The organism is Streptococcus infantis SPAR10 (genome assembly GCF_000279535.1).
Classification (GTDB): Bacteria; Bacillota; Bacilli; order Lactobacillales; family Streptococcaceae; genus Streptococcus; species Streptococcus infantis_I.
In genome coordinates, this window is record NZ_ALCH01000009.1 from 1 (window position 1) to 57,430 (window position 57,430).

A 57,430-nucleotide genomic window follows, 5' to 3' on the forward strand; every position below is an offset into this window, starting at 1 on the left:
CCAATAGTTATCCCCCGCTACCAGGCAGGTTACCTACGCGTTACTCAACCCGTTCGCAACTCATCCAGAAGAGCAAGCTCCTCCTTCAGCGTTCTACTTGCATGTATTAGGCACGCCGCCAGCGTTCGTCCTGAGCCAGGATCAAACTCTCATTAAAAGTTTGAGTTCTCACTCATTTCTGTCACTGACAGATTTATTGTTTTTTCATTGTTCAGTACTACAACCTTAAGTTATAGTGCCCTGCACATTGGTTCGTCTTGTTCAGTTTTCAAAGGTCTTTGTCGCGCTTGCGACAACTATATTAGTATATCACAGTCACTTTTCTCTGTCAACAGGTTTTTTAACTTTTTTTAAATCCTATTTCCATCAACCGCGATACACCCATAGTCCGTACGGGATTCGAACCCGTGTTACCGCCGTGAAAAGGCGGTGTCTTAACCCCTTGACCAACGGACCTGAGCTTTTTCAACTCTTTCTATTATACCTACTTTTAGAATCTTGTCAAGAACTTGAGATAATTTTTTCTTATTTTTTGTTTTTACAAAGAAAAAAGCCCACTGTTGTAGGCTTCTTACAATATAAAATCTTATCTTAAAGCATTTTGTTGTAGAATTCAACGATAAGTGCTTCGTTGATTTCTGGGTTGATTTCATCACGTTCTGGCAAACGAGTCAATGAACCTTCCAATTTTTCAGCATCGAATGATACGAATGCTGGACGTCCAAGAGTAGCTTCAACTGCTTCAAGGATCGCTGGAACTTTCAATGATTTTTCGCGAACTGAGATTACTTGACCTGGAGTTACGCGGTATGATGGGATATCAACACGTTTTCCGTCAACAAGGATGTGACCGTGGTTTACGAATTGACGAGCTTGACGACGAGTAGTCGCAAGACCAAGACGGTAAACTACGTTATCCAAACGACGTTCCAAAAGAAGCATGAAGTTGAAACCTAGGATTCCGCCCTTGATTTTTGTAGCTTGTACGAACAAGTTACGGAATTGTTTTTCACCTACTCCGTAAGTGAAACGAAGTTTTTGTTTTTCAGCCAATTGCAAACCGTATTCTGACAATTTAGAACGGTTGTTTGGTCCGTGTTGTCCTGGCACGTAGTTACGACGTGCCAATTCTTTACCTGTACCTGTAAGTGAAAGGCCAAGGCGACGAGCTTGTTTCCAAGATGGTCCTGTATAACGTGACATGTGTATGTCCTCCTAATATAGATATAATTTCGGCGGAAATAGTCACTTAGAAAGCCCTGATTCGTGCAGATGCCCTTCGCCTAAACAGCCAAGGTTACTTGTTATAAGACACCTGTTGACGAGCTTCATGCTTTCCTGCTGCTATTTCACACAATGGCTATTGTACCATGAAATACTACATTTGTAAAGAAAATTTTTTAGTTTTATTTCAAATTAAGATGAAATGTAAACGTACTTCCTAAACCATGCAGGCTTTTTGCTGTTATTTCACCACCTAGTTGATGAGCTAGCTCTCGCGCAATCGCAAGTCCTAATCCATGGCCACCTGTTTTCATATTACGCGACGTTTCTACACGATACAGTCGGTTAAAAATTTTTTCCAAATCTTCAGGAAGAATACCTTGACCCTCGTCTTTTACACTGATTATGAGCTCTTCTTCTGTTAATTGAGCAAGAACTTCAATCCTAGTTCCAGGTTCTGAATATTTAAATGCATTGTTTAACAAATTGACTAGAATACGAGAGAGTTTGTCATAATAACTCTTGAATTTCGCAGACTCAGGCTTTACTTGAATGTAGACATCTCGCTCCTCTTGTTCAATCTGAAGTTGAAATTCACTCATCGACTCAATCAACAGCTGATCTAAAAACACATCTTCGACTTCTTCGTCAGCTATATCTTGAGGCTGAGCGTTAAGAGTCAAAACATCCAATTCTTCGACTAGCTTGTTTAAACGCTCGGTTTGGCGACCAATCGTGGTTAAGTAATGGAGTCGTTCCTCTTCCTTGATTACTCCATCTAGAATTCCTTCCACAGTAACCTGAATGGAGGTAATCGGAGTTTTAATATCGTGAGAGAGCTGAGCAATCATCATTCTCTTTTCTTGCTCACTCTCATCAAGTGATTGAAAGGTATCTTGTAAATTGTGGGACATGTCATTAAAAGCTTGGCCTAACTCTTGAAATTCTATCGGCCCTTTGGTTTCAATTTCTGTGCTGAAATCTTTGCCAGCTATATTCTGAGCTTGTTTTTTCAAATGTTTTAGAGAAGAAAAAACAGGTGACAAAAGAAAGATGCTCACTGCAGCGCCAATGAAACTAGCAATCAAGGTCATTCCAACCAGAAAGTAAACTTCACTTTTCTCAATCAACATTCGTTGGACTGCCCAGAAAACGACCAAAATCGTTAGTAGAGTCGAAACTAGATACCCCACTAAAATATAGCTTTTTAATTTCATTTTTTACCTCTCGGTCTTTCCATCTTATAGCCCAATCCCCAAACAGTTTTGATAGCAGGAGTGTTTAAATTCGTATACTTACTCAACTCTTGTCTCAAAGCATGAATATGAACATTGAGTGTATTGGTATCATCCACATAGTCCTCTTGCCATACCTTCTCGTAAAGTTCAGTCTTTGAAAAGACTCTCTCAGGATTGCTGGCTAATATCCATAGAAGTTCAAAAGATTTCACTGTCAATTCCAAAGGCCGTTCTCCAATGCGAACCTCATGAGTCACATGGTTGATCACTAAGTCACCAAACTCAATCTGCTCGATCTCTCCGCCACGACTAAGGCGGCGCAAGATATTATTCACTCTCAAAACCAATTCCCGTGGGCTAAACGGTTTAGCTATAAAATCATCCGCTCCCAAACTTAATCCATAAATCTTATCCTGTTCGCTTGTCTTAGCAGTTGTAAAGAGAAAGGGTTGATCAGGAGCAATATACTGAACTTCGCTGATAAAATCATAACCGTCCATATTAGGCATCATGATATCTGTGATAATGAGATCGATAGATTTTTTTCTAAAAAGTTCTAATCCTTCCTTACCGTTATGGGCAACTAAAACATCGTAACCTGCCTGTAAAAGATAGCGATTTTGAATATCTAGAATATCTATCTCATCATCAACCAACAAAATTGTCTTTTTCATCTGACACTCCTTTGACAAAAACAGTGTTATACTTGCTTTAGTATAACACTATTTTCTCTAATGTTTAAATGATTTGAACCTTAATCTTCTCTTTTGGTTTTCCAACCCAAAAATCCAACAAAACCTGCCAAGGCTAGGCCAAGGATTCCAAGTCCAGCTGTAGCCGTTTGAGCTTCACCAGTATTTGGTAGCGTCGCTTTATCATCTTTTTTCATCATATTAGCCATTGGGCTAGAAGCTGGTTGATCTACTTTCATATCTGACATATGGTGATTTGTACCCATCATACCCTCAGTCGTACCTGTAGAGCCTGTTTCAGAAGGCTTCGTATTCATCTGACCTTGTTGAGATGGTATTGTCGCCATTTCTTTTCCACGAAGCTGAATCGTTACTTGACGAGTAGCAATCAGATTGGTCAAATCAGGTTTGCCGTCTTTAGCGCCATAGACTTTAACAGTAGCTAGATACGTATGGGTTCCGTTAGCTCGAAGTTGCTCCAGCAAGGCCTGACCATCTTTGCCAACCGTATTGCCATTCAAATCCACTTCGTAGAAATATTGGCCTTTAGCCAAGCCTTCAAGTGGCAATAAAGCAGGATTTTTATCCATTCCATTGTCTGACCAAGGGGCTTTGTCTGAGGCTTTTAACAAGAGGCGAGTCAACATACCATCTCCACCAAAAGCTTCGTATGGAATAACTTGGTTGACACCGGCCAAGAAAGGTCCAGGAACCATAGCCTTATCAAGGTAGCTAGCTGGAACATCAATCATATCTTTGACATTGTTAACAACAGACTCTTTAACCTGATTTGGTGTGGTCAAGCCATTCAAATTAACAGTCAAATCTTTAGTCGCTACTAGGTTAGTCAAATCGGCCTTGCCATCTTTCACACCGTACACTTTAATCGTAGCTTTATAACTTTGAGTTCCATTTTGTTTCAAGAAGTTAAGAAGCTCTTTATCTGATTTACCTTGAGTACCTGCCAAATCCACTTCATAGAAGTAAAGGCCTTTCCCCAATTTCTCTACTGGTGGGAGAGCAGGATTTTTAGCCGTTCCGTTGTCTGACCATGGAGCCTTATCGGATGCTTTCAAGATAAGGCGAGTCAACATCCCATCACCAGCAAAGAACTCATATGGAATGACTTGGTTGACACCAGCTGTAAATGGTCCTGGGAAATTAGCTCTATCCAAGTAAGAAGCTGGGACATCTACTGTATCTTTGGTGTTGTCGGCCACACCCTTTTGCACTTCAACTGGAGTGGTCAAGCCATTCAAATTAACATCCAAATCCTTAGTCGCCACAAGATTTGTTAAGTCAGCTTTGCCGTCTTTCGCACCGTACACTTTAATAGTAGCTTTATAACTTTGAGTGCCGTTTTGTTTTAAGAGGTCAAGTAGCTCTTTATCTGATTTGCCTTGAGTGCCAGCTAAATCCACTTCATAGAAGTAGAGACCTTTGCCCAATTTCTCTACTGGTGGGAGGGCGGGATTTTTAGCTGAGCCATTGTCTGACCATGGAGCCTTATCAGAGGATTTCAAGATAAGGCGGGTCAACATACCATCACCAGCGAAGAATTCGTATGGAATGACTTGATTGACGCCGGCTGTAAATGGTCCTGGGAAATTGGCTTTGTCAAGGTAGCTAGCTGGGACATCTACTGTATCTTTGGTGTTGTCGACCACACCCTTTTGCACTTCAGCTGGAGTGGTCGCTGGTTGCACTTCACTGGCTTCGCGGTCTTGTCCAGAAGCTGTAGACATAGGATCTTCCACAGGTTTAACTGCATCTTCTGTTGGTTTCTTAGAGTCAGGTTGTGCTTGCACTTCTTCTTTTGGTGCTACTACTGGCTCTTTAGCAGTTTCGTCCGCTTTTTCTGAAGAACTTGTCGTATCCACACTTGCTTGAGGTGTTGGAACAGACTGTTCTGAAGAAAGATCTACATCTACTGCTTTATCTAGAACCTCTGCTGATAGGTCGCCCTTTTCACTCACTGAGGCGTCGTTTGACACGACTTGGGCAGGAGTCGGATTGACGACATCAGCACGTGCAGAACTTGGTTGACCAACTAGGACAAAGAAGCCACTAGCCACAACAACTGAAGCAACACCGACACTGAGGCGGCGAATAGACCAACGAGTATATCTCTGATTTGGATTGAATTTCATAGGATTCTCCTTAGAGTTTTCTTTTTTTGATGACTCTAGTATAATCTCCTAAAATTAAAAAGGATTAAGAAAAAGTTAAAATTTTTCTTAAATCCTTCTTATAAAATACTTATATTGACTCAATAGTCACTAGAAAAAAGAATGGTCATTTCTCTTTTAATCATTGAGGTGTGCTAGATTATCTAAATATTGGTTATTGATTACTGCCATCATATAGCCATCAGCTTTCAATTGATCATCTGGACCAAACTGAACGTCTAGAGGAGCATTTTCATAGTCACGAAAACCAAGAATATTGAGATTGTATTGTCCTCGAAGATCAAGTTCACTTAGACTCTTACCTGCCCACGATTGTGGAATTTTCATCTCAACAATAGAGACATTTTTGTCCAACTGAAAAACATCAACGCTGTTATTAAATAAAATAGTCTGTGCCAATGAGCGCCCCATTTCAAACTCTGGTGAGATGACTGAATCTGCGCCAATTTTTTCAAGGACTTTTTTTGCTGTATGGCTTTTAACCTTAGCAATAACAGTTGATACTCCTAGACTCTTGCAATGCATGACTGCAAGCACACTAGATTCTAAATTTTCCCCAGTTGCCACCACAACTGTATCGCAGGTATCAATTCCTGCTGAGAGCAAGAGCTCTTCATCGGTAATATCTCCAACAACTCCACGTACCAAGACTGGTTCGAACTGATTGATTCGCTCCTCATGGTCATCAATGGCGATTATATTTACATCATGCTTAGCAAGAGCCGCGAGAACACTGCTCCCAAAAATTCCCAAACCTAAAATTCCAATTGTCCGATCTGACATAGTTTATCCTTTCTTATCCTATGGTAATATCTGCTTTCATATAGTGGATCATATCTTTCTTATCTGGTTGATACTCAGCCAAACTAACTAATAGCGTCAGCGGCCCAATTCGTCCGATAAACATCAGTAGCATGATAATGCTAAGAGCTAATCTACCTAACTCTGGTGTCAGATTGGCAGTCACTCCGACCGTGGCAAGCGCTGAAATTGTCTCGAACATGATGTAGATAAAGCGCGGATTCCCTTCTGCGGTTACCCCTAACAGGATCAATCCCAGCAAGAAAGTTAGCAAGAAGATAATAAAGACACTGAATGATTTTTGGACTGTCCGAGGTAAAATTGTTCTCCGAGCTACATTGGCATGGGGTAATCCTAAAAGTTCACTGCGTGCAAATACTAATAAGACAAAGAAGGTTGTGATTTTAAGTCCCCCTGCTGTTCCACCAGGCGCCCCACCGAGAAACATTTGTAAAATATAAATCAGTAGTGTAACAGGCCGAGCCTGGGTGTAATCAATAGAAGCAAAACCTGCCGTTCTCATGCTAACTGTTTGGAAAAAACTGACTAGCAATTTATCAGGGATACTGAGATTGCCAATCGTTCCCGGATTGTTCCACTCTATCAAGAGGGTTGAAACTGTTCCAGTAAATAAAATTCCAGCTGTCAGGAAGAGAACCAACTTGGTATGGAAGCGAAGCCGACGTTTTTTCTTGCTCAACTGCGTGGCCAGGTCAAACCAAACCATGAACCCTAGACCACCTGTGATGATCAAAGCAGCAAGCACTAGATTAATCAAAGGATCAGTTTGAAAAGCTACTAAACTTGTACTGCCAAAATTATCAAAACCAGCATTACAGAAAGCTGAAATAGCTACAAAGATAGAGGTGAAAATCCCTCGGCCCCAACCAAATTCCGGAACAAAACGAAAACTTAACAGGAAGGCTCCGAGTCCTTCAACGATAAAAGTCGTCAAGAAAATCGAACGTATGAAAACCATTAAAGACTGAGTTTCTCCATAACTAAAGCTCTCCAGAATTGTTTCACGGCTACGAAGACTTAGCTTTTGCTTGCTTTGAATATAAAAGACCCCTATAAAGGTCATGAGACCCAAACCACCAATCTGGATTAAAAACATACAGATTAACTGCCCCCAGATGTTATATGTGGTAGCTACTGGTTGAGTAAAGAGTCCTGTCACACAGACCATGGATACTGCTGTAAAGAGATGGTCGAAATAGGTCGCTTGGGAGCTTGTTGCTTGCACAAATGGCAGACTCAAAAGGAGAGAGCCTGCGAAAATAACCAAAGCAAAACTTAAAAAATTCGACGAGCAGGTGATAAACGCCCCAAGGTCGTGTTTATTTTTTCCGAAAATGATTTGAATAACATAGTTACATTGTACCATAAAACAGTTAAAGCAGTCACATATGACTAACGATTTCAAGACAGAGTTCTAAGGCCTTGTCAAAAGCTTCTGAACCCCAATCGCGGCTATCATAATTTTCTAAATCCGCTAGAGAGTCGGCTGTAAACAGAAGTTGTCCCCAAACGACTCCTCGAAGCTGGGCAACTGCTGCAAGAGCTGCACACTCCATCTCCACAACTGCACAGCCTTCTTCCTTACGATAGGCAACTTTTTCAGCCGTTTCTCGGTAAAAACCATCTGTCGACCAAGTCATGACCTCTTCATAAGGAATGCCTAGTTGTTCCAAGACTTGCTCGATGGCAGAAACCGCTTCTATATGTACATCCATATAACGAGAAGGTGACGCATAATGGTAACTAGTTCCTTCATCACGCAGGGCTCGGACTGGAACCAGAAAGGCATTTTCTTCTATATTCGCTAACACGCCACAAGTGCCAGTAGAGATGATTTTCTCCACACCATAGCCAATCAACCAATCCATAAACTGGGCCGCAGGGGCAGAACCTACAGGAGCTTGGGCTAGACACACTTTCTCACCTTTGTAGTCCATGACATAAACCGGGTAGGTCTTAGTGGCAGAAACAAACTCCCCTACGCAATCTGCTTCTACTTCCTGAGCATAGCGGTCAATCTCTTCTTCCAAAAATGCATAGATGCACTTCTTTGGTAACTGTAAATCCAAGCCTTCATGATTGGGCATGATGACTGCCTGAGGATTATCATCAAACTCTAAAATAGGAATAGCGTGTTTTTGAATCATAGAACACCTCCTCTAAATTTGTACTATTATAACAAAAGCCAAACGAAAGTCAAGATGAGAGAAAAACTTATCTTAAATAGTAAACAACAATTAAATGCTTTTTCCCTACTAATAAAATTGCTATATCTTAGGAATTAGTTTATAATAGATTGAATTTGAAAAAGGGAGAAATCTTATGAAATTCTATTCATATGACTATGTTCTAAGCCAAATCAGTCAACAGGATTGGGTCATGATTATTGTGTCGACGCTCTTAGTGATTGTGACTGGATTCTTTGCATTTAAGGCTTTCAAAGATAAAAGAGGGAGTAAGTTCCGTGAATTATCGCTCATTTCTATTTTGACGTTAATTGCTTTTGTATTGATTAGCATTACGAATTTTCAAAACAGCCAATCCAATGATAATCAATTTCGTAGTTCCTTACACTTCATCGAGATTGTATCAAAAGAGTTAGGTATTGATAAAAAAGATATTTATGTCAATACTTCAGCTACTACTGATGGAGCTATTATTAAGGTTGGCGACAATTTTTATCGCGCCATTAGCGGGACTGACCAAGATAGCTATTTACTTGAAAAAATGGACTTATATAAAACAGATGTAGAACTGGTGGAGGTTGAAAAATGATAAGCTTTTTTGCTACAATTGCAATTAAATTGGCCTGGGGGCTTCTTTCTCTTGTTTTTGTTATTAACGTAACAGGAAAAGGAAATTTAGCGCCAAGTTCTGCAGTAGACCAAATACAGAACTTTGTTCTCGGGGGTATTATCGGCGGGGTCATCTACAATAGCTCGATTACCATCCTTCAATATGTCGTCATCCTCATCATCTGGACGATTTTGATTCTGTCACTCAAATGGCTTAATACCAATGTTTACTTCATCAAACATCTGATTGATGGAAAACCAACTATTATCATAAAAAACGGAAAATTAGATCCAGAAGCTTGTCGCTCAAAAGGCCTTTCTGCTTCTGACGTCGCTCTTAAGTTGCGCTCTCAAGGGGTCTTCCAATTGAAAGAAGTCAAAAGAGCCGTCATCGAACAAAATGGCCAACTCATAATCGTTCGAATGGGAGATGAGAATCCCAAATACCCAATCATTACAGATGGTGTAGTCCAAGTAGAAATCTTAGAGACCATCGGTAAATCAGAGGAGTGGCTAACTGAGAAATTGAAAGAAGAAGGTTTCGAAGAAGTCTCAAATATCTTTATTGCTGAATATGATAAAGGTCAATTGAATGTTGTAACCTATTAAAAAAATAAACTGATGCCTTTCGTATCAGTTTTTTGCTTTTTAGCATAAAAGGGTATATACTTAAATTAATATCTAATGTAATTTAGATAATACAAAAAATTAACGGAGGTATCCCCCATGTCAATCGAAGAAAAATTCAACCAAGCTAAAGGTTCTGTTAAAGAAGGTTTTGGTAAACTAACTGGCGATACAAAAACTCAAGCAGAAGGAGCTGCAGAAAAGGTAGCTTCAAAAGCTAAAGAAGTTGCTGAAGATGCAAAAGAAGCTGTCGAAGGTGCAGTATCTGGCGTAAAAAACATCTTTAAAAAAGACGGAGAATAATTCTTTCTCGTCCTAATAACATAAGAAAATCTCCCTTCTCTTTCGAGAAAGGAGATTTTCTTTTATGGTCGTCCACCAGGGCCTCCATTTCCTTGAGGTCCACCTCCACCAGGTATCGAATTGACAATCTCAGTTTGTTTTTCACCATTGAGGTAGATATCTCCACCTGTATAGCTAGCTGTTCCATCAAAGTCAAATCCTGTTTGACCAGTCATCTTAATAGTTCCACCTGTGACAGTGATATTACCATTTGAGTCAATCGGATCTGTGTCCCCTTGACCAACTTCAACAGTCAAGTTCCCACCATTCATGGTGAAGAAAATTTCACTTTGTTGGGAGTTTTTGTTGGCCGCATTGACCCCATCATCTGTTGAATAGATAGTAATGTCTCCACCGTTGATAGTGATTGACTTACCTTCAAGCCCTTCTGTAGAATTCTTAACTGTGTAGGTTCCGCTATCGATAACCAAATCACCTGATGCATGAATACCATCATCACCTGCAGTAACAGTGATAGTATTATCAGAGAGATACATGGTTCCGACAGATGTATCGTCATCATTGTCTACCTTGACGCCGTCCTCCTTGGCATCGACGGTCATGGTAGTACCAGTAATGTTAAGTTCATCATTGACATTAAAGGCATCTCCGACTGCTGTGATATTATAAGTCCCACCTGTGATATGAAGCGTATCATTTGCTTTAATACCGTTATTTTTCTTACCATCTACATTGAGGGTACCTTTACCATTGATGGTCAAATCTACTTTAGAGAATAACGCTGCATCCGCTTTTTCATCACTATTAGTAGCAGAATCTGATAGGCTATTGGTTGTCCCATCTGCTAGCGTTAAGTAAACATGACCCGCTGATTTTGCAGAAATAGTAGCATTGGTATTGGTCATAGTCACACCGTTTAGTACGAGATGCACATCATCTGTTTTTTCAGCCTCAATCTTGATTTGAACACCATCAGATTGTCCAGAAATCACATAGGTTCCTGACTTAGAAATTGTGACGGTAGAATCTGATACGGCAACTCCGTCACCAGAAACAGTTGCAGATGCCCCTGACAGAGTTACAGTTGATGCCGTCTTTTCATCGTAAGAAGTATCATAGTCTTTATCCGTAAAATAGCTGGTTTTCTTAGCCTTTGTAGTTGATGTGGTGGTTGTTGCGGTATTGCTAGTTGTTGTATTTGATGTTGACTGGGCACATGCCGTCACCAGAGACAGAGTAGCAATCGTCGTTAATAAGAAAGTCCATTTTTTTGTTTTCATACTAGTTTCCTCATCTTCATTTTACTTAGTATCATTCTATAGAAATTCCCTAAAAATAACCTAAATTTTTTCTGAAAATTTTCTTAAACCTACTCAGCACTAATGATAAGTAAACATCATTTACAAATAAAAAGAACAGCCAAAGCTGTTCCTTTAGTTTTCTTTAACTGGAATTTCCTTGATAACTCGTGCTGGATTTCCTGCAAGGACTACATTGTCACCAAACGACTTAGTAATAACTGCTCCTGCTCCTGCAACAACATTATCACCTAAAGTAACACCCGGTAGGACAATGACACCACCACCTGCCCAGAAATTCTTACCAATCGTGATAGGCTTACCAAATTCTATCCCAGAATTTCGTTCGTCCGGATCCAGGGGATGAAGGGGTGTTAAAAATTGGCAGTTAGGACCAATCATGGCATTGTCACCGATGGTAATTGGACAAACATCCAACATGGTTAAATTCCAATTAGAATAAAAATTTTCTCCCAAATGAATATTGACACCATAATCCACCACCAAACGAGTATTGACATAGAGATTTTCACCAGTTGAGCCAAACCATCCCTTGATGATTTCCATACCTTTTACTGGATCGACTTCTTCATTAAATGCTGCTTGCTTTTGTCGTGCTGTTTGTGCTAGAGCACGAAGTTCTGGATCGAACGGGTGATAAGGTTCTCCCGCAATCATTTTTTGATATTCACTTTTCATCGTTTGACTTCCTTGTTTGCTTTACAAGATTGTAGCATAGTTCTATCCTTTAGACAAGCAGCTAAGAGATAAAAAAACTAGTACATCCTTGGATGCACTAGTTTTTAATTAGAAAGGTGACTTTCTCACTACTTTACAGAGTTGATTAGTCTTCTTTCTTTTTACGAGCGATAAGTCCAAATCCACTCAAGACACCTACTAAACCAAGAGCAGCAAGGCTAGCATGATCTTCAGTACCAGTATTTGGCAATTGAGGAGCATCTTCCTTAGTTTCTACTGTATGAGCTTCTGGAGCTGGTGTAGTTGGTTTAACTGGCACTGATGCTGGTTTTGGAGTTGGTGCTGGCGTTGGCGCTGGCGCTGGCGTTGGTGCTGGCGTTGGTGCTGGCGTTGGCGTTGGTGCTGGCGTTGGCGTTGGTGCTGGCGTTGGTGCTGGTGTCACTTTCTTCTTGTAAATGTGTTGGACATTACCATCTTTATCGACAACTGTCTTCACAAACTCGTAACCTGGAATATCTTTCTTAGGTTGTTCTCCATCCTCGGTTGGATATCCTGGAATTGGGTTTCCGTTTTCGTCAACATGAGTTGTTGTGATCTTTTCGTAGACATGTTCTGTATCGCCGTTTGGCAATTTCTTAGTCTCTACGAAGCGGTATCCTGGAATATCTTTCTTAGGTTGTTCTCCATCCTCGGTTGGATATCCTGGAATTTCATTTCCGTCTTTATCCTTGTGACTAGTCTTCACTTTTTCGTAGACATGTTCTGTGTCACCGTTTGGAAGTTTCTTAGTCTCTACGAAGCGGTAACCTGGGATATCTTTCTTAGGTTGTTCACCGTCTTCTGTTGGGTTACCTGGAATTGGTTTACCATCTTTGTCTACAAACGTAGTAACTGGGGTTACAGTTGGGGTGTATGTTGCAGAAGCTTTTGTTCCGTTCATATCTTCACGCACAACTGTCACTGATGGAGCAGTTCCAGTAAATTCTGGTTCTGGTTTAAAGGTTACTGTTCCATCTGGAGCTACCGTGTATGTACCGACTCCTTCAACAGTCTTAGTTGTTGAACCATCTTCAAATGTAGCTGGAACATCATCATTCATAGGCACACGGCTATCGCCTTCCTTGAATGTTGGTTTGCCAGATTGTTCTTTACCTTTTGGTCCAATAGATGTAACAGGTTCTGCTGTTGGTGTTACTGGAGTTACAGTTGGTGTGTACTTAGCTGTAACTGGTGTACCATTCTTGTCTACACGTTTAACAGTCACGCCTGTTCCTGTTCCTGTGAATGATTTTTCTGGTACAAATGTAACTGTTCCGTCTGGGGCTACTGTGTAAGTTCCCTCACCTGGAATTACCTTAGTTGTTGAACCATCTTCGAATGTTGCTGGCGTATCATCATCCATTGGTACACTTGGGTTACCTTCTGTAAAGTTAGGTTTACCTGTTTGTGTTTGACCTTGAATATCTGTTGATGTTGCTGGTTCCGCTGTTGGTGTTACTGGGGTTACAGTTGGTGTGTACTTAGCTGTCACTGGTGTACCATTCTTGTCTACACGTTTAACAGTCACGCCTGTTCCTGTTCCTGTGAATGATTTTTCTGGTACAAATGTAACTGTTCCGTCTGGAGCTACTGTGTATGTTCCTTCGCCTGGAATTACCTTAGTTGTTGAACCATCTTCGAAGGTTGCAGGTGTATCATCATCCATCGGTACATCTGGGTTACCTGGTGTGAATGTTGGTTTACCTGTTTGTGTTTTACCTTGAATATCAGTAGATGTTGTAGGATCAGCTGTTGGAACAACTGGAGTAATCTTAGGTGTGTATGTTGTTTCAGCTGGAGTGCCGTTGGCATCCTTAGCTTGAACTTTAACTGGAACTACTTCACCTGAGTATGACTTATCAGTTGGTGTAAAGGTTACAACACCTGTTTCTTTATCAACTGTGAAAGTACCAATAACTTCACCACTTGGAGATTTAGCATCTACAGAAGCAGCAGGTTGACCATTTTCGTCAAGAAGAGTAATGGTATCTTTGTCGATTGGTGCAACTGGATCACCTTCTGTGAAGGTTACAGTACCAGTTTGAACTACACCTTGAGGGGCTACTGATTCATCAGGTGTCGCTGTCGGTGTTACTGGTGTTACTGTTGGAGTGTACTTAGCCGTTACTGGCGTACCGTTCTTGTCAACACGTTTAACAGTCACACCTGTTCCTTTACCTGTGAATGATTTTTCTGGAACAAATGTTACTGTTCCATCTGGTGCTACTGTGTATGTACCTTCACCTGGAATTACCTTAGTTGTTGAACCATCTTCGAAGGTTGCTGGAACATCATCATCCATTGGTACGCTTGGGTTACCTTCTGTAAAGTTAGGTTTACCTGTTTGTTCTTGACCTTGTTTGTCAGTTGATGTTGCATCTTCAGCTGTTGGTTTAACAGGAGTTACTGTTGGGGTGTATGTCGCTGATACTTTTGTTCCGTTCTTATCTTCGCGGACAACTGTCACAGCTGGTGCAGTTCCAACGAATGATTTTTCTGGGACAAATGTTACTGTTCCATCTGCTGCAACTGTAAATTTACCAACACCTTCAACAGTCTTAGTTGTTGATCCATCATCAAATGTTGCTGGAACATCTTCGTTGATTGGAACAGTCTTCTCAACGCCGTTAACTTCAACTGTACCACCCTTGAATTCAGGCTTACCTGTTTGAGTTGCACCTTGAATATCTTTTGTTTCTGCTGGTGTTGCGGTTGGTGTTACTCCTACAACTGTTGGTGTGTATGTCGCTGATGCTTTTGTTCCGTTCTTATCTTCGCGGACAACTGTCACTGCTGGGGCAGTTCCTACAAAGTTTGGTTCTGGAACGAATGTTACTGTTCCATCTGCTGCAACTGTAAATTTACCAACACCTTCAACAGTCTTAGTTGTTGAACCATCGTCAAATGTTGCTGGAACATCTTCGTTGATTGGAACAGTCTTTTCAACACCGTTAACTTCAACTGTACCACCCTTGAATTCAGGCTTACCTGTTTGAGTTGCACCTTGAATATCTTTTGTTTCTGCTGGTGTTGCGGTTGGTGTTACTCCTACTACAGTTGGTGTGTACTTAGCTGTAGCAGTCTTAATGTACTCTTTTTGAATCTGACCGTCTTTATTTCGTCCAACTGGCGCTGACAATGTAACTTCCACACCTTTGGCTGTACCAGTAAAGCTTGGTTCTGGAGTGAAGGTTACTTCACCAGTTGTAGGATTAATAGTGTAAGTCCCTTCTCCTGCTACTGTTACAGATGTCGCATCAGTAGTAAGACCTGTTGCTGGATCTACCAACTTAGCAGGATAGTCCGTGCTTGGAGCAATAACAATCTTATCACCAGCTGAGTTAGAAGCTGTTGTATTAAAGGTAGGTGTTTCTTTTTGAGTTGCACCTTGAATATCTTTAGATGTTTTGTCAACCCCTTCGATTTCAATCGGAGTAACTGTTGGGATGTAAAGACCATCCATGGTATTCAACTGACCATTAACGTTTGCTTCTTGGTCTGGGAATTTTGTTGACCAACCAGTATCATAACCATTATTATCTGAACGACGGATAGAGATACCATCAGCTGTTCCTAGGAAGTTGTCCTCAGGAATAAACTCAACATCTACATCTTTACCTTTAGCAGTAATCTTGTACTTACCTTGTCCTTGAACGACATAGTAACCGTCTGCGTCAAGGGTTGCTCGGTTGCCATCTTTGTCAACAATGTATGGTTCTACAGTTTCATCAATAATAGCAGTAGAATCACGTTCAAACTTATGTTCTCCACGTGCTGTAAAGGTTACAGTTGCTGATTGTTTCGTACCTTGAGGGCCACTTGTTTCCTTAAATTCTCCTTTTGGTGGGTGGGTGATTTGAGTCTTGAAGTCTTCTACTTCACCTGAGAAGGCCATGCCAGTTGGGCTTTCGATCTCGTTCGCTTTCTTAGCGATACGAACACGAGCACCTAACTCTTTAACGCTTGGGTCGACGTAAGTCTTGCTGTTTGCAAAGGTCAACTCAACAGTGCCATCTTGTGTGATTGTAGCGAGATTTGAGCGTTCATCCTCATCGAATTTACCATTTTGGTTAAAGTCTACCCAACCATAGATATGTGCTTCTGAAGCTCCATCCGTATGAGCTTGAATTGACATTTTGTAGTTACCTGGGCGTGTACGATCCATCTTAATCATCTCATTGGTTGTACCTTTGAGTTCATCTGGAAGCAATTGGTTAATTCCTTCATCGGCCGTAGTTGCCTTATCATCACCGAACCAGTCTTGAGTAGTGTTTTCATCCATATCTGGGCTCACATTACCAAGATACGGTTGATTTACTTTAGCTCCAGTAACACCGTCAACAGTTGCAATGGTATGAACTGCCTTACCGTATGACTCAGGAGCATCCCCTTCATCAAGTGGGAAGAACCCTAGCATAGCAGACTGTTTACCACCCGAAGCGATGTAAAGTCCCACTTCAGATGCTCCACGCGTCATAACAAGGGGAACAGAGGAATCGCCTGCAGAAATATTTGGCCCAAAGACACCAGTCCCAAGACCACCAGTTACTTGGTCAGGGTTCCCAAAATACTTCCAAGCGACTGGTTTCTTATCTGGGCCAACTTGATTAGACCCGCGAAGTTGGTTAAGGTTAATTCCGTAGAATGATTTACCATTAATAGTAGTCGTAGGGTTAGGGCCAAAAAGATTATCCGTATCTTGTATCATGTACGGTACACTATATCTTCTATAATCTTTTTTCCATTCTCCAAGATGTTGCCAACCTTGTCCGTTGGTAGTGAACATAACAAATTCACCAGGGTTGGCAGACTCACCATCAGCCATTACAATAGCCGGTTTAACAACTTTACCACGGAAGGTGGCAGAAATTTCAAATTGCACACCAATATTTCCACCATTTATCGCTGAAGCAATGGTTGTCTTCTTGGCTTTGGTATCAATTCCTTCATGTTTAACTTCGGTATAACCATTTTGAGGCTCTGCGGTAATCATGGCCTCATCACCGTTATTGAAATGTAACTTAGAAGTAGGTGAACTTGAATTATTGACAAAACCGTTTCGAGCATTTGGATCATAGGTTGCTTTTTCTGCGTCAGTAGCTCCTTGGCTTTCTAGTCGCTTCTTATAGATTTCAGTTGCTTGGAAGGGTTTCAAAGACTTAACTTTGATGGTCACCACATATCCAGGCATGATTTCCTTAGTATAGGTAGCTCCAACTTGAAGAGCCATTTTCTCTTGTAAGTTTTCAGTTGGTTTAGTTTCGGCGGCAGGTACTAATGTCGTAGTGGTTCCTGTCCAGTTGGCTACATCTCCAAAGTCCAACCATGTAATCTGGCTAGTCAAAGATTTTGCGTCAAGGTCTGTTGTATATCCTGGTTTTTCAACCTTTGGAGTTGAAGTTGCATCGACAACGTCTGCTCCTACACCAGTAGCTGTCGCTGTATCTGCACGGAAGGCTGTGTTTTTGTCAATCTCTTTCCCATTACGAGGGTCGTTTTTCCCTGTATTTGCGATTGCGTTAGTACCTTCAGCTGGCTTATTGTTTTCTGCAGGTTTACCTGTAGTGGCTTCTGTCTTTTCAGTAGCTGCTACTTTTTCTTCGGCTACAGTTTTTTCTTTGTTTTTAAGCTTAGAATTGACAATAGTTACAAGTGATTGGTAAGCTGCGTCAAGTTCAGCTTGGCTTGTAGCAGAAGTAAGTGCATTTTTAGCATTAGCAAGACCTACCTTAAGAATTTCAACGCTCTCGTCTGTCTTGTTGCTGTATTTCCCATTTGCCACGTTTGCTTCAATTTCAGCAACGTAAGCTGCCAAATTGTCGCTATTTAGCTCAGGTTTAACTTCAGTAGAAACTGCAGGTGCTGCTTCTGCTTGATAAGTTACTTCTTTAGCAGGTGCTGCTTCTGTAGTTAGAGGAGCTTCAGTTTTCTCTACTTCTGTTGTAGCTGCAACTCCGTCAGCTTGTTTTTCTTCAGTTACTTCATCAGCTCCGACACCTGTAGCAGTTCCGAGCATTACCAACGTTCCGAGTAAGACCGAGCAAACTCCTACATGAAGCTTACGGATCGAGAATCGACTAATTCGGTCGTTAAACAGATCATTTTTCATGATTTACCTCCATTACCCTTTCGGGAGTGTATATATTGTTATAATTTATGCATTGTTTTTTACAAAATCCCAAACATGCAACGCTCCTATTTTAGCACTATTGTACTTAAAAACCAAGCATTATGCTCATTGTTTTGAAAGTTGAAATCAATATACATTTATTCCATTTTTTTACTATTATTTCAAGAAAATATACATTACGATTTCATTTCCTATACACACCAAAAGAGGGAATTGCCCCTCTTTTGGATAAATAGGTTTATTCACTTGTTTCAACAGTCTCGACTTGGGCATCTACTTGCTCTTCTTGTGAATCTGCAAGGAGGGATTCTTCGTTGACTGCTTGTGGTTCAAGGTTACGGTAGCGAGCCATACCAGTACCAGCTGGGATGATCTTACCGATGATAACATTTTCCTTGAGACCAAGGAGATGGTCTTTCTTACCACGGATAGCTGCGTCTGTAAGGACACGAGTTGTTTCCTGGAAGGAAGCTGCTGACAAGAAACTATTGGTTTCAAGTGAGGCTTTGGTGATTCCCATAAGGACTGGGCGACCAGTTGCTGGAACACCACCTGCGATAAGAACATCTTTGTTGGCATCTGTAAAGTCGTTGATATCCATGAGAGTACCCATGAGAAGGTCTGTATCACCTGGATCCATGACACGGACTTTGCGGATCATTTGACGAACCATAACCTCGATGTGTTTGTCACCGATTTCTACCCCTTGGCTACGGTATACTTTTTGTACTTCACCGAGGAGGTAAGTTTCAACTGACAAGACATCACGTACAGCAAGGAGACGTTTTGGTTGGATAGAACCTTCTGTCAATGCTGCACCACGAGAGATTTGATCGCCAACCTCTACACGCATACGTGCTGTGAATGGTACCACGTATTCGCCTTCGCCAGTTTCACCTTTAACGAAGACTTTCTTAGTACGAGTTGAAGCATCTTCTTCGATTGCTGTAACTTCCCCTTTGACTTCTGTGATGACCGCTTCCCCTTTAGGATTGCGGGCTTCAAAGATTTCTTGGACACGAGGAAGACCCTGAGTGATATCGGTATTTGAGGCAACACCACCCGTGTGGAAGGTACGCATTGTAAGCTGTGTACCAGGTTCCCCGATAGATTGGGCAGCGATTGTACCAACTGCTTCACCAACTTCAACCGCATCACCAGTCGCCAAGTTGATACCGTAACAGTGACGGCAAACACCATGACGAGTGTTACATGTAAATACTGAGCGGATAGTCACTTCTTCAACACCAGCATTGACGATTTCACGAGCCTTGTCTTCTGTAATCAATTCATTTGGACCGATGATAACAGCGCCAGTTTCTGGGTGTTTAACAGTTTTCTTAGTGTAACGACCATTGAGACGTTCTTCGAGAGACTCAATCATCTCTTTACCTTCAGTAATAGAGCGGATCAAGAGACCACGGTCAGTTCCACAGTCATCCTCACGAATGATAACGTCTTGGGCAACGTCAACCAAACGACGAGTCAAGTAACCTGAGTCGGCTGTCTTAAGGGCCGTATCGGTCATACCTTTACGGGCACCGTGAGTTGAGAAGAACATTTCGAGTACTGACAAACCTTCGCGGAAGTTTGAAAGGATTGGCAATTCCATGATACGTCCGTTCGGAGCAGCCATCAGACCACGCATACCGGCAAGCTGTGAGAAGTTTGAGATGTTACCACGGGCTCCAGAGTCCATCATCATAACGATAGGGTTCTTAGGATCTTGGTTGGCAACCAAACGTTTCTCGAGTTTTTCACGGGCCGCACGCCATTCAGCTGTAACAGCATTGTAGCGCTCATCGTCTGTGATCATACCACGACGGAATTGTTTTGTGATTTGTTCTACACGTTTGTGTGATTCTTCGATGATTTCAGCCTTGTCTTCAACGACTGGAATATCAGCAATACCCACTGTCAAACCTGCAAGAGTTGAATGGTGGTAACCGAGGTTCTTCATACGGTCAAGTAGGGCAGATGTTTCTGTCGTACGGAAACGTTTGAAGATTTCAGCGATGATATTTCCAAGGTTTTTCTTCTTGAATGGTGGGTTGAGTTCAAGCCCTTCAATAGCTTCCTTGATATTTCCACCTAATGGCAAGAAGTACTTAGCCGGGACACCTTCTGTCAAGTTAGCATTTGTTGGCTCTTGCAAGTAAGGTAGTCCTTCTGGCATGATATCGTTGAAGAGGATTTTACCAACAGTTGTAAGCAAGATTTTGTGTTTTTGCTCTTCTGTCCATGGTTTGTTAAGGCTATCTGTTGCGATACCAACACGTGAGTGGAGGTGAACATAACCATTACGGTAAGCCATGACAGCTTCGTCACGGTCCTTGAAGACCATACCTTCGCCTTCACGACCAGCTTCTTCCATAGTCAAGTAGTAGTTACCCAAAACCATGTCCTGAGATGGAGTAACAACTGGCTTCCCATCTTTAGGGTTTAAGATATGCTCAGCAGCAAGCATCAAAATACGAGCTTCTGCTTGGGCTTCTTCTGAAAGCGGTACGTGGATGGCCATTTGGTCACCGTCAAAGTCGGCATTGTAGGCTTCACAGACAAGCGGGTGCAAGCGAAGGGCTTTACCGTCAATCAAGACAGGTTCAAAGGCTTGGATACCCAAACGGTGAAGGGTAGGTGCGCGGTTCAAAAGTACTGGGTGTTCTTTGATAACTTCTTCGAGGATATCCCAGATACGTTCATCTCCACGTTCTACCAAGCGTTTAGCCGCTTTAACGTTTTGAACGATATCGCGAGCTACGATTTCACGCATAACGAATGGTTTAAAGAGCTCAATCGCCATTTCACGTGGCACACCACATTGGTACATCTTAAGAGTTGGACCAACGGCAATAACAGAACGCCCTGAGAAGTCAACACGTTTACCGAGCAAGTTTTGACGGAAGCGTCCTTGTTTCCCTTTGAGCATATGGCTCAATGATTTAAGCGGACGGCTACCTGGTCCTGTAATTGGACGACCACGACGGCCATTGTCAATCAAAGCGTCAACCGCTTCTTGAAGCATACGCTTCTCATTTTGAACGATGATACCTGGCGCGTTCAACTCAAGCAAACGAGCCAAACGATTGTTACGGTTGATAACACGACGGTAAAGGTCGTTCAAGTCAGATGAGGCAAAACGGCCACCATCCAACTGCAACATTGGACGAAGATCTGGTGGAATAACTGGAAGGATGTTAAGAACCATCCATTCAGGCTTGTTTCCAGACTTGTGGAAAGCATCCAAAACATCTAAACGACGGATAGCTTTCACACGTTTTTGTCCAGTAGCTGTTTTCAACTCTTCTTTGAGTTCAGCAATTTCTTTTTCAAGATCTACTTGTTTCAAGAGGTCTTGGATAGCTTCGGCACCCATTTTGGCAACGAATGAACCATGACCAAACTCACGCAAGCGTTCACGGTATTCACGCTCTGTCATGATAGACTTGTGCTCAAGTGGTGTATCTTTTGGATCAATCACCACGTAAGCAGCAAAGTAGATAACTTCCTCGAGGGCACGAGGACTCATGTCAAGGGTCAAGCCCATACGGCTTGGAATCCCCTTGAAATACCAGATATGAGATACAGGAGCTTTTAACTCGATGTGCCCCATACGTTCACGACGAACTTTTGTACGCGTTACTTCAACACCACAACGGTCACAAACAATCCCTCTGTAACGAATGCGTTTGTATTTACCACAAGCACATTCCCAGTCTTTTGTAGGACCAAAGATCACTTCGTCAAAGAGTCCTTCACGTTCTGGTTTCAACGTACGGTAATTGATTGTTTCAGGTTTTTTGACTTCTCCATAAGACCATGAACGGACTTTACTTGGAGAAGCTAGTGTGATTTGCATACTTTTAAAACGATTTACATCAACCACTATTTCTTCCCTTTCTATTATAAGTGAACTGCTTATTCTTATTCAGCAGCTTCTTCTGTTGCTTCCGCTTTTGCATTTTCTTCTGCTTCAAAGGCTGCTTTAGCCTCTTGAGCTGCTCTTTCGCGGGCTTTTTCAAGGTCATCTACGTGGATGACATCTTCGTCCATTCCTTCATCAAGGTCACGAAGTTCCACTTCTTGATTGTCTTCGTCAAGGACACGCATGTCAAGACCAAGAGATTGCAATTCTTTTACAAGAACTCGGAACGATTCTGGAACACCTGGTTTTGGAATTGGTTTTCCTTTTGTAATAGCTTCATAAGCTTTCAAACGTCCGTTGATATCGTCAGACTTGTAAGTCAAGATTTCTTGAAGAACATTTGATGCACCATAGGCTTCAAGCGCCCAAACCTCCATCTCACCGAAACGTTGTCCACCAAACTGAGCTTTACCTCCGAGTGGTTGTTGTGTAACGGTTGAGTATGGTCCGACTGAACGAGCGTGCAATTTATCATCAACCATGTGGTGAAGTTTGATCATGTACATGACACCAACTGACACACGGTTATCAAATGGTTCACCAGTACGACCATCGTATAGGATAGTCTTAGCGTCGCTATCCATACCTGCTTCTTTGACAGTGTCCCAAAGATCTTCAGAACTTGCTCCGTCAAAGACTGGCGTTGCGATGTGGATACCAAGAGTACGAGCCGCCATACCAAGGTGAAGTTCCATAACCTGACCGATATTCATACGTGATGGTACCCCAAGTGGATTCAACATGATATCGACAGGAGTTCCATCTGGAAGGTAAGGCATGTCTTCTACAGGAACGATACGAGAGACAACCCCTTTGTTTCCGTGACGTCCGGCCATCTTATCTCCGACCTTAATCTTACGTTTTTGTGCGATGTATACGCGAACCAGCATGTTGACACCAGATTGCAATTCATCACCATTTGCACGTGTAAAGATTTTAACATCACGAACGACACCATCGGCACCGTGTGGTACACGAAGGGAAGTATCACGAACTTCACGAGATTTGTCACCGAAGATAGCGTGCAAGAGACGTTCTTCAGCAGAAAGGTCTTTTTCACCCTTAGGTGTTACTTTACCTACAAGGATATCTCCTTCTTTAACCTCAGCACCGATACGGATAATACCCATTTCGTCGAGGTCTTTAAGGGCATCTTCACCAACGTTTGGAATTTCACGAGTAATTTCTTCAGGTCCAAGCTTTGTATCGCGTGTTTCTGATTCGTATTCTTCGAGGTGAACAGATGTGTAAACATCGTCTTTCACCAAGCGTTCGCTCATGATAACGGCATCCTCAAAGTTGTAACCTTCCCATGTCATGTAGGCAACGATTGGGTTTTGTCCAAGCGCCATTTCACCTTTTTCCATAGAAGGTCCATCAGCGATAAAGTCACCTTTTTCGATGACATCGCCAACTCGAACAAGGGTACGTTGGTTATAAGCAGTACCTGAGTTTGAACGACGGAATTTTTGGATGTGGTAAACATCAAGAGACCCATCTTCACGGCGAACTTCTACTTTGTCCGCATCCGCATAGGTAACCTTACCACCATGTTGTGCAATAACTGCAGCTCCTGAATCATGGGCTGCTTGGTATTCCATACCAGTACCAACGAAAGGCGCTTTAGGATCGATCAACGGAACAGCCTGACGTTGCATGTTGGCACCCATGAGGGCACGGTTGGAGTCATCGTTTTCCAAGAAAGGAATACATGCTGTCGCAACGGCAACTACCTGCTTAGGAGAAACGTCCATGTAATCTACACTAGATGCTGGATATTCTTGGTTAACCCCTTGGTGACGTCCCATGACAACTTTTTCAGCAAAAGTTCCATCTGCGTTCAATTTAGAGTTAGCCTGTGCTACTGTGTATTCATCTTCTTCATCGGCAGTCAACCAAATAATTTCGTTGGTAACTTTACCAGTTGCACGGTCAACTTTACGGTATGGTGTTTGAATGAAACCATACTTGTTGAGGTGTCCGTAAGAAGACAAGTTGTTGATCAAACCGATGTTTGGTCCTTCAGGTGTTTCGATTGGACACATACGACCATAGTGAGTGTAGTGCACGTCACGCACTTCATATCCAGCGCGGTCACGTGTCAAACCACCAGGCCCTAAGGCAGACAAACGACGTTTGTGAGACAACTCAGAAAGTGGGTTGTGTTGGTCCATGAACTGTGACAATTGTGAAGAACCAAAGAATTCTTTGATCGCCGCAGTCACTGGACGGATGTTAATGATTTGTTGAGGTGTCAATACTTCGTTATCTTGAACAGACATACGTTCACGAACATTACGTTCCATACGTGAAAGTCCAAGACGTACTTGGTTGGCAAGCAATTCACCAACAGCACGAATACGACGGTTTCCGAGGTGGTCGATATCATCGATACGACCGATGCCTTCAGCCAAGTTAAGGAAGTAGCTCATTTCAGCAAGGATATCTGCAGGAGTGATCGTGCGAACTTTATCCTCTGGGTTTGCATTACCGATGATTGTTACAACACGGTCTGGATCAGTTGGTGCCACAACCTTGAATTTTTGAAGAACAACTGGTTCTGTCAAAACAGCTGAGTCATTTGGAGTGTAGACAATCTTATTCAAATCGCCATCCAAGTGACTTTCGATGCTTTCGATGACATCGCGAGTTATGACAGTACCTTTTTCAACCAAGATTTCACCAGTTTCAGGGTCTACCAATGGTTCAGCGATTGTTTGGTTGAGCAAACGAGTTTTAATATTTAATTTCTTGTTAATCTTGTAGCGTCCAACAGCTGCCAAGTCATAACGACGTTGGTCGAAGAAACGAGCCACAAGTAAGGTACGTGAACTCTCAGCAGTTTTTGGTTCCCCTGGACGAAGACGCTCATAAATTTCTTTCAAAGCTTCGTCTGTACGAGAGTCCATTGGGTTTTTATGGATATCTTTTTCAACAGTGTTGCGAACCAACTCGCTGTCACCAAAGATATCAAAGATTTCGTCATCGCCTGAGAAACCAAGAGCACGAACCAAAGTCGTAAATGGAATTTTACGTGTACGGTCGATACGAGTGTAGGCGATGTCTTTTGAGTCACTTTCAAGTTCCAACCAAGCTCCACGGTTAGGGATTACAGTTGAACCGTAGCCCACTTTACCGTTTTTGTCTACTTTATCATTAAAGTAAACACCTGGAGAACGCACCAACTGTGATACGATAATACGTTCACCACCATTGATGATGAAAGTACCCATCTCAGTCATGATTGGGAAATCTCCAAAGAAGACTTCTTGAGTTTTGATTTCGCCAGTTTCTTTGTTAATCAAGCGGAAAGTTACAAAGATTGGTGCTGAATAACTAGCATCATGGATGCGAGCTTCTTCAAGCGTATATTTAGGTTCTTTGATTTCGTAGCCAACAAATTCCAACTCCATTGTTTCTGTGAAGTTTGAAATTGGCAATACATCTTCAAACACTTCCTTCAGACCATGGTCTAGGAAATCTTTAAATGAATCAGTTTGAATTTCAATCAAATTTGGTAAGTCAAGAACTTCTTTGATTCTTGAAAAACTACGACGGGTACGATGTTTCCCGTATTGAACGTCATGTCCTGCCAAGATGATTCTCCTTTGTAAATAAAGTTCCAAGCTTAGTCACCTAAGCTAATAATTATCGTTTAATGGTTCTAAAACCCCTATCAACTTATCCCCCTTGACTAATTTTTCAGAATCTTTAAATCTCTGTTACAGATGCAAAAAATACCGAAAAAAAGCACAAAAAGAGCAGTTAAATCTGACTTTTTTCAGGAGATTTAACTGCTGTGAGCCTTGTCCGGACAATATTTCAGACAAAACCTACGACAAATGATTAGTCATATTATACCCGATTTTCTCTAATTTTTCAAGTCCTTTGAAGGATTTTTCTTGCTTTAGTATAGTTGTGGCTTGTTTTCAGAAAAGGTAATTTTCATAATTTTGTAATTTTTCTCATAGTTACATAAATCCCTTAATTACTAGCTATGAAAAATTAGGATGTAAGGACAGTAAGTACATAACAAAAGAGCTTTTCATTCTCGAAAAAACTGAATAGAAAAAGAGTGGTTCAAACTAGTACTAATCTAGACCGAACCACTCTATTCTAATTTTCGACTCTAACTCGCGTAACGATACCGTCTTTATCAGTCATGCTGAATTCTGAGGACGAAAACCACTGAGTTACCGCTTCGCTACTTTGAGATTGAGCAAATACTTTTAATAATTCCTCTTTGTTCTCAACTTCAACCACATAGTAGGCTAGGCCTGTCAATCCATTCTCACGTCGAGCTAACCTTTTACCACCCCATTCGTTGACAGCCAAATGATGATGATAATCCCCCGATGCGATCCAACTGGCATGTGGAATCGTGAATTTATCCTCCAGACCTAGAGACTCTTGATAGAATGTACTCGCTTCTCGGCTATTCTTAACAGATAGGTGAACATGCCCCATGCGAGTGCCACTTGCAATTGCAAAAGGCTCGATTTCTTTTCCTAGTTGGTAGATATCTTGAGCAGAGAGTTCTTCTGTCACACCAATAATACGGCCATCCTCACGAATATCCCAGACTGTCACAGGCTTATCTCTATAGAGTTCTATGCCATTACCCTCCAGGTCTTCTAGATAGATAGCCTCACTATAGCCATGATCAGCTCCACCAACTAATGGAATCTTTAAGTCTAATAAGTGTTTAAAAACATTAACCAAATCTTCACGAGTCGGCAAAAGAAGTGCCATATGATAAAGACCATAACTTTGCTTAGGAATGCTAATGTCATCTGTCTTAATTAGCCGAACTAGCGGTTTCCCACCGGCACCTAAAAGAACTTGATTTTCCGATTGATTCAAAATCTCCAACCCAAGCAACTGATGATAAAATGCTGTCTGACTTTCTAAGTCCTTAACATTTAAAGCTACTTCAGCCAAATAAATCTGACTATTATATTCATAAACCATAGAAAACCTCTCTTTGTTGTAACTATTTTAATTACATCTATTGTACTCCCTTCTCAGCCAATGTCAATCCAGATGCTCAACGCTGATAACACAAGAAAAACCCTCCCCGTGTAGGAAGGATTGTTTGGATTTAATGAGCCAACATTTCTTGAGCAATCTCTTGACCTGATAAGCCATCTGGATAGTAGGTTGGCCAGTTGTCCATCTCTTCAAAGAGGGCTTCTTGGCTAGTGCCTCCAAAGAAGATATGGAAATGCTCTGCCTTGACCGGAGCGATATTGTGGTCGCTAAACTGAACATACTTGAATTGTCCAGCGTCTGCATCAGTCGCTTCAAAGAGGAAGCGTACTCCACGATTTCCTTTCTTATAAGTCAAAATTTTCTTGCCGACATACTTATAAGTATATTGCTTACTTTGGCCTCCTTGGATAAATTCCATAGTATTATCTGCAATATTAATCTTGTTTACATCTGTTTGGTAACCTTTTTGATAGTAGGCTTTGTATTCATCCTTGGTCATCTTACCAGTCAATTTAGCCTTGTAGTCAAATACTTGATCAAGAGTCCCATCCTCAAGGAAAGGATAGACTGACTGCCAGTTGCCAGCATAATCACTCAGGGTACGGTCCTTAACATCTGCATCCTCAAAGTAGCCATTTTGAACGGTTTTAGTTTCCTCTGCCTTTTCTGGTTCAATCTCTGCTCCTGCCTGATCAGTTGTTTGCTTGAGTGCCTTGAGGTTTTTCTCCATGATAGAGATATAGGTTTCTCCAACCTTCATGTCCTCTTCGGTCAAGCTTTCAAGAGGATTCAGAACATCTAACTTCACTCCTGTTTCTTTTGAGAGGGTATTCGCTAGGGCTTGAGAAGCATTTTCTTCAAAGTAGATATAAGAGATTTTGTTTTTCTTGATGTACTCGGTCAATTCTGCCAAGCGGCTTGCTGAGGGTTCCGCATCTGGCGAAAGCCCAGAGATAGAGACTTGAGTGAGTCCGTAGTCCAAGGCAAGATAACGAAAGGCAGCGTGCTGAGTCACAAAACTCTTTTGTTTTGCACTAGAAAGTCCTTCAGTATAGGCCTTGTCCAGAGCTTGCAATTTCTCGATATAGGCAGCTGCATTTTGCTCAAAGGTTGCTTTTTTATCAGGATAGTCAGCTGATAAACTGTCACGGATGTGCTCTACAAGCTTAATGGCACGCGCAGGAGACAACCATACATGAGGGTCATACTCGTGATGATGACCTTCTTCACCATGGTCATGGTCTTCCTCTTCTTCACTTCCTGGAAGAAGCAACATATCTCCAGTAGCTTTAATGGTTTTTACTTTTTTTGCATCTAGAGATTCTAAAAGTTTAGGAACCCAAGTTTCCATATTTTCATTCTCATAAACAAAGGCATCAGCATCTTGGATTTTAGCGACTGCCTTAGGTGATGGTTCATATTCATGTGGCTCTGTTCCAGCCCCGATTAAAAGTTCGACATTGGCTGTATCCCCTGCTACTTGCTTGGTAAATTCGTAGACAGGGTAGAAAGTTGTCACGATATTTAATTTCCCGTCTGCTTGTTTTTGATTAGAGCAAGCGACTAAGAATAAGGTCACAAGACTTGCCAAAAGTAGGCTTAGTTTTTTCATTTTCTTCTCCTATTTGATAAAACGTTTGAGTAAGCTGACTACTAAAAAGACAACTACAAAGATAATGGTGATACTTGCACTTGGTGGTGTCTCTGCATAATAGGAAATATAAAGCCCCGCAACCATGCCTAGAAAACCAATGACGCTAGCAAGTATCATCACAGAACTAAAGTTTTTACCTAGACGCAAAGCAATACTTGCTGGTAAGACCATGATAGTCGATACCAAAAGCGCTCCCGCTGCTGGGATCATGAGTGCAATAGCCACACCCGTTACCATGTTAAAGAGAATAGACATGGTACGCACTGGAAGACCATCGACAAAAGCTGTATCCTCATCAAAAGTTAGAATATACATAGGTCTTAAAAAGAGGAAGGTCAGGATTAAAACAACCGCTGCAATAACAAAGAGACCAATGACCTGCTCTTGACTAATAGTCACAATAGAACCAAAAAGGTATTGGTCCAGACTCATAGAGCTAGAGCTCTTACCCTTACTCATAACAATAAGTGAAACTGCAAGGCCTGTAGACATGAGAATGGCTGTCCCAATCTCCATAAAGCTTTTATAAACCGTACGTAGGTATTCAAGGAAGACCGCTGCAATCAAGACAATCACAATGGTTGAAATGGTCGGAGAAATTCCTAAAACCAAGCCAAAGGCAACCCCTGAAAGCGAGACGTGACTCAAAGTATCACTCATAAGACTTTGACGACGCAAGATTAGGAAGGTCCCAAGAACTGGTGAAAAGAGACTCATGGCAATAACAGCCAAAAAGGCTCGCTGCATAAAATCATAAGACAATAGATTAAACATGCTCCACCTCCTGGTCACTTTCATGGACATTGAAGCAACGCCATGGGGAATCTTGGTCTCGGACCAGGTGAATATTACGATCTGCGTAGTCCTTAACTTCTTCAGGATCGTGAGTAATCATCAAAACAGCCTTGCCATGATGGTGGGCACTGTGGTGCATGAGTTCATAAAACTCATCCTTGGTTCCCGCATCCATCCCTGTCGTCGGCTCATCCAAGATAAAGATATCAGGATCTGAAGCAAACATACGTGCGATAACAGCCCTTTGCTTTTGCCCGCCAGAAAGGGAGCCAATGCGTTTATCCCGATGTTCCCACATACCAACAGAGTTTAAACTAGCCTTGATATGTTCCTCATCGTGAGCATTTAGACGACGGAACCAACCTTTTCTTGGATAGCGACCTGATTTGACAAATTCATAAACGGTACTTGGAAAGCCTGCATTAAAACTGGCAATCTGTTGAGGAAGGTAGGCGATTCTTAGTTTTGTCCCACGAGTATTGGTCTTTGAAATGGTAACTTTTCCAAATCTTGGTTGTAGAATACCAAGACTAGCCTTGATAAGAGTCGTCTTGGCGGCTCCATTTTCTCCAGTGAGGGTGACAAATTCCCCACTATCAACACTGTAATTGATATGCTCAAGCACAGGTTCCTTGTCATAATAGAAGGACAAATCCTCTACTGTGATGTATCTCATTACTTGATTTCTCCTACTAAAGCAGTTAAAAACCGCTGGATAATTTTTTGCTCCTCAGCCGAGAATTGACTAGCAACTTGTTCATAAGTCGAGAGGGTGTGCTCATGATGATGATGGTGCTCTTCAGCGATTGGTCGTGCCAAGTCTGTCAATTGATAGAAGATCACTCTTGCATCCTTAGGATCCTTGGATGTCTCCAACATCCCCTCTTTAATCAAGGACTTAATGGCCTTGGTGACAGCTGCTTGACTGACATTGAGACGGCGAGCCAACTCCGAATTCGTTAATGACTCCTCTGATAAGAGCATAAGAATATGCTCCTGGGTATTCGTCAAGGCCACTTCACTCGTGCAATGACCAATCAAAATTTCATGCTGATTTTCAGCTTTCAGGATTACTTCATTTAAAAAATGATCAATTTCTGTTGCTAATTGTCTCATGATTTGCCCCTTTCTTCAAACAATTTTTCTATTATTACAGTACTTTCAGTCTGTTTGTTTACTAGTTAAGTATATCACATCCAAGTATAGAGTCAAGAAAAAAGATGAAAACAATTTTTTATGTTTTCATTTTCTTGATCTCTTTTTACTTACCCTTATTCAAATGAAGAGGCCGCTACAACACTGTCCATTACCAAAAATCTTTCATTACAAAGAGCCCAAAACAAGGTTCGGGCTCTTTTGCTATTTATTGAAAATCTTTAATATTCCCATCGTAATTTGCCCAATCCTGGCTAAAGAATCGATCATTCATTTGGTAACTAGGTGCTGTTGTTGGATTGCTCAAAAAAGGATTTACAACCTTGTCAAACGCCAACCAACCTAACCAACCGATATGAATCGTATCCTTGACAAAGTATGGATCTCCTCCGTTTTTTGAAAAGTCAGCAATATTGGTAAAACCTTGACTTTCCAACTGGTAACGGATCTTTTCAACAGAGTGTTGATACATTTCCTCACTTAATCCGGTATAATTCATCCATTTTTTATTGACAGGTTGAAAGACAAAGAGTACATTCACCTTAGATTTGGCAAATTGATTGAGCACTAACTGCAAATCATTGTATTCCCTTGACTGGAGGAAGTTGTAATTTTTTTGATACCCTTCCCACTTTTTTAAATCTTTCTTAAGTTGAGTATTGTAAAAGTGGTTATCCATCCCCAAATCATTATTGGTCGTATTTTCCTCTGCATCCTTACGTGCAATATTTTCCAATTCTTCATACGAAAACTGATCTGGGAGACTGCTCAAATATTTTTCAATATGATCTTTATACTTTAATTGGCCTCGAATAGAGAATTGACCAAAAAGGGCAGCTTGTCTCTCATTGAACTCGGCAGAGATATTAACCATCGTTTGATCAAAGTCTGACAACTGTTCATTCTTAGCTATCTTCTCAACAATTCCTTTCATCGGAACTCTTGGATTTTGCTTTAAGAGTCTATTAGCCGCATATTGAGAAGCTACGTCTCCAGATTGATTCTCCAAGAAGGCAGTCAACTGATCATTGTTAAAATAAGTTTGAAAAATAGTCGGGTCATGATCCTCTTTTGTAAACCACTGTGGAGAGATTACAAATACCGCTTGTTTGTTTTCAAGTTCAGATGTGATTTGTTGCATCCCAAAATATTGACTAAGAGAAGCGGCTCCTGCCTGCCCGATAAAATACGGACGGTAGGAGCGATTATACTTTTCAGCCAACACTCCTGGATGCATGCTATCAAAACGAATCCATTCACTCGAACCCAAAAAGGGTATAAAACGCATATTAGGATCCGTGAGAGCTCTCACTTTTTGACTTCTCTCTTTGAAACTTTCTGCACTTACTGAGGCTGCAGAGTATTTTTCCTCCATTAGATTATGACTCTTACTACTAGGATAGAAAAAATGAGTAGAAGAACCAATAAACCTGCAATAAGAATCGGCCCGAAGATTAACCACAGGCGTTTAAGCATTCTTTAACTCCGTAATCCCTGCCACGATTTTATTGGCTGTATTCCAATCATCACGGCCAAATTCTGTAACCGGGACACGTATATCAAAGCGATTTTCGATTTCTACAATCAATTCAACCGTTCCCATACTATCCAAGACACCTGCATCGAAAAGATCTTCATCCATCATGTCAGAAACATCTTCCATAAATAATTCATCGATAATTTCAATAACTTCTGATTTGATATCCATTTTTTAATTTCCTTCTATTTTTTAAACCATAAATCATTCAAAAATCCAGAAAAGATTAAGAATGAAACCATTACGACATGGAAGGTTATCACCATGCCAAGCAACTGAGCCCAACGATTTTCAAGCAAGGGAGGTCGTCCTGCTTTCTTACGTTCTTTATTGAGCGTTTTTTTCTTTCGAACCCAGACATCATTAATGACTAAGCCCACTCCATGAAAGAGCCCGTAAACGATATAAAACCATGTTATCCCATGCCAGAACCCCATAATCAGCATATTTACAATATAAGCGACACTTGAGGTCACATTTCGATTCTTAAAAAGCTTCTTTCTCGTCATCACCATGACCATGCGCATAAAGACAAAGTCACGAAACCAGAAGGATAAACTCATGTGCCAACGATTCCAAAACTCTTTCAAATCTCTTGACAAAAAGGGTTTGTTGAAGTTGATCGGACTACGAATCCCCATCAGATTTGAAATAGCTATAGCAAACATAGAGTAACCTGCAAAATCAAAGAAGAGTTCCAAACCAAATGTGTACATGATGGCCACTACATAATAGTTAAAGACGCCACCTGTTTGTAAAGCTAAATTCTTTAGCGGTGGTAATAAAATCTCGCCTAAAATATGGGCTAGGATAAATTTATACAGAAATCCCCACATGATATACCGAACGGACTCGGCTAGCATATCTAGCAACTCATCGCGCTCTGGTATCGTCTTATAATTTTCATTAAAACGTTTGAAACGATCAATAGGACCACTTGAAAATGTCGGCATAAAGAGAAGAAAACGCAAATACTCCCACATTTTCAAATCCTTAATGACTCCATCTCTAAGTTCGATGATGATTCCCACTGAACGAAAGGTCAAATAAGAGATTCCTACGAATCCCAGCAGAGACTGTGTACCGTTAATAGCTGGTTGCACCTTGACAAAGATGATGGGAAGGAGGGACAGAAAACTAACGAGGTAGAATACCCACTTGCCATCCTTGCTTTTTCGATAGTGCTTGTAGAAAAGCAGGAGCAATATTTCCCAGCACAGATAAATACCCAAGGCAGCCAATTGATTGGTCTTGCCTCCCGTCAACATAGTGACTATAAAGAAGAGACTAACCAATATTTCATACCAGCCAAAACGTTTTTTGAAAAAAGACCGATAAAGATTGGCAAAATAGCAGTAATCACATACAAAAAGTACTGCGGATTCCCATAAGGCTCAATATGAGGAAGCTGTTTAAGAAGCTCCATCATCTATTGTTAACCTCACTAATCAACCCTTTGATGTCGATTTTCCCATTTGGAGTTAACGGCAAGCTGTCACGGTAGAGGAATTTCGAAGGCATCATATAAGACATCATAATATCTTCCAAGTCTTCCTTGATCGCTTTGGTAATATCAATCTCGCGCTCAAATTGTTCTTTGACCCCATCTTTTAAGATAACATAGGCCAAGAGATTTTGAACCTTGTGATCTTTATTATAGCGCGGTACCGCAACAGCCGAGTCAATGTACTGAGATTTGTTCAAGTTTTGAGAAACATCTTCTAGCTCAATACGGTAGCCGTTAAACTTGATTTGGAAATCCATCCGTCCACCGTAGAGAAGAAGGCCTTCATCCGTCATGGTTCCAACATCTCCTGTATGGTAGGCTGGCAGACCTTCAAATTCGAAGAAAGCTTCTGCTGTTTTCTCAGGATTATTCATATAACCTTTTGAAACAGCCGGTCCAGACACGATGATTTCTCCTTGCTCTCCATTTGGCAATTTGTTTCCTTCCTCATCAATGATGAAGGTTGGAGAATCTTCTTTGGTATAACCAATTGGCAAGCGTTTAAGTGTCGCTAACATCTCATCTGTGATAGCAACCGCCGACAAAGCAACGGTTGCTTCTGTTGGTCCATAGGCATTGATGATGCGCGCATTCGGGAAACGTTCACGCAGTTTTTGAGCCGTTTTAACAGTTAACTCTTCCCCATCAAAGTAGAAATGGGTAATGCCTGGCATCTTTTCAGCATTGAAATCTTCAGACAGCATGGCCATATCTGCAAAAGATGGTGTCGAAGTCCAGATAGCAATCGGAAGAGAAAAGATAGTTGCAAAGAGTTGTTTGAAGTCTTGAGTAATGGCTGATGGGAGGGCAAAAAGCGTTCCTCCAAGAGCCAAGGTTGGTGCCCAATACATGACAGACAAGTCAAAGGAATAGGGCGGTTGCGCCAACATTTGCGGACGTTCTGGCGTTGCAAACTCCTTGTCTGTAATCATCCAGTTGGTGAAGCTGAGCAAGTTATCATGTGAAATCTGCACCCCTTTTGGCTTCCCGGTCGTCCCCGAAGTAAAGATGATGTAGTAGTTATCATCCCCTTTGACCGGATGTTGCAAATCATAGGCATGCTGAACCGCACAAGCTTCACGCACTTGCTCCAAGGGCATGATTGGAGCAGCTGGGTTTCCCAATGGAAATTCATTGATAGCGATGATTAAGCTTGGTTCTGCTACTTCAAGAATGGCAGACACGCGCTCCAAAGCAGAATGGCTATCAATTGGGATATAGGCATGGCCAGATTTGGTCAAGGCCACAAAGGTTGCTAACATTTCATATTCTTGGCCACCAAAGACCACAACAGGTGACTTTTCAGGAAGTCCCATTTGGTCAATATGGGCTGCTAAGCTATCTGAATCAGCCTTCAATTGGCCATAGGTATGCTCTTCTCCAAGGACATTGTAGACCGGAAAATTAGGCTGCTTTTGAGCATAATGCTCAATGGTTTCAATCATATCTACTATTGGTTTATTTGACACAATAGGGTTTCTCCTTTAAGTTAAAATTCATTATAGATAAAGCTACCTTGAACCTGACCGAGATAACTAAAAAAGTAAAGCAGGCCCAAGAAAATGATAAAATACAAGGCTGTCCGACCAAGAAAGAGATAGAGTTCATTTCTCTGTTTCATCAAGAAAAACCTTTCATTCCTGTAATTTTCAACTAAAATAAAATCAATTTCTTACTAACTTATTTTCTGCTATTATACCACTTTATAAACTATTTTTTCAATTGTTTTCCGTCCATTTCCACTACATTTCAACATCATTAAATCGTTCCATATGATACCTTCTACTGATAGCTTTAATGTTTCCCAGTATAGATTATATTGGGAGCTACAACAAAGTAGGCTCTATACTACCTATAGAGGACTTCCCCACTATAAATATTATAGAGCCTTATCTTATGTCTCACTTTATCGGTAGAATTCCCTTTATCTAGAGATTTTTATAATATGTAATCTTAAAATTCACTATAGATGAAATCTTGAATGTTCGAAAAATCAGTCACAAAACAGTAGATTACGATGCTTAAAATAACTGTGTAGAAAAACAAGGTCCACAATAGTAAACGATGTGTGTCAGTTAGTTTCATTTGCAAATTTGTAAAGTTCTTTTTCAACTTCCATCCATCCTTTCACCCCAACGTGCATCACGTCGAATAAAAAGTAATCTTCATACTCTTTATTTCCATAGTTTAACACCGTAGCACCGTGGTTTTTGGCAATATTTTCTATTTTTTTGTAAGTTTCTTCACGCATTTCTCGTGAAACACCTGTGTAATCATTCCATTTACCATTTACAGGAAAGATAATGACTTCAACTTCAATTCCCAATTCCTTAGCAACTGTCAAGAAGAGTTCCATATCTGAATACTCTGGTGACTCTATGTAACTCAAGTCTTTGTTAGAATCTTTCAACGAAGCATAGCGGTCTCTCAAGTAGGTATTGTAGTAGTTATTATCCACAGCATAATCATTGTTATCTGTTTTCTTTTTAACTTCTTCTACAAACTGATCTGTCATCTGCTCCCAATTATAATCCGGAGTTTCATCCCCTAGTGCAGGATAGTCTGATTTGGCATGATTTTCATAGAATTTTCGTTTAAGCTTAAAGGAATAAACGGCATTGTCAAACTCCAACAGTTTTTTATCAATGATTGTTCCTTTTCCTTCTATGAAATAGCTTTTATACTTTTTATAGATATCATTTTGTTGTTTGTTTCCTTTGGTAATCTCAATAATGCGATTAATCAGTTTTTCTTTCGTTTCCTTACTGATTTTCTCGTTATCTAGCATGTGAAAAATATGTTCCTGAGAGGCCTTGTTTAAGAAGGCGTCTTGATGAGTCCCATCCTTTTCGAACCATTGAACAGACTCTACGATGGCTACTTTTCGCTTGCTCATAGCCCCCTCAATCGAGCTCAAGGTCGTAGCTTGAATGATATTTTGAGAGTAACTGGTTCCTATCTGCATAATGTTAAAATCATTGTAGTTAAAAATTTTATTGGGATGGTAATCTTCATTTATCGTCGCAACTAACTCTGAGGAACCCATTAGAACTAGTGTATTGGGAGTGATATTATTTGTTAGAATATCTCTACTTTTATACTTTTCATAAGAAGTGCTGTAGCGAATACTATTGTCCTTGACTTTATAATAGTCGTCAATCTTCTTGACATATGTCACATTTAAAAGAGCAAGAGTCGCAATTACGAGCACAAGCGATAGTAAAAATGCTTTTAACTTAATCATCTTGTTTTTCCAATCTCCTTGTTTTAGCAAATCTCTTTATCTACTTAGAATTGCCATAATTATCTTATAAGGTTCACCTGAAAAGATAAAGAAGCCAACCATAACTAAATTCATGGTCACAAACCAACTTATTAGCTTGTACCAAGTTTTATTTTTATGTTTCTTATAAAAATTGCTTTTCTTTTGATAAATTTCAAATCCAGACATCAAGATTCCATGGTAAAATCCATAAGCGATGTAGCTGACACTAATTCCATGCCAAAATCCCATAACCAACATGTTGACCATATAGGCATAGGCTGCATTGTGTAATCTATTCTTAAACCACTTCTTTCTGATAACCTGCATCAAAACTCTTGAAAATACGAAATCTCTCAACCATGTTGACAAGGTGATGTGCCATCTAGTCCAGAAATCCTTGATATCAATACTCAAGAAAGGTTTATTGAAATTCATCGGTGTCTGAATACCCAAAACATTGCTGCTTCCAACAGCCATCAAACTATACCCCGCAAAGTCAAAGAACAGATAGAGAGTATACAGGTACATATATTTGATTGAGTAGACAACTGTACCAGTATTGCTTAGAGCAAGTAGTATCTGGTAAACATAGGTTGATAAAACAACCTTGTAGAGAAGACCTAAAACGATGCGATAAATACCATCACCTGCTAACTCTAGGTAGTCTTTTCTAGGCATGACTTCATTGATCTCTTTTAGAAATCTTCTGCTACGATCGATTGGCCCAGAACTAACTGTAGGGAAAAAGAGTAGAAACTGCAGATAATCTTTTACAGTGATTTTTTCTTTGATTAAACCATCCGATATTTCTAGCATGATCTGAATGGTCTTAAAGGACATGTAGGAAATCCCAATAAAAGCCAACAAATGTAGCTGGGTTATTGCAAATACTTTATTGACCACTAAAGGTAAAATGGATAACATAACTAGAGGTTTTAACTGTTTTGAATCCATTCTTTGTGCTATGAAAACTAGGACATATTGGTAGATGATGAAAGCCAATAGATAAACAACCATGGATTTACTCTTACCATAGATGGCTCCTGCAAATAAAATTGACAGACTTAAAATATAATAATCCTTACGCTTGCCAAAATAGTTTAAAACAAAGCCAATCAGTAAAACCACAAGTAATAGAAGGAAAAACTCATTCCCCTCAAAATAATTCATACCAAATGGACTCCTTTTCTCTTTTTCTCATCTCCTGATTTGTCATTTTAGGATTAGTCCCTATCATATTATCAAGGATAATTAACTTTATTCATTATATCATAATTTAAAAACTATATACTTCTATTATCCAATTTCCTAAAATAAAAAAACAAATGACTCTTACCACTAAAATCCCAATAACGAGACAAAATTATTTACAAAATAAATAAAATCTAATAGTAAATAATTAACTTGACTCAGCTTTTCCCATCAAGTCTCCTAAATATATTCGTTACCCCTTTCATTTTCTCCTTCAATCGGAACATAATATAAAAAATACCAGAATAATCCTCAGAACTAGCAAACACACCACTCCCCCTTTAAGCATTTTTATGCTAAAATAGTAGCTATGGATAAAATTATTAAAACAATATCAGAAAGTGGTTCTTTTCGTGCTTTTGTTCTAGATAGCACGGAAACGGTCCGTACTGCTCAAGAAAAACATCAAACCCAAGCTAGTTCAACTGTAGCGCTTGGTCGTACTTTAATCGCCAGTCAGATTCTCGCTGCCAATGAAAAAGGGAATACCAAGCTAACCGTCAAGGTTCTTGGGACTAGCTCCCTCGGTGCCATTATCACAGTTGCAGATACCAAGGGCAACGTCAAAGGTTATGTGCAAAATCCAGGTGTTGACATCAAAAAGACTGCAACTGGCGAAGTCCTTGTCGGACCTTTTGTCGGCAATGGTCAATTTCTAGTCATTACAGACTATGGCACTGGAAATCCCTACAACTCCATGACTCCTCTCATCTCTGGAGAAATCGGTGAAGACCTAGCTTTCTATCTTACAGAAAGTCAACAAACGCCTTCAGCAGTTGGCCTCAATGTTCTTTTAGACAAAGACGACAAGGTCGAAGTTGCAGGTGGCTTTTTGCTCCAAGTATTGCCAAATGCCAAAGAGGAAGAAATCGCTCGTTTTGAAAAACGAATCCAAGAGATGCCAGCCATTTCAACTCTTCTAGAAAGTGACGACCATATCGAAGCCCTTCTCAAGGCTATCTATGGTGACGAGCCCTACAAACGTCTGTCCGAAGAAGAAATTCGTTTCCAATGTGACTGTAGCAAAGAACGCTTTATGGATGCTCTTGCCAGCCTTCCAAGTTCAGACCTTGAGGAAATGAAAGAGGAAGACCATGGGGCAGAAATCACTTGTCAATTCTGCCAAACAACTTATAACTTTGATGAAAACGACTTGGAGGAACTCATTCGTGACAAATCTTAATACACCATTTATGATTGGGAACGTCGAGATCCCAAACCGGACGGTCCTCGCACCTATGGCTGGCGTAACCAACTCAGCCTTTCGTACTATCGCAAAAGAACTTGGCGCAGGGCTCGTTGTTATGGAAATGGTCTCTGATAAGGGTATCCAATACAACAACGAAAAAACCTTACACATGCTTCATATCGACGAGGGCGAAAACCCTGTTTCCATCCAACTTTTTGGTAGCGATGAAGATAGCCTAGCTCGCGCAGCTGAATTTATCCAAGAAAATACAAAGACAGATATCGTGGATATCAACATGGGCTGTCCAGTTAACAAAATTGTGAAAAACGAAGCTGGGGCTATGTGGCTCAAGGACCCAGATAAGATTTACTCTATCATCAACAAGGTCCAATCTGTCCTTGATATCCCTCTCACTGTCAAAATGCGGACAGGTTGGTCGGACCCTTCTCTAGCAGTGGAGAATGCCCTCGCAGCTGAAGCAGCAGGTGTCTCTGCCCTCGCCATGCATGGACGGACTCGGGAACAAATGTATACGGGGCACGCTGACCTCGAGACCCTTCACAAGGTTGCGCAAGCTCTGACCAAGATTCCATTTATTGCAAATGGAGACATCCGTACGGTTCAAGAAGCGAAACAACGTATCGAAGAAGTCGGTGCCGACGCGGTCATGATTGGCCGTGCCGCTATGGGCAACCCTTACCTCTTCAATCAAATCAATCATTACTTTGAAACAGGAGAAATCCTGCCTGATTTAACCTTCGAAGACAAGATGAAGATTGCTTATGAGCATCTGAAACGCTTGATTGATCTCAAGGGCGAGCACATTGCCGTTCGCGAATTCCGCGGCTTAGCCCCTCACTACCTCCGTGGGACATCTGGTGCTGCTAAACTCCGTGGAGCCATTTCACAAGCCAGCACTCTTGCAGAGATTGAAGCACTCTTGCAACTAAACAACGCATAACCTTCTATCTACTTCACAAAAAGGCAAAGCTCAAAAACGAGCCTTGCCTTTTTATATATTTTCATCTTGTAAATCTAATTGCTTCACCCTAGCTATATAGTAGGACATAATCAAAAACAAATTGAAGCTGACAATCCAAATAGACCATTCATGGAAAAAATGCATAGATATAGCCAAACTAATTGCCCCTACTACGAAACTCCCTACAACAATCCCATAGTTTAAGGCTTGACGGCGATATTCTTGAACGTCTCCTTCTCCTCTAACGACGCGATACAAAGCAGTCAGCATTTTTCGGTAATTTCCAGAAGTCATAAAAATGACATAGGGATGATCTTCAATCAAACTGCCCGTATATGTCAGCATCATCATTCCAGTTCCAAAAGCAATAAAAGGGACTTCTAATAGAGGAAAGCGGGAAAAGAAGGGAAGAACAAGGGTTCCGATAAATAAGGGAAGTAGCATCTTAACCCGCCAATAGGCTGTTTTACGATATTCCTTCACGTGTAAGGCAAAAACAAATCCTAGGGAAAAGAAAATAATGGAGCAGAATCGCAGCATTGTATTGATAACATGTGAATCGTGCCAATCTGATATCAGTAGAAGAATGTTCCCTGTCTGTGTTGCCACCAAACTATGGTACTGGATGTGACAGAACACATCCAAAGAACCACCTATAAAGCCAAGAAATATTCCCATTAGTCGTGTATTTTGAGGTAAAATTAATTTATCTGGCATTGATTCATCACTCGTTTCCCTTTGATTTTTTCATTATACCACTTTCTCTGAAAGAAACTAAGTGAAAAACGGTCAGTTCAAGTAGACATGATTACATATACTCCTAAGTTAGTCTCATCTCTGGAGTTCATGTATGACGTCTTATCAACTGGGAATGCTGTAAGTATTCATCAACTGAGCTATTTTTAAACAAATTATTTCAGTACTAAATTCTATGGTTGAATCAAGACAACACTAGATACCGTACCATCCGCTCCTGTTGTAATTTGAATGACTTTTCCACCACCTACTTCCGCATTGTATTTTCCATCATCAAGGGTATAAGAATAACTTTGGATAGAGTAGTTTTCTTTCTTACCATCAGCAGATTCCACTGTAAACTGGCCACCTGATGAGACCGTGATAGTTTCACCATTAGCCCCCTTCCAATTCCCAGCTGCAGCCGAAAAGTCTTTGTCCACCATAGTCAAGACGCCTTTATAACGTTTGTTGTGTTCTGCCTGCTTGTCTTGAAGTTTGCGATCAGTTGCTGGATCATAAGCTGACTGATTCGGGTTTGCTTGTGTTCCTTGTTGATTGGATGGGGCTTGAGAAGGGGTTTGCTTAGCAGAAGGTTCTTGATTTTGTTTTGTTTCTGGTGCTGGTGTTGCTTGCGATTGATTAGCAGTAGTCGTTGACTGATCAGAAGATGATGATTTAGCTTTTTCTGATGAAGTTGAATTTGATGATTTCTGAGTTTTGTTCTCTTTACTTGAAGAACTCGCCTTAGAACTAGAAGATGCTTGTGTTGTCTTACTAGAATTATCACTTGCAGTGTTCTCTTTCTTATTTCCGCATGCTCCTAAAAGCAAAGTTGAAGCCAATACTGCTACTGCTAGTAAACGAATTGAATGTTTTGTTTTCATGATGCGCCTCCCATGTAATCTTTTTGAAATGTTATGAAATACTTCTGTAATGTTATTGTAATATTTGTTTTAGGGTTTGTCAACTATTTATATATGGTTTTGGTTTTTATTTATATTTGTTTTTTTTAATCCTCCTATCTCTATTATTCGTTAAAAATTTAAAAAACAGGAAATTTTTCCTACTAAAAATACTATATTTTATAAGTGTAATCGCTTGCATTTTTTTCTTGAAGGGCTATAATAAAATTGAAATAAGATATTGGAGGTGTAGGCTTATGTTAAGAAACTATTACAAGTATCTTCCTTGGTTGATTTTAGCTGCTTTCGTTTCTTATGGGGGTGCTACTCATTACGCTCAAACAACATTTGATTTGTTCTACCTAACTGCCATTTTCATGATTGTCTACGTGGCTTTATTGTATTTACACGAACATTATTTAAAATATAAATACAAAGATTTATTCATTCGAATCATGAGCAATTCTAATAAAGATAAACATCCTTAAACAAAAAGAGGTCGAGAAAATCCCGACCTCACTTTTTTATTTTAATCGATAAATAGTGATAACTTCCTTCTGAGGAATCCGTTTAAATCCAACTTCCTCTATGCTATGACCATATTTCGATAAGAAACTATCACTCGTACATGATTTGCCTGGGCATAGAGTCTCAATGAGGGCTAACCCATCATCCACTGTGAACTCATCCTCTAGTAAATAAAGGAAACGAGCGTCATAGTCGATAGCTTCTTGAATCTTCTTGATGGATGTTTGAATAATGGATAAGTGGTCAAATGCAAAGTCCTTCTCGTCAAGTTCTTTGCCATCCAAGTAACACTTGCCTGTGTGAAAATCAACATCTACAAGAACGACTTCTTTTGCATCATCTCCTGCCTGGACTAAGTCAAGAGCTCGACTAGGTAGGTAAACCAAGTGGGCAATGGTAACTGTCCAACCTCTGGGATCACGACCAGGAGTAGATACTGTCACTAACTGTTCAATCTTTTCTAGTGGAAGTTCAAGATTAATTTCTTCTTTTACCTCACGTTGACAAGCATGGGCAGCATCTTCCCCTTTATCCATAAAACCACCAACTAGCGCTAAACAATTTTGAAAAGGGTGTGCCTTCCGACGAATCAGAAAGAGTTTCATTTTCCCTTCTGCAAAGCAATAGGCTACCATATCCACAGTCACACTTGGTTTTTCATACTGAGGGAGTGCTTGCTTGTGGTACCAGTCTAAAAATTCAGCTTGACTAGCGTGAACTTCAAAGTACTCTTTTTCTGTCATCCCGGTTGGAATTATCTGATTCATCATCTTCTACTTCCTTTCTGCTTTTGATGGCAATAAAGAGGGTGGATCTACAAATTATAGATTAATAGTTCTTGTTTTATACAATGTCGAATTTCAATTGACCTACTTTGACACCAATTTTAAGTGTCTTACCTTCTTTCAGTTCACCTGTAAGAAGGAGCTCTGCTAGTTTGTCTTCTACTTCTGTTTGCAGAGTTCTGCGCAGTGGGCGAGCTCCCATCTCTGGGTCATATCCCTTCTGAGCTAGAAGCTTAAGGGCAGATGCTTGGAGTTTCAAGTCAATTCCTTTTTCAGCAAGACTTGCAATCAATGGTTTGACCATAATCTTAACCACGTCCTGCATATCTTGACTTGACAAGCTATGGAAGACCACTTTTTCATCAATACGGTTGATAAACTCTGGGCGGTAAGTTTTTTTCAACTCTTCGAACATCCGTTTTTCCATATTTTCCTGATCAAAACGAATATCTTTAGCTCCAAAACCGACTGTCTTGTCATCACGAAGAGCTGTCGCACCAAGGTTTGATGTCATGATAATGATAGTATTTGAAAAATCAACCTTGCGACCCTTACTGTCCGTCAAGACACCGTCATCCAAGACTTGCAAGAGCACGTTAAAGATATCTGGATGGGCTTTTTCCACCTCATCAAAAAGCAAGACTGAGTACGGTTTGTTGCGAACCTTCTCGGTCAACTCTCCGCCCTCTTCGTAGCCTACATAACCTGGAGGAGCTCCATTGAGACGACTAGCTGCGAATTTCTCCATATATTCACTCATGTCAAAACGAATGAGGGCTGACTCGTCATCAAAGAGAACTTCTGCCAAGGCTTTGGCCAATTCTGTCTTACCAACACCTGTTGGTCCTAGGAACATAAAGGAACCAATTGGACGTTTGTTATTGCGAATCCCCGATTGATTTCGGCGAATGGCACGACTGATACTAGATACCGCTTGTTCCTGTCCGATAACACGTTTATGCAGTTCAGTTTCAAGATTGAGATACTTCTTGGCGTCCGTTTGTGTCAATTTTTGAACTGGAATACCTGACAAGCGACTCAAGGTTGTCAAAATATCAGACTCTTTTACTAGATCTTTATAGACTGGAACTTCCTGTTCTTTTGCAATGAGCTGAGCTGCTTGTTTCCATTTGCCATCCATCAAGGCCTTGTCCGCTGCTGTTAAACCTGACTCATCTTTTTTAGCGTGCTTTGATTTATTTTGGACAGTTGCTGCCGCTTCATCCAAAAGATCAATCGCTGAGTCTGGCAAGTGACGACTAGTCAAATAGCGATGTGCCATTTTGACAGCTGTTTCGACAGCATCATCTGTAATTTGGACATGGTGGTGTTTCTCATAAGTTGCTTTCAAGCCACGCAAGATAGCCATACTATCAGCCACACTTGGTTCCTCAATCATCACTTTTGCAAAGCGACGAGAAAGGGCTGCGTCTTTTTCGATGTGTTTTTGGTATTCTTCCTGAGTGGTTGCCCCAACAGTTCTCAGAGTTCCACGCGCTAGGGCAGGTTTCAGGATATTGGCCGCATCCAAGGTCGAATCAATACCACTTCCTGATCCCATAATGGTATGAAGCTCATCTATAAAGAGGATAACCTTACCGTCTTCCTCGATATCTTTGATGATATTGTTCATACGTTCTTCAAAGTCTCCACGGAAACGGGTTCCCGCAACCACATTCATCAAATCAAGTTCTAAGACACGCATCTTAGCCATTTCATCAGGCACATTTCCGTTGGCAATTCGCTGTGCAAGGCCAAGTGCCAGAGCTGTTTTACCAACACCTGCATCTCCAACTAGAACTGGATTGTTTTTTGTTTTTCGACTCAAGATTTGGATCATACGAGAGATTTCTTGGTCACGTCCAATAACTGGTTCCAATTTGCCTGAACGAGCTTGCTCTGTGAGGTCATGAGTGTAATCTTCCAAACCACCACTTGGAGTTTGAGGCATACCCATCATATTGGCCATAGAATTTTGCTTATCTGCTACTGATCTGTGACGCTGACGCAGAGCCTTCAAATCTTCCTTTGTCCAACCAGCACGCGCTTCAAGACTACGACGAAGCCCAGCAATCTTGACTTGATCTTTCTGGTCTTCATAAGAAAATCCTGCTTTTTCCAAAATGCGAGTAGCTAGGGCATTGCCATCATGTAAGATAGCGTAGAGAAGATGCTCTGTTCCCAATGCTTTGGCATGTACAACCGAAGCAACATGTTCCGCCTCCAACATCAAGACGTTCAAACGATAGGAAAATGGGAGCTCCTTATAATCTTCCTTATGGTTAAAGTTTGCTTCTGTTAATTCTACAGCTACTTCCTCTAAACGATCAATCTCATACGGGAATTCATTTAAAGTTGCTCCAGCAACACTGTAGCTATGATTGGCCATGGCAATCAGCAAATGCCAAGACTCTAGGTAATCTGCATCAAAGCGACTCGCTACCAGAAAGGCACTATCGATGCATTCTCTCAATGCTTTTGAATATTTCATGTCGTCTTATTTTCCTTTTCTATCTACTTCATGCAACAACTGACGAAGCATATTGGCACGAATATAATTAGCTTCCTCACCTAGAATTCGGTCTGTCCCCATAGCTAATAATAGATTCATTTCTTGGCGGGTCATGAGTTCTTGTTCGACTAAGAGTCTTAAGACATCTTCAAAGATGACTTGGTTCACCTCATCACTCACTGAATACAACAAATCGCGGAGCATATCATGATGGTTAGAGAATTCGATTCGACCAATACGAATATAGCCTCCACCACCACGCTTACTCTCAACTAGATATCCTCTACTCTCTGTAAAACGAGTCTTAATCACATAGTTGATCTGGCTAGGTACGACTTGAAAGGTATCCGCTAGCTGACTTCGTTGCAATTCTACGATACCAGATTGTTCTAAAATCGCCTTGATATAGGCTTCGATATGGTCTGATGTATTTTTAAATTTCATAGCTTGCTACCTCCTTCTTAAACTTTGACTATCTTTGACTATACTATCATTTACAACTCTATAAGTCAAACTTTTAGGGCTCAATCCTTGAAAATACTGAGTTTTAAAAATAGCTACCGTTAGCAAACTATACTTTATTTTCTATTCTACATTTCAACATTTATGTTATAATAAAAAAATTACAACTAGCTTTCAAATCCTTTGAAAGTATGTTATTTATCATCAAATCTAAGAAATATTTCGTAAAATCTATAAAAATAAAACTTCGGTATCATTAATGATGTACCGAAGTTTTTTTGTAGTGTGAGTTTTTCACAGTTTTTTAGCTATAGTTCCAAGCCCAATTCTTCTAATATCTGGCGTTTATAGGCAATTTTTTGAACGTCCTTGTCTTCAGTTTCAGACCAATTAAGTTTGACTTCAGAAACAATCTGACCAGGGCGATTTTTCAAGATATAGATGCGATCACTGAGATTGAGGGCTTCCTCTATACTATGGGTGATGATTAAGGTCGTTAACCCTAGCTGTTTATGAATATCAAGATACCAGGCATGAAGTTCCATCTTAGTCATCTCATCCAAAGCGCTAAAGGCCTCGTCTAGAAGAAAGAGCTTGTGCCCGAAAAGGTAGGTACGGAGTAAAGCAACACGCTGGCGCATCCCACCACTGAGTTCATGAGGGTACTTATCCCTTACAGCCGTCAACTGAAAGGTAGCAAGAATTTCATCTGCTTTGGCAATGGCTTCTGCCTTGTCCACCTTTTGGATCAAGAGGGGCAAAATGATATTGCCAAGGACAGTCTTGTGTTCCAAGAGCAAATCCTTTTGGAGCATATAACTCACACGCCCCTTGGGATTTTCCTCCCCGTCAAGCACAATTCTACCTGACTGGACTTCTAAAATCCCTGCAATCAGGTTAAAGAGGGTGGTCTTTCCAACACCACTGGGTCCCAAGATGGAGACCACTTCACCTGAAACCACTTGTAGGTTAATGTCCTCTAAAATCTTTTCATTGTCGTAGGCATAGCTTACGTGTTCAAGTCTAATTTCTGTCATTATTTTACAAATTCGTTAGTGAATCCTTTATCAGTCAAGTCTTCCTTGAGGATACCATTTTCTTTATCCCATTTGTAGAAGGCATTCCAGCGGTCCGCATCAAATTGTCCCCATTTTTCCTTGTCGCTTGCATATTCTTTTGACAAGTATTTTTGAGATTCGATAACGAAATCACGTTTATCCTTTAACTCAGGGGCATTCTTGATCAGGATATCAGCCGCTTCTTCTGGGTGCTCCATAGCGTATTGGTAACCTTTTTTGATAGCTTTGATGACTTTACGTGCTTCTTCTTTGTTGTCTTTTAGATAGTCGTTGTTAGCAATGATGACTGGTGAGTAGTAGTCAAACTCTTTGACGTAGTCTTTCAAATACATAAAGTTAGCATCTACACCTTGAGATTTAGCAAGGATTCCATCCCAACCATAGTAAATCCAGGCAGCATCAAAAACGCCATTGGCAATCGGAGTGATTGAGTTTGAATCGTTGTTTGGTACTTTTTCAACCTTGTCAAAGTCTCCACCTTGAGATTCTACCAAGGTTTTCAACATCGCAAGCTCAGTTGGGTCATTCCAAGTTCCGTATTTCTTACCAACCAAGTCTTTAGGGCTATTGATATTGTCAGACTTACGAGAGATAATCCCTGATGTATTGTGCTCAACGATCGCTGCAACGGCAGTAATACCTGCTCCTTTTTCCAATTTCTTAGCCATGTAATCTTGGAAATAGATAGCAAATGGCGCCTTACCATTGATAACCAAGTCAGATGAACTTTCTTCTGGTGGCAATTTCAAATCAACATCCACTCCAGCTTCTTTGAAATACCCTTTTTCCTTGGCAACATAAAGCCCTGTGTGGTTGGTATTGGGTGTCCAGTCTAGGATAAAGTCAATTTTTTTGAGTTCTGCTTCTTTGTTATCCTTAGAAGCTGTTCCTTGGCCACAAGCCACAAGCACGACAGCTAGAAGAGTTGTTACAATCGTTAAAAACACTTTCCATGTTTTCTTCATTTTTATTTCCTCTTTTCTTTTTCCAAAACGCTTCTTTTAAGTACGTTTCCATTTAATCACATATTTTTCACTGATATCGACTAGCTTCATACCCAGAAGACTGATCAGCGACACCAGAATAATAATCGCGAACATGGTATCATACTGAAACAGTTTTTTTGACTGAATCATGTAGACACCAAGTCCTTCAAAGCCTCCCAACCACTCAGATACCACTGTTGTGATAAAGGCGTAGGAGACACTGACTCTCAGACCTGCATAAAAGTAAGGCAGGCTGACCGGGATTTTAAAATGCCACAGGATTTGCCAAGGATTGGCTCGCATCAGACTAAACAAGGTCAGCATATCCTTGTCACAATGCCTAAAACCATCTAGAATACTGACGATGATAGGGAAGGTAGTCGTCAAGATAATCAAAACAATCTTGGGCAAGATTCCATAACCCAACCATAGAACTAGGATAGGAGCTATGGCAATTGTCGGTATGGTCTGGACAACCACCATCATGGGGTAAATCAAGTCATTGAGCCAACTCAGGCTATCCATAAGGACGGCCATAATACAAGCTATCAAGACACCCAAGACCAAACCTAATAAGGCTACTCTCAAGGTTGCCCAACTATGGTACCAAAGAAATTCTCTGTCACGAACAAAAGACTGGAGAATCTCAAGTGGTGTCGGCAGGATAAACTTTGGTAAGAATTTTAAGAATCCCGCCACCTGCCAAAGAGATAAGACACCCAAAAATCCTAGCAGACTAATATGCCGTCTCATTATACTTTTCAAGTTTCTCATCGATGCTTAAAATCTCTCCTATATTTATTTTCACATTGGCAAAAACATTGTCTGCTCCCTGACCTGCCACTTCTAGCGCTTCTTTGAGAATGCGCATAAGCTCATCAAACTCCCCCTCCAAAACCGTTTCAAAGGGTGTCACCACCATGGCCACTCCTTGAGTTTGCAGATAAGCAATGACCTGATCAATTACAGCTATGCGGTCAATCCCTTGTGACAGGGGCAGGACTTGTAAAGCAATGCTTGCTTTCATTAAAACCTCCTTCTAAGTTACAGTTTTTCTTTGTAAAAAAAGAAAAACCTCTTCCATATATGAAAAAGGTGCAAAATTAGGCCAAGTATCGTTCCCTACGCTGGCATTACCCAGATCAGGTGCGGTCGAAGTTTAACACTTCCTCTCAGACTGTACACAGACTCCCATATATTATATGGACATATGATAACGAAAAATAAATAAGATGTCAAGGAAACTGCTTACAGAAAAAGAGAGTGGGACAGAAATCGGTAATTCGTTAGAATTCGATTTCGTCGTCCCACCTCCGCACAGTTGAGTAGGGCTGTAAAAGCTGATGAAATCAGCGTAGTAAAGCCCACTCAACCACTGCGTCTTGCTCGACAATCCAAAGAAAATTGAGAGGCTAGGACTTTTGTCCCAACCTCTCCTCTAATCATCTATTCTCAGTTAATTCTTTCAATTAAAGCATAGGTGCAAATAACTGTGTTACTTCTTTAATCATCATTTGATACCATGTAGGATTTATGGTATCCGAGAAGATTTCTTGAGATTGTTCAAAAATTCCTTCAAAATCTTTGCGAATATCCGCTATTGACTCTGTTTTGTAGAGTAGTACTGCATTTTCATAGTGATGAACCAAGCTACGATAATCCAAGTTAATAGTGCCGACAGCCGCAAATCGATCATCAACAATCATTTGCTTACTATGGATAAAGCCAGGTGTGTATTCAAAAATGCGAACACCCGCAGATAAAAGATCTGGATAAGCTCCCCGTGTTATCAGTTGAATGAGCTTCTTGTCTGGTACAAAGGGAGTAACTATTCTCACATCTACGCCTCGCATAGCCGCATTTTTTATATCCTCTGTCAAATCATAATCGATAATGAGATAAGGCGTTGTGATATAAACAAAATCTTCTGCTTGGTTAATCAGATTTTGATAAACAATCTTCCCTACCTTAGTTTTATAGATTGGCTTAGGTCCACTGCCGTATGGGATACAAAGACCGCTACCAAATCGTGTCTGATTTTCCAAATGATACTGATCAAAGTCACTAATCTCCCCACGGTTGATGTACCAGTTCATGAGAAATAGTCTGGTAAATGCTTGAGTCGCCGGACCATCAATCCGAATCCCACTATCTTTCCAGTGTCCAAAACGTTCAATATGATTGATATATTCGTCTGCAAGATTGATTCCTCCAGTATAGGAAATTTGTCCATCAATCACTAATATTTTCCGGTGGTCACGGTTATTATAGGCCACTGTCATACGAGGAATCACCTTATTAAATTTATGAGCATCAATTCCTTTAGAACGCAAATGAAGAGTATAATCCCCAGGCAAAGTCACCATACAACCGATGTCGTCATAGAGCATCTTGACTTCGACTCCCTGAGCTGCCTTTTCTTCCAGAACTTCGAGTATGCTATCCCACATCAAACCTTCGTCGACAATATAGTATTCTAGAAAAATAAACTTTTCTGCTCTTTTAAGATCCTCCAGCATCTGTTGCCACATTTCCTCACCGCTTGCGAAAAATTGTGAATCTGTCTGGTCATAGACTTCTGCATTACTATCCATATGTAGCAAGGCATTGATAATTCCGTAAGCTGATTTGTCTGTCTCCTGTAGTTGCAAATGGAGTTGGCGCCCATTATTCTCATGAAATGCAATAGAATTCAATTCCTGGAGTTGTTTCAGTTCTTTTTTTGATAGTCTTCTCTCACCAAACATGAGATAAAGCAATGGACCAAACACCGGTACAAAGGTCACAATCAACCAAGTCACTTTGCTTTCAGGTGACATCGAACGATTGACAATCGCTCTAACGGTTGCTACGCTAATCAAAAATACAAGAGTCACCCAAATAATCGGAGCAATCTGGCTCATGTAAAGAATAATTCCGAAAACAAGAACTAATTCTATCAGGATAATCGCAATACTAAAGCCATACTTGGACATTAATAAGCGAAATTTTCTTATTCCCATATCTCCCTCTCAATTTCTAAGTATACTCCCTAATATACTGTCTGAAAACGCTTGTTACCTTCTAGTATACTTAGTTTCATAAAAGTTATCAAGCTTTTTCTGTATAGGCCGATAGTTCTACGTTTAAAATTAATTTAAAAAGCAGGCCACTTATAGGTGCCTGCTATTATTTTACAATTTCAAAGCCAACATATTAACCGTCATACCAGCTGCAGTTCCCATTAAGAAGATGGTATCACCTTCTTTTACATAGCCATGATCGAGTGCATAAGCCAAACCAAAAGGTACAGCAACGGAGACCATATTTCCATAATCCGTAACAAGGTTAAGGTACTTGTCTTCGTCTACACCCAGTTTTCCCATGACCAAAGGAAGAGCGCGACTAGCTTGGTGGGGAATAATATAGTCTACAGCATCTTTAGAAATGCCTGATTTCTCTTGGAATTCTTGGAACATTTCTGGAATGACACGAGCAGAAAGCAAGAGAATTTTCTTGCCTTTCATATCAAACATAAAATTTGTCTTAGTCTCTTCAGAGTACTCTTTTGGCTGATAAGAAGTCAAGCCTCCACGAATCTCTGTATCGTGAGCTCCCTCTGACCAAGTACGTTGAAGACTAGCGATAACTCCCTTATCCTTATCACTTGATTGGAAAATAAAGGCTGCTGCCCCATCACTAAAGAGTTCATAACTTTCTTTTTGCTTTGGATTGAGACCCAAGCTACCAACTTCACTGGATACAATCAAAACACGACGGTATTCCCCAGCTTCAATCAAATGTGACATGGTTGATAAAGCAGAGATAAAACTTGTACAAGTCGTATTGATATCCATAGCTGGGATAGAGAGCCCTTTTGCCACACGTTCATGTATCAAAGCTGCCGTACAAGGAATCGGCTGAACACCAACCGCACTAGCTGATACCAGGCAATCAATGTCTTTCATACTCAAATTTGCATTTTCAAGTGCAGCTTGGATAGCTGCTTCTGCCAAATCTAGTTGCGTTTCTTCATTTTCAACCACACGATGACGGGTCTGGTCTTTAAATTGCACCGTATTTTTTGGGAGGCAGACTCCATATCCTACAATTTCTACATGTCTTTTTACTTCTGTCATAATTTTTTGTCCTTTCATAAACGTTGGATACGTTTGAGCTTACGACTTGTATCCCAGTGATAATCTGAAAATTGTATTTCAGGTTCTTTAAACTCTTTTTGTTGCGCCAAAAGTCGAAACTGCTCTGTAATCGCTGTTTCAACCTGCTCATCTCTTCGACTCAGACAAACTTCCACTAGCTTCTCAGAATGTTGCTTGACTTGATAATCTCCAACATTCTCCACAAAGAGAATGCAACGTCTGATAAAGTCAGGATAAATCGTTACCTGATCTCCGTCCTGTCCATCAAAATAGAAGATGTCGTCAGAACGCCCTTCGACCTTGTCAATCCTTGTGCAATGAGATCCACATGGACAAGGTTCAGGATTCTCAACCAAGATATCGTTGAGCTGGTAGCGATAAACAGGCTGACTGATTCGTTTAAAGTCCGTAATCACCGGATAAAAACGTCGGTCATCCAAGTAGTGTTTTTCCACAAAAATGATGTCTTCATTGAGATGAAGATTCCCAGCAGAGCAAGTGCAAGCTAGGAAACCTTCGGTTGCCTGGTAGACTTGGTCAATAATCGGCAACTCAAAAGCGCTCAAAATTCGCTCTTTATCACTATCTTCCAAGATTTCAGCCACCGAAACGATTTTTTGTGGGTGTATGACCAACTCCCCATCTTTTAGACGCTTGCTCAATTCAATCAACATAGAAGCAGGCGCTACCACAATGGTCGGTTGATAACTATTGAGACGCTCTATGTGCTCATCTGTATTCTTGAAAATATCAAAGTACTCTAAACGAATAAGTGCCGTATTGATAGTCTGATACAATTCATTATCCGCTCTGAGGAAAAAGGCTATGCGTTGCCCAAAAAGGTGACCTTTGGGCAACATTTTTGCCAAGATAGCTGCTGCCCACATACTGCGCTCTTTTTCGGTTGTGATAAAGAGTCCCCGGTGTCCAGATGTCCCAGAAGACAACCCAACAGCTATTTCTCCTTTGAGTTCTGTAAAATTCCTGGTCTTTTCACTTTCGATAGCCAAAGCCAAGGCCTCGTCTCGATCCACACCTTGAGTATTGAGCTCATTGAAATGCGTCATCATAAAAGCCTTGTCCATATGATCAAAGTCGTTAGGTACACCATTTTTAAAATAAGGTGACTCACGCTTGAGAAAGTCCATATAGCTAACCAGTTGCTTTTTCTGATAGTTTTCTAATGCTTCTCGAGACTTAAAATTATGAAGCCAACGAGTTTGGATAAAAGTTTTAAGAAAGGTTATTTTTTTCATACAAGATCCGCTCAATCCTTTCTACAGGGTCATGGCTAACCAGCACTTCTATCCCATCCTTTAAAACCTCTTCCAAGAGCTCTGTTCCCTTGATATAGTCATCCTTACTATCTTGCACCAAGGAAGGAATCAGATGCATCTGTTTGGTGTAGGGTAAAAGGTCAATTCCCCAACAAAGATCTGCTGCGATAAAGAGATGATAATCTGGAATAAAGAGACAAGCTTGCCCCTTAGCATGCCCATCAATAGAAGCAACTAAGATACTACCATCTCCAAACAAATCATAGGTAGGGCGATACTTAAAGTTAGCATTTTGCTGATTTGCCTTGATGACTGTCAATCTTTCCTCGAAGTCACTCGGTAAAAATTCTTTAAAAATTAAATCTTTTAATTTTGGTTTCTTGTATACATCATAGACTTCCTGGGTCAGGATAAAGTTTGCATTCGGAAAGAAGCTAGCCCCTCCTAAATGATCTGGATGTAGATGAGACAGCAAGACATAGTTGATTTCTTCTAGTTTGATCTCTTTAGCTTTCAGCAAGTGCGAAATCTGATCTTTCTCCGTCATTTGAACAGGCGTTCCTAGACGATACAAGCCATAACGAAGTTGCCTCTTAATATCATAGTGATAGCCAGTATCATAGAGCAGATAGCCCTTATCCCTGTGCTTGATAAGGAACACTCCTGCGGGGAAAGTCATCTTTCTATTCTTGACACCCTTAAAAAGCAAACCGGCATAACTCGTACAATATCCGGCTGGGAAATACTCAATGCTTTCGATAATCTTGGACATATTGTTCAATCCCTTCTGAAATCCTAATTTTCGGATGATAACCTAAGTCCTTCTCAGCCTTACTAATATCAAGAGTCTGACTATAGCGAAGCAGATAATAGGTATATCGAGTTAGAGGTGGCTCCCCTTTAAGGTTCAAGGTCTTGTATATAAATTCTAAACTACTTGCAATTCCTGATAAGAGAGATGCTGGAATTTTTCTATATTTGATTGGATAACCCAGACCTGTCAAACTTTCCTCTAGTAAATCTCTAAAAGCCCTCGGTTCACCATTAGTAATGTTATAAACCTCACCTTTAGCTTCTGGAGCTTCTATGGCCAAACGGATAGCCAGAGCAACATTTTCCACACAAGTCATGTCCATGAGCTGACGCCCATCCCCAATCAAAGGAATTCCAAGTTTTTGACTCAGATTGATAACCCGTGGCAAGATGCTAGTGTCCCCAATCCCAAACAGGCCCCGAGGTCTTAAGATGATGCTAGGAACATCTGGATAATCTTTAAAGAGTTTCTCCGAAGCTAATTTGCTACGGATATAGTTATTGAGATTATTTTCCTCTGGAGCATCACTTTCTTTAATCCCTAGTTGATCTCTAGGAGCAGCATAGATGCTTGGTGAGGATACATAGACTAAACGTTGAATACCAGCTTGTCGACAAGCTTCGAGAACATACTTTGTCCCTAATACATTAGCCAGATAAAAATCTTCCCACGGACCCCAAACGGTTGATAGAGCTCCCGCATGAACGACCAGATCCATCCCCTTGCAAGCCTCTAGCACATCATCAGCTTTGGTCAAATCACCCTGAAAAAAACTAATCGAAGAATTCTCTAAAGAGCGACCAACCTTACTGTTTCTACCAAAAGCTCGAACCTGATAGCCATGCTGGACTAATTCATCTACAACATATTTACCCAGGAAACCTGTCGCTCCAGTTACTAAAACTGTTTTCATTTTTCCTTCTCCTTATCTTCTAGCAGACGATGGATTTCGCTCTCTAAGATTTCCGTCGGATGATAATACTGTGTTGCTTGGCGTAAAGTCTCTAATTCTGGCCAATTTTCTTTAGCTAACAGCTCCTCAAAGGCTTGTCCAATGGCCTTGCTATTATCTCTTTTAGCTGAGAAAGCAACACCGGCTTCAACCCCACGAACGGCATAATCAAATTGATCATAATCATGAGGTAATATCAAAGCTGGTTTACCATAAATAATGCATTGATAAAAAATCCCAGCTCCCCCATGATGAATCACATAATCCATCTGGGGAATGTACTCCTTATAAGGTAGATAAGAAACTACGGAAAGGTTCTCCATGAGATTTTCACATTGGAAGGCTTCTCCACCCACACCACGTGTCACAAAAAAATGACAGTCTGGATGAGCTTTTGCAAGTTGCTTAGCTTGATAGATAAGGTTTTCTTTAGCCCAAGCAAGTTGTGTACCACAAGTCACTAAGACTTTCTTTTGATTAGAAAATGTTGATAAATCTAAAGGATAATCCTCTCCTGTCTCAACTGAAGCACCAGAAGGACCAATCCACTTGTAGTGTTTTGGAAATCCCTTTTTTAATTCTACTTCTTTCATACCAATACCAAGAATTGAATATGGAGAATAAATGGTCTCATGACCGAGTTGATTATACAATTTAAAATGATATCTTTTTAAGCGATCACGAAGCAGAAAAGATACAATTCGTTTCACTAAACGAGTTGCTTTTCTACCTAAAAATTGTACTGAAACTTGCCAACCATTCTTAGGACTCCCCATACCACCAATTAGACAAGGCGGGCCGTCAGTAGTCTCTAAAACAAATTGTGTAGCCATGGTAGTGATCCAAGGAATTCCAAGTTGATTAGCTACTAAACCTCCAGACAAGGTTATAAAATCAGCAATGACGATATCAGGGCGATTCTTTTGCCACTCTTCCAATAATTGATCTGAAACTACATTAATTAAATCAATACTAGAAGAAAGTTGTTGATAAGCTGATAATATCCCTAATTGCTTATCATTATTAGCTGCACGTTCAAAATCCTCAATGTGATTTTCTAATATTGGAACTACATGAAAACCTGCAGATTCAGCAACGGCCTTTTTTTGAGGACCAGTGAATAAGCGAATATCATATCGAGGGTTATTAAGTAAGGGGATGAGTAAATTCATTGTTGGGTACAAATGTCCACTTAAAGGAACAACTACAACATCAATTTTGATTCTTTTCATATGTCTAGGATATCAAATTTTAAAAAAAGAACTATCGATAAGATAATTCTTTACACATTTATTAGTTTGGACATGAAAATGTAACGAAACATTTAAGAAAACTAAATGTAAATTTACAGATAATAACAATCAAAATCAAATATAAAAAAAAGGCAATTGCCTCAATTTAAGTATTGACCAATCGGGAAGACAGGATTCGAACCTGCGACACCTTGGTCCCAAACCAAGTACTCTACCAAGCTGAGCTACTTCCCGAGTTAAATGTTTAATGCACCCTAGAGGAGTCGAACCTCTAACCGCCTGATTCGTAGTCAGGTACTCTATCCAGTTGAGCTAAGGGTGCTCTTCAATATATGCCGAGGACCGGAATCGAACCGGTACGATCGTTACCAATCGCAGGATTTTAAGTCCTGTGCGTCTGCCAGTTCCGCCACCCCGGCCTCTATAAGCGAACGACGGGATTCGAACCCGCGACCCCCACCTTGGCAAGGTGGTGTTCTACCACTGAACTACGTTCGCATCGACTCTGGTTTATATTAAAAAAAATGCCGGCTACATGACTTGAACACGCGACCCTCTGATTACAAATCAGATGCTCTACCAACTGAGCTAAGCCGGCTGATTTCTATTATGCGGGTTAAGGGACTTGAACCCCCACGCCGTTAAGCGCCAGATCCTAAATCTGGTGCGTCTGCCAATTCCGCCAAACCCGCAAA

General features: G+C 40.7%; 42 protein-coding genes, 7 tRNA genes, 1 rRNA gene and 3 pseudogenes. 6 read left to right on the forward strand and 47 right to left on the reverse strand.

Translation table 11 applies throughout. The features are described 5' to 3' along the window. From SPAR10_RS0102140 to SPAR10_RS10225, 9 genes and pseudogenes are all read right to left on the reverse strand, one after another. Positions 1-157 (reverse strand): 16S ribosomal RNA (locus SPAR10_RS0102140); the annotation flags it as partial. A gap of 227 nt (positions 158-384) precedes the next feature. Then, positions 385-456, reverse strand: a tRNA-Glu gene (locus tag SPAR10_RS10190). A gap of 135 nt (positions 457-591) precedes the next feature. Beyond that, positions 592-1,203: a 30S ribosomal protein S4 gene (rpsD, locus tag SPAR10_RS10195; protein WP_004253981.1), complete on the reverse strand. Its 612-nt coding sequence runs from the start codon at positions 1,201-1,203 to the stop codon at positions 592-594. A gap of 203 nt (positions 1,204-1,406) precedes the next feature. Further along, complete coding sequence (locus SPAR10_RS10200) at positions 1,407-2,441, reverse strand: sensor histidine kinase (protein WP_004253983.1); 1,035 nt, start codon at positions 2,439-2,441, stop codon at positions 1,407-1,409. After that, entirely contained in the window at positions 2,438-3,136 is a 699-nt protein-coding gene (locus SPAR10_RS10205) for a response regulator transcription factor (RefSeq protein ID WP_004253985.1), read from the reverse strand. Before SPAR10_RS10205 ends, SPAR10_RS10200 begins: the two co-directional genes overlap by 4 nt. An 80-nt stretch (positions 3,137-3,216) precedes the next feature. Beyond that, a complete protein-coding gene (locus SPAR10_RS10210) occupies positions 3,217-5,304 on the reverse strand; it encodes an SSURE domain-containing protein (protein WP_004253987.1) in 2,088 nt (695 codons plus the stop codon). 156 nt (positions 5,305-5,460) lie between these two features. Further along, positions 5,461-6,126 (reverse strand): potassium channel family protein, encoded by a 666-nt coding sequence (locus tag SPAR10_RS10215; protein ID WP_004253989.1) that lies wholly within the window; start codon positions 6,124-6,126, stop codon positions 5,461-5,463. 13 nt (positions 6,127-6,139) lie between these two features. Beyond that, positions 6,140-7,515 (reverse strand): annotated as a pseudogene (locus SPAR10_RS10220) (TrkH family potassium uptake protein). Between the two features lie 32 nt (positions 7,516-7,547). Continuing rightward, a complete protein-coding gene (locus SPAR10_RS10225; protein WP_004253993.1) occupies positions 7,548-8,312 on the reverse strand; it encodes a nucleoside phosphorylase in 765 nt (254 codons plus the stop codon). 175 nt (positions 8,313-8,487) lie between these two features. On the opposite strand from SPAR10_RS10225, the gene SPAR10_RS10230 reads away from it, so the two are divergent. The 3 genes from SPAR10_RS10230 to SPAR10_RS10240 all read left to right on the forward strand — a co-directional run bounded on the left by SPAR10_RS10230 (position 8,488) and on the right by SPAR10_RS10240 (position 9,890). Continuing rightward, positions 8,488-8,940 (forward strand): DUF3290 family protein, encoded by a 453-nt coding sequence (locus SPAR10_RS10230; protein ID WP_004253995.1) that lies wholly within the window; start codon positions 8,488-8,490, stop codon positions 8,938-8,940. Further along, positions 8,937-9,569 carry a DUF421 domain-containing protein gene (locus SPAR10_RS10235; protein ID WP_004253997.1) on the forward strand — a complete coding sequence of 211 codons (633 nt, stop codon included), beginning with the start codon at positions 8,937-8,939 and terminating at the stop codon, positions 9,567-9,569. The genes SPAR10_RS10230 and SPAR10_RS10235 overlap by 4 nt, the downstream gene beginning before the upstream one ends. A 117-nt stretch (positions 9,570-9,686) precedes the next feature. Further along, positions 9,687-9,890 (forward strand): CsbD family protein, encoded by a 204-nt coding sequence (locus SPAR10_RS10240; protein ID WP_000020982.1) that lies wholly within the window; start codon positions 9,687-9,689, stop codon positions 9,888-9,890. A 62-nt stretch (positions 9,891-9,952) separates the two neighbouring features. Here the strand turns inward: SPAR10_RS10240 and SPAR10_RS10245 are convergent, their stop codons facing one another. The 17 genes and pseudogenes from SPAR10_RS10245 to dltB (SPAR10_RS10330) form a co-directional block, all read right to left on the reverse strand. Continuing rightward, positions 9,953-11,170, reverse strand: coding sequence for a carbohydrate-binding domain-containing protein (locus SPAR10_RS10245; RefSeq protein ID WP_004253999.1), 1,218 nt, complete (start codon positions 11,168-11,170; stop codon positions 9,953-9,955). A gap of 153 nt (positions 11,171-11,323) precedes the next feature. Then, positions 11,324-11,887, reverse strand: a complete 564-nt coding sequence (locus SPAR10_RS10250; RefSeq protein ID WP_004254001.1) for a sugar O-acetyltransferase — start codon at positions 11,885-11,887, stop codon at positions 11,324-11,326. A 145-nt stretch (positions 11,888-12,032) separates the two neighbouring features. Beyond that, the gene (locus tag SPAR10_RS10255; protein WP_025170586.1) at positions 12,033-18,035 is read right to left on the reverse strand and encodes a CshA/CshB family fibrillar adhesin-related protein; all 6,003 of its coding nucleotides are present in this window, start codon (positions 18,033-18,035) and stop codon (positions 12,033-12,035) included. A gap of 259 nt (positions 18,036-18,294) precedes the next feature. Beyond that, a complete protein-coding gene (rpoC, locus tag SPAR10_RS10260; RefSeq protein ID WP_004254004.1) occupies positions 18,295-21,942 on the reverse strand; it encodes a DNA-directed RNA polymerase subunit beta' in 3,648 nt (1,215 codons plus the stop codon). Positions 21,943-21,980: 38 nt separating this feature from the next. Continuing rightward, complete coding sequence (gene rpoB, locus SPAR10_RS10265; protein WP_004254006.1) at positions 21,981-25,577, reverse strand: DNA-directed RNA polymerase subunit beta; 3,597 nt, start codon at positions 25,575-25,577, stop codon at positions 21,981-21,983. A 520-nt stretch (positions 25,578-26,097) separates the two neighbouring features. After that, complete coding sequence (locus SPAR10_RS10270; protein ID WP_004254007.1) at positions 26,098-26,952, reverse strand: VOC family protein; 855 nt, start codon at positions 26,950-26,952, stop codon at positions 26,098-26,100. Between the two features lie 130 nt (positions 26,953-27,082). Continuing rightward, a complete protein-coding gene (locus tag SPAR10_RS10275) occupies positions 27,083-28,585 on the reverse strand; it encodes a zinc ABC transporter substrate-binding protein AdcA (protein WP_004254008.1) in 1,503 nt (500 codons plus the stop codon). A 9-nt stretch (positions 28,586-28,594) separates the two neighbouring features. Further along, on the reverse strand, positions 28,595-29,401 hold the full coding sequence (locus SPAR10_RS10280) for a metal ABC transporter permease (protein WP_004254009.1): 807 nt from the start codon (positions 29,399-29,401) through the stop codon (positions 28,595-28,597). Then, positions 29,394-30,098 (reverse strand): metal ABC transporter ATP-binding protein, encoded by a 705-nt coding sequence (locus SPAR10_RS10285; protein WP_004254010.1) that lies wholly within the window; start codon positions 30,096-30,098, stop codon positions 29,394-29,396. Before SPAR10_RS10285 ends, SPAR10_RS10280 begins: the two co-directional genes overlap by 8 nt. Continuing rightward, on the reverse strand, positions 30,098-30,538 hold the full coding sequence (adcR, locus tag SPAR10_RS10290) for a zinc-dependent transcriptional regulator AdcR (protein WP_004254011.1): 441 nt from the start codon (positions 30,536-30,538) through the stop codon (positions 30,098-30,100). The genes SPAR10_RS10285 and adcR overlap by 1 nt, the downstream gene beginning before the upstream one ends. A 247-nt stretch (positions 30,539-30,785) precedes the next feature. Continuing rightward, a pseudogene (gene dltD / locus SPAR10_RS10295) lies at positions 30,786-32,053 on the reverse strand (D-alanyl-lipoteichoic acid biosynthesis protein DltD). Beyond that, complete coding sequence (gene dltC / locus SPAR10_RS10300; RefSeq protein WP_000351968.1) at positions 32,046-32,285, reverse strand: D-alanine--poly(phosphoribitol) ligase subunit DltC; 240 nt, start codon at positions 32,283-32,285, stop codon at positions 32,046-32,048. The pseudogene dltD (SPAR10_RS10295) and the gene dltC overlap by 8 nt, the downstream one beginning before the upstream one ends. Before the next feature lie 14 nt (positions 32,286-32,299). Further along, a pseudogene (gene dltB, locus SPAR10_RS10305) lies at positions 32,300-33,543 on the reverse strand (D-alanyl-lipoteichoic acid biosynthesis protein DltB). After that, positions 33,540-35,090, reverse strand: a complete 1,551-nt coding sequence (gene dltA / locus SPAR10_RS10315; RefSeq protein WP_004254019.1) for a D-alanine--poly(phosphoribitol) ligase subunit DltA — start codon at positions 35,088-35,090, stop codon at positions 33,540-33,542. Before dltA ends, dltB (SPAR10_RS10305) begins: the two are co-directional and overlap by 4 nt. Positions 35,091-35,110: 20 nt before the next feature. Further along, positions 35,111-35,242: a teichoic acid D-Ala incorporation-associated protein DltX gene (locus SPAR10_RS10320; protein WP_004254020.1), complete on the reverse strand. Its 132-nt coding sequence runs from the start codon at positions 35,240-35,242 to the stop codon at positions 35,111-35,113. A gap of 450 nt (positions 35,243-35,692) precedes the next feature. Beyond that, complete coding sequence (gene dltD / locus SPAR10_RS10325; protein WP_004254022.1) at positions 35,693-36,865, reverse strand: D-alanyl-lipoteichoic acid biosynthesis protein DltD; 1,173 nt, start codon at positions 36,863-36,865, stop codon at positions 35,693-35,695. A 36-nt stretch (positions 36,866-36,901) separates the two neighbouring features. Further along, positions 36,902-38,056, reverse strand: a complete 1,155-nt coding sequence (gene dltB, locus SPAR10_RS10330) for a D-alanyl-lipoteichoic acid biosynthesis protein DltB (RefSeq protein ID WP_004254024.1) — start codon at positions 38,054-38,056, stop codon at positions 36,902-36,904. A 391-nt stretch (positions 38,057-38,447) separates the two neighbouring features. On the opposite strand from dltB (SPAR10_RS10330), the gene hslO reads away from it, so the two are divergent. Both hslO and dusB read left to right on the forward strand, forming a co-directional pair. Beyond that, positions 38,448-39,320 carry an Hsp33 family molecular chaperone HslO gene (gene hslO, locus SPAR10_RS10335; protein ID WP_004254034.1) on the forward strand — a complete coding sequence of 291 codons (873 nt, stop codon included), beginning with the start codon at positions 38,448-38,450 and terminating at the stop codon, positions 39,318-39,320. Beyond that, positions 39,307-40,287 (forward strand): tRNA dihydrouridine synthase DusB, encoded by a 981-nt coding sequence (dusB, locus tag SPAR10_RS10340; RefSeq protein WP_025170587.1) that lies wholly within the window; start codon positions 39,307-39,309, stop codon positions 40,285-40,287. The genes hslO and dusB overlap by 14 nt, the downstream gene beginning before the upstream one ends. A 51-nt stretch (positions 40,288-40,338) precedes the next feature. Here dusB and SPAR10_RS10345 read toward each other — a convergent pair whose 3' ends face one another. Continuing rightward, on the reverse strand, positions 40,339-41,025 hold the full coding sequence (locus SPAR10_RS10345) for a DUF1275 family protein (protein ID WP_004254040.1): 687 nt from the start codon (positions 41,023-41,025) through the stop codon (positions 40,339-40,341). 212 nt (positions 41,026-41,237) lie between these two features. Continuing rightward, positions 41,238-41,930 (reverse strand): hypothetical protein, encoded by a 693-nt coding sequence (locus SPAR10_RS10350; protein ID WP_004254042.1) that lies wholly within the window; start codon positions 41,928-41,930, stop codon positions 41,238-41,240. A gap of 275 nt (positions 41,931-42,205) precedes the next feature. Between SPAR10_RS10350 and SPAR10_RS10355 the strand changes: the two genes are divergently transcribed. Continuing rightward, positions 42,206-42,436: a hypothetical protein gene (locus SPAR10_RS10355; protein ID WP_004254045.1), complete on the forward strand. Its 231-nt coding sequence runs from the start codon at positions 42,206-42,208 to the stop codon at positions 42,434-42,436. A 36-nt stretch (positions 42,437-42,472) separates the two neighbouring features. Here SPAR10_RS10355 and SPAR10_RS10360 read toward each other — a convergent pair whose 3' ends face one another. The 19 genes from SPAR10_RS10360 to SPAR10_RS10450 all read right to left on the reverse strand — a co-directional run bounded on the left by SPAR10_RS10360 (position 42,473) and on the right by SPAR10_RS10450 (position 57,427). Next, positions 42,473-43,246: an NUDIX domain-containing protein gene (locus SPAR10_RS10360; RefSeq protein ID WP_004254048.1), complete on the reverse strand. Its 774-nt coding sequence runs from the start codon at positions 43,244-43,246 to the stop codon at positions 42,473-42,475. A gap of 73 nt (positions 43,247-43,319) precedes the next feature. Next, positions 43,320-45,752, reverse strand: a complete 2,433-nt coding sequence (locus tag SPAR10_RS10365) for an ATP-dependent Clp protease ATP-binding subunit (protein ID WP_004254051.1) — start codon at positions 45,750-45,752, stop codon at positions 43,320-43,322. 6 nt (positions 45,753-45,758) lie between these two features. Beyond that, positions 45,759-46,217 carry a CtsR family transcriptional regulator gene (locus tag SPAR10_RS10370; protein WP_004254054.1) on the reverse strand — a complete coding sequence of 153 codons (459 nt, stop codon included), beginning with the start codon at positions 46,215-46,217 and terminating at the stop codon, positions 45,759-45,761. Between the two features lie 326 nt (positions 46,218-46,543). Then, positions 46,544-47,272 (reverse strand): ABC transporter ATP-binding protein, encoded by a 729-nt coding sequence (locus SPAR10_RS10375; protein WP_004254058.1) that lies wholly within the window; start codon positions 47,270-47,272, stop codon positions 46,544-46,546. Next, positions 47,272-48,279, reverse strand: coding sequence for an ABC transporter substrate-binding protein (locus SPAR10_RS10380; protein ID WP_004254061.1), 1,008 nt, complete (start codon positions 48,277-48,279; stop codon positions 47,272-47,274). The genes SPAR10_RS10375 and SPAR10_RS10380 overlap by 1 nt, the downstream gene beginning before the upstream one ends. Positions 48,280-48,315: 36 nt before the next feature. Beyond that, complete coding sequence (locus SPAR10_RS10385) at positions 48,316-49,074, reverse strand: ABC transporter permease (RefSeq protein ID WP_025170588.1); 759 nt, start codon at positions 49,072-49,074, stop codon at positions 48,316-48,318. Next, entirely contained in the window at positions 49,037-49,327 is a 291-nt protein-coding gene (locus SPAR10_RS10390) for a thiamine-binding protein (protein WP_004254065.1), read from the reverse strand. The genes SPAR10_RS10385 and SPAR10_RS10390 overlap by 38 nt, the downstream gene beginning before the upstream one ends. Before the next feature lie 442 nt (positions 49,328-49,769). Beyond that, on the reverse strand, positions 49,770-51,302 hold the full coding sequence (gene cls / locus SPAR10_RS10395) for a cardiolipin synthase (RefSeq protein WP_025170589.1): 1,533 nt from the start codon (positions 51,300-51,302) through the stop codon (positions 49,770-49,772). 171 nt (positions 51,303-51,473) lie between these two features. Continuing rightward, positions 51,474-52,418 (reverse strand): 3-oxoacyl-[acyl-carrier-protein] synthase III C-terminal domain-containing protein, encoded by a 945-nt coding sequence (locus tag SPAR10_RS10400; RefSeq protein WP_004254070.1) that lies wholly within the window; start codon positions 52,416-52,418, stop codon positions 51,474-51,476. Between the two features lie 14 nt (positions 52,419-52,432). Further along, positions 52,433-53,695 (reverse strand): F390 synthetase-related protein, encoded by a 1,263-nt coding sequence (locus tag SPAR10_RS10405; protein ID WP_004254074.1) that lies wholly within the window; start codon positions 53,693-53,695, stop codon positions 52,433-52,435. Continuing rightward, complete coding sequence (locus SPAR10_RS10410; protein WP_004254076.1) at positions 53,673-54,488, reverse strand: MBL fold metallo-hydrolase; 816 nt, start codon at positions 54,486-54,488, stop codon at positions 53,673-53,675. The genes SPAR10_RS10405 and SPAR10_RS10410 overlap by 23 nt, the downstream gene beginning before the upstream one ends. Beyond that, on the reverse strand, positions 54,463-55,443 hold the full coding sequence (locus tag SPAR10_RS10415) for an NAD-dependent epimerase/dehydratase family protein (RefSeq protein ID WP_004254079.1): 981 nt from the start codon (positions 55,441-55,443) through the stop codon (positions 54,463-54,465). Before SPAR10_RS10415 ends, SPAR10_RS10410 begins: the two co-directional genes overlap by 26 nt. Then, entirely contained in the window at positions 55,440-56,714 is a 1,275-nt protein-coding gene (locus SPAR10_RS10420) for a glycosyltransferase (RefSeq protein ID WP_025170590.1), read from the reverse strand. Before SPAR10_RS10420 ends, SPAR10_RS10415 begins: the two co-directional genes overlap by 4 nt. A 181-nt stretch (positions 56,715-56,895) precedes the next feature. Continuing rightward, positions 56,896-56,969: transfer RNA gene (locus tag SPAR10_RS10425), tRNA-Pro, on the reverse strand. Between the two features lie 14 nt (positions 56,970-56,983). After that, a tRNA-Arg gene (locus SPAR10_RS10430) sits at positions 56,984-57,057 on the reverse strand. Between the two features lie 11 nt (positions 57,058-57,068). Then, positions 57,069-57,154 (reverse strand) — tRNA-Leu (locus tag SPAR10_RS10435). Between the two features lie 7 nt (positions 57,155-57,161). Next, a tRNA-Gly gene (locus SPAR10_RS10440) sits at positions 57,162-57,233 on the reverse strand. 27 nt (positions 57,234-57,260) lie between these two features. Beyond that, positions 57,261-57,333 (reverse strand) — tRNA-Thr (locus SPAR10_RS10445). A 12-nt stretch (positions 57,334-57,345) separates the two neighbouring features. Further along, a tRNA-Leu gene (locus SPAR10_RS10450) sits at positions 57,346-57,427 on the reverse strand. Positions 57,428-57,430: the final 3 nt, after the last annotated feature.

What these genes read in the sequence shown, in the direction of transcription:
- rpsD (WP_004253981.1), bottom strand. Translation starts at nt 1,203, where the DNA reads ATGTCACGTTATACAGGACCATCTTGGAAACAAGCTCGTCGCCTTGGC.
- SPAR10_RS10200 (WP_004253983.1), bottom strand. Translation starts at nt 2,441, where the DNA reads ATGAAATTAAAAAGCTATATTTTAGTGGGGTATCTAGTTTCGACTCTA.
- SPAR10_RS10205 (WP_004253985.1), bottom strand. Translation starts at nt 3,136, where the DNA reads ATGAAAAAGACAATTTTGTTGGTTGATGATGAGATAGATATTCTAGAT.
- SPAR10_RS10210 (WP_004253987.1), bottom strand. Translation starts at nt 5,304, where the DNA reads ATGAAATTCAATCCAAATCAGAGATATACTCGTTGGTCTATTCGCCGC.
- SPAR10_RS10215 (WP_004253989.1), bottom strand. Translation starts at nt 6,126, where the DNA reads ATGTCAGATCGGACAATTGGAATTTTAGGTTTGGGAATTTTTGGGAGC.
- SPAR10_RS10225 (WP_004253993.1), bottom strand. Translation starts at nt 8,312, where the DNA reads ATGATTCAAAAACACGCTATTCCTATTTTAGAGTTTGATGATAATCCT.
- SPAR10_RS10230 (WP_004253995.1), top strand. Translation starts at nt 8,488, where the DNA reads ATGAAATTCTATTCATATGACTATGTTCTAAGCCAAATCAGTCAACAG.
- SPAR10_RS10235 (WP_004253997.1), top strand. Translation starts at nt 8,937, where the DNA reads ATGATAAGCTTTTTTGCTACAATTGCAATTAAATTGGCCTGGGGGCTT.
- SPAR10_RS10240 (WP_000020982.1), top strand. Translation starts at nt 9,687, where the DNA reads ATGTCAATCGAAGAAAAATTCAACCAAGCTAAAGGTTCTGTTAAAGAA.
- SPAR10_RS10245 (WP_004253999.1), bottom strand. Translation starts at nt 11,170, where the DNA reads ATGAAAACAAAAAAATGGACTTTCTTATTAACGACGATTGCTACTCTG.
- SPAR10_RS10250 (WP_004254001.1), bottom strand. Translation starts at nt 11,887, where the DNA reads ATGAAAAGTGAATATCAAAAAATGATTGCGGGAGAACCTTATCACCCG.
- SPAR10_RS10255 (WP_025170586.1), bottom strand. Translation starts at nt 18,035, where the DNA reads ATGAAAAATGATCTGTTTAACGACCGAATTAGTCGATTCTCGATCCGT.
- SPAR10_RS10270 (WP_004254007.1), bottom strand. Translation starts at nt 26,952, where the DNA reads ATGGTTTATGAATATAATAGTCAGATTTATTTGGCTGAAGTAGCTTTA.
- SPAR10_RS10275 (WP_004254008.1), bottom strand. Translation starts at nt 28,585, where the DNA reads ATGAAAAAACTAAGCCTACTTTTGGCAAGTCTTGTGACCTTATTCTTA.
- SPAR10_RS10280 (WP_004254009.1), bottom strand. Translation starts at nt 29,401, where the DNA reads ATGTTTAATCTATTGTCTTATGATTTTATGCAGCGAGCCTTTTTGGCT.
- SPAR10_RS10285 (WP_004254010.1), bottom strand. Translation starts at nt 30,098, where the DNA reads ATGAGATACATCACAGTAGAGGATTTGTCCTTCTATTATGACAAGGAA.
- adcR (WP_004254011.1), bottom strand. Translation starts at nt 30,538, where the DNA reads ATGAGACAATTAGCAACAGAAATTGATCATTTTTTAAATGAAGTAATC.
- dltC (WP_000351968.1), bottom strand. Translation starts at nt 32,285, where the DNA reads ATGGATATCAAATCAGAAGTTATTGAAATTATCGATGAATTATTTATG.
- SPAR10_RS10320 (WP_004254020.1), bottom strand. Translation starts at nt 35,242, where the DNA reads ATGAAACAGAGAAATGAACTCTATCTCTTTCTTGGTCGGACAGCCTTG.
- dltD (WP_004254022.1), bottom strand. Translation starts at nt 36,865, where the DNA reads ATGATTAAGTTAAAAGCATTTTTACTATCGCTTGTGCTCGTAATTGCG.
- dltB (WP_004254024.1), bottom strand. Translation starts at nt 38,056, where the DNA reads ATGAATTATTTTGAGGGGAATGAGTTTTTCCTTCTATTACTTGTGGTT.
- hslO (WP_004254034.1), top strand. Translation starts at nt 38,448, where the DNA reads ATGGATAAAATTATTAAAACAATATCAGAAAGTGGTTCTTTTCGTGCT.
- SPAR10_RS10345 (WP_004254040.1), bottom strand. Translation starts at nt 41,025, where the DNA reads ATGCCAGATAAATTAATTTTACCTCAAAATACACGACTAATGGGAATA.
- SPAR10_RS10350 (WP_004254042.1), bottom strand. Translation starts at nt 41,930, where the DNA reads ATGAAAACAAAACATTCAATTCGTTTACTAGCAGTAGCAGTATTGGCT.
- SPAR10_RS10355 (WP_004254045.1), top strand. Translation starts at nt 42,206, where the DNA reads ATGTTAAGAAACTATTACAAGTATCTTCCTTGGTTGATTTTAGCTGCT.
- SPAR10_RS10360 (WP_004254048.1), bottom strand. Translation starts at nt 43,246, where the DNA reads ATGATGAATCAGATAATTCCAACCGGGATGACAGAAAAAGAGTACTTT.
- SPAR10_RS10365 (WP_004254051.1), bottom strand. Translation starts at nt 45,752, where the DNA reads ATGAAATATTCAAAAGCATTGAGAGAATGCATCGATAGTGCCTTTCTG.
- SPAR10_RS10370 (WP_004254054.1), bottom strand. Translation starts at nt 46,217, where the DNA reads ATGAAATTTAAAAATACATCAGACCATATCGAAGCCTATATCAAGGCG.
- SPAR10_RS10375 (WP_004254058.1), bottom strand. Translation starts at nt 47,272, where the DNA reads ATGACAGAAATTAGACTTGAACACGTAAGCTATGCCTACGACAATGAA.
- SPAR10_RS10380 (WP_004254061.1), bottom strand. Translation starts at nt 48,279, where the DNA reads ATGAAGAAAACATGGAAAGTGTTTTTAACGATTGTAACAACTCTTCTA.
- SPAR10_RS10385 (WP_025170588.1), bottom strand. Translation starts at nt 49,074, where the DNA reads ATGAGAAACTTGAAAAGTATAATGAGACGGCATATTAGTCTGCTAGGA.
- SPAR10_RS10390 (WP_004254065.1), bottom strand. Translation starts at nt 49,327, where the DNA reads ATGAAAGCAAGCATTGCTTTACAAGTCCTGCCCCTGTCACAAGGGATT.
- cls (WP_025170589.1), bottom strand. Translation starts at nt 51,302, where the DNA reads ATGGGAATAAGAAAATTTCGCTTATTAATGTCCAAGTATGGCTTTAGT.
- SPAR10_RS10400 (WP_004254070.1), bottom strand. Translation starts at nt 52,418, where the DNA reads ATGACAGAAGTAAAAAGACATGTAGAAATTGTAGGATATGGAGTCTGC.
- SPAR10_RS10405 (WP_004254074.1), bottom strand. Translation starts at nt 53,695, where the DNA reads ATGAAAAAAATAACCTTTCTTAAAACTTTTATCCAAACTCGTTGGCTT.
- SPAR10_RS10410 (WP_004254076.1), bottom strand. Translation starts at nt 54,488, where the DNA reads ATGTCCAAGATTATCGAAAGCATTGAGTATTTCCCAGCCGGATATTGT.
- SPAR10_RS10415 (WP_004254079.1), bottom strand. Translation starts at nt 55,443, where the DNA reads ATGAAAACAGTTTTAGTAACTGGAGCGACAGGTTTCCTGGGTAAATAT.
- SPAR10_RS10420 (WP_025170590.1), bottom strand. Translation starts at nt 56,714, where the DNA reads ATGAAAAGAATCAAAATTGATGTTGTAGTTGTTCCTTTAAGTGGACAT.